Here is a 56,343-nt window from a genome sequence, read left to right as displayed (position 1 = left end):
ACCCTTCGCTGGACCCGAAGCCCGGTAAGCCGGCCGGTTCCGGAGTCCAGTTCCCATGACCGCCCGCACCGGTTCGCCGAATGGTTCTCCCCCCAATGGCTCACCAATGAGTGTCTTCGCCTACCGCAACGGCGTGCTGCACGCCGAATCCGTCTCGCTGGAGGATGTGGCGCGGGAGGTGGGCACGCCCTTCTACCTCTATTCCACCGCAGCGCTCGAATCGCACTACAACGCCTATGCCGGCGCCTTCGCCGGCCAGGATGCCGGCGTCTGCTATGCGCTGAAGGCCAACTCCAACCTCGCCGTCATCCGCACGCTGGCGAAGCTGGGGGCCGGCGGCGACGTGGTGTCGGTGGGCGAGATGAAGCGCGCGCTGGCCGGCGGCATCCCGCCCGAGCGCATCGTCTTCTCCGGCGTCGGCAAGACCCGCGACGACCTGCGCGCCGCCCTTGAGGCCGGCATCCACCAGATCAACGTGGAATCGGTGCCGGAGCTGGAGGCGCTGAGCCAGATCGCCTCGTCCATGGGCGTGGAGGCTCCCATCGCCTTCCGCGTCAACCCGGACGTCGACGCCAAGACCCACGCCAAGATCGCCACCGGCAAGAAAGAGAACAAGTTCGGCATCGACTACGACCACGCGCGCGAGATCTACCGCCGCGCGGCGGCCCTGCCGGGCATCAAGCCGGTCGCCATCGCCGTGCATATCGGCTCGCAGCTGACCGACCTCGCCCCCTTCCGGGCGGCCTACGAGCGGGTTGCGGCGCTGCTGCACCAGCTGCGCGAGGACGGCCACGACATCCAGCGCCTGGATCTCGGCGGCGGGCTCGGCATCACCTACAAGAACGAGGCGCCGCCCGATCTGGCCGACTATGCCGCGATGGTGCGCTCGATCACCGGCAATCTCGGCTGCCGGATCACGCTGGAGCCGGGCCGCTCGCTGGTCGGCAATGCCGGCATCCTGGTCAGCCGCGTCATCTATGTGAAGCAGGGGCTGCACCGCCGCTTCGCCATCGTCGACGCGGCGATGAACGACCTGATCCGCCCGTCGCTCTACGACGCCTATCACGGCATCGTGCCCGTCGCGGAGCCGGCCGACGGCGCCGCACAGGAGCCCTACGACGTGGTCGGCCCGGTGTGCGAGAGCGGCGACACCTTCGCCGTGCAGCGCCCGCTGCCGCCGCTGGCCGACGACGACCTCGTCGCCTTCCTGTCGGCCGGCGCCTATGGCGCGGTGATGGCCTCGACCTACAACACCCGGCCGCTGGTGCCGGAGGTTCTGGTCAACGGCGACCGCTTCTCCGTCATTCGCCCCCGCCCGACGGTGGAGGAGATGCTGGCGGCCGAGCGGGTGCCCGACTGGTTGTAAAGGGCGGATAATCGCCCTCTCCCGCCCCGGGAGAGGGAGGGGACCCGCCGCAGGCGGGGAGGGTGAGGGGGAGTCCAAGAAACCATGCGGTTCGGATTCTTGCCTTACCCCTCACCCTTCCCATGCTGCGCATGGGCCCCTTCCCTCTCCCGGGACGGGAGAGGGAGCTGTAGGGAACGTCCCCCGTCACGCGTCCAGCACGAACCGGGCGTTCTTCGCCGTCAGCGCCTCGAAATAGGGGCGCAGGCTCGCGTCGTCGAAGCCGAAGGCCTGCTGGAAGCGGATGATCAGGTCGCGCTCGCCCTGTTCCGCCTCGCCGTCGGCCATGGCGCTGTCGATCATGTTCAGCAGGATGCACAGCCGCTGCTGCTGGTTCAGCTTCGGCACGACCTCGGCCAGGAAGCTGTCCGGCGGGGTGCTGCGGGCATATTTGAGGCAGCCGTCCAGTTCCTCCCGCGAGGCGCGGCGGCCGAGGACGGAGACCAGATGGCCGACCTCCTCCGGATCGATCTCGCCATCCGATCCCATGCAGTAGACCAGCGACACCACCAGCGCACGGCGCGGGTTCATCTCCAGCGGCGCGTTGCCCTTGAACATATCGAACAGACCCATCTTTCGACCTCCCCAATGGTTCAGACGCCTGCCCATCTGGGCCCATGGGGCAAGCCGCGCAAGATGCGGGGTGGCGCTATTTTTCAAAGACCGCGGCCGAGGTTTCCGGCCCCGCAAGCCCCCTGACCCTGTCCGGCCATCGGGGCAAACCCCAAGCCCCCTCCCGGTCGAATAGCGCAGCCGTCCCATCGGATTCGTGATAGTTTGGATGTGAAGTTTCGGGCGGGCAGCATCGGGCATCGGCACACAAAAGGGGGATTTGTGGGACGCTTCCTACGGGGCGCGCTGGTGGTGGTCGTCGTTCTGGCCGCATTGGCGGGCAACGCGGCCCACAGGGTCTATTACGATTACCAGGACACCCAGCAGCGCCGCTTCGTCCTGGTGCAGGACATGGCCCGGCTGGTCGACGACCATGTCCGCCGCACGGTGCACACGGCCGACGTAGCGCTCGACCAGACGGCGGCCATGGTGGCGGAGGCCCGCGGCCTGCAGAAGCTGCGCGACCTCAAGCATTGGGCCCGTCTGCGCGAATATGCCGCCCAGGTCGAGGGCGCCGACGCCATCTGGATTTACGACGCCGACGGCCGGGCCGTGCTCGAATCGGCCAGCTTTCCCAACCGCATCGCCGATTTCGCCGACCAGGGCGGTCTGGAGGCCCTGCGCGGCGGGATGCGCCTGCACATCGGCGCGGCGCAGCCGGTGCGGACCGGGTCCTATCCGCTCGTCTTTCCGGTTTCCCGCCCGCTGCATGACGACGAGGGGCGCTTCGTCGGGGTGGCATCCGTGTCGATCCGGGTCAACCACCTGACCGACTTCTACAGCATTCCGGGCTTCGAATTCGATCCGCTGATCGCCGTCTACCGGCCGAACGGCGAGGTGGTCGCCCGCCGCCCGGAACCCGAAGCCTCGGCCGGCCGCACGGCTGCCGCAGCCCCGCTGTTCCAGTCCCGGCTGCGCGAGGCGCCGGAGGGGCAGCTGCTGTCGGCGTCGCCGCTGGACGGGGTGCTGCGCATCGCCGCCTACCGGACCGTCCGCGACTATGGTCTGGTGGTGCTGGCCGGCATCGACCGGGAAGAGGCGATGGCCGTGTGGCGCACCCGCACCCTGCATACGGTGGTGGAGACCCTCGTCGGCCTGCTGGCGGTCCTCGGGATGCTGGCCTGGGGGATGCGCTATCTTGACCGCGAGCGCAAGGCGCAGGTGGCCCTGGCCGAGGCGCGGAGCGCGGTGGAGCGGACCAGCGCCGAACGCGACGAGAGCGCCCGGCTCGCCGCCGCGCTGAACCATGCCCGCGACATGGCGGAGAGCGCGCGGCAGGCCGCCGAGGCCGCCAACCGGGCCAAGGGCGAGTTCCTGGCCGGGCTGAGCCATGAGCTGCGCACGCCGCTGAACGCCGTCATCGGCTTCGCCGACCTGATCGCCCGCGAGGCGGAGGGGCCGGTCGGCACCCCGTCTTACCGGCAATATGCCGCCAACGTCCGCGACAGCGGCCAGCATGTTCTGGAGCTGATCAACGAAATCCTCGATCATGCGCGCGCGGAGGCCGGGGCGCTGCCCATCGAGGAGGGGCACTGCGACCTGGAGGCCGCGGCGGATTTCGCCGTCCGCATGCTGACCCCGCGGGCCGAGCGCGCCGGCGTGCTGCTGTCGGCGGTGGTGGCGCCGGCGGTGGGCGCCTTGCGCGGAGACGACCGCCGCATCCGCCAGATCCTGCTGAACCTGATCGCCAACGGGGTGAAATACACGCCGTCCGGCGGATCGGTGACGCTGTCCGCCATGCTGGAGGACGGCACGCCGGTGATCCGCATCACCGACACCGGGCTGGGCATCCCGGCCGAGGATCTGGATCGCGTGCTGGAGCCCTTCGCCCGTGTCGAGAGCGCCGGCCACCGCGGGGTCGAGGGCGCCGGGCTGGGCCTGCCGCTGACCAAGCGGCTGGTCGAACTGCATGGCGGCACGCTGGCGCTGCGCAGCACGCTGGGCGTCGGCACCACGGTGACGGTGCGGCTGCCGGCGAACCGCCTGTTGCCGGCGGAGGCGTCGGGCATGCCGGCGACACCGCCGGCCCGGCCGGCCCGGCCGGCCCCCGCCACCAGCCCAGCCACCAGCCTGGCCGGCAGCCCCGCCGCCAGCCCGTCCATCGCCCCATCCCTCACCGTCCCCGCACAGCCCCTGGCCCAGCCCTTGGCGCCTTCGCTCTCCCCGCCCCCTTCGGCACCGCTGTCGATCCTGCTGGTGGACGACGATCCGACCGTGCGCGACATGGTGGCCGGGCTGCTGCGCGGCTGGGGCCATCGGGTGATCGCGGCGACCAACGCCAACGAAGCGCTGGTGGTGCTGGACGGGCCGGAAAAGCTCGATCTGCTGCTCAGCGACGTCGTCATGCCGCCGGGCATGGACGGGACGGAGCTGGCCCGGCACGCCGCGCGCATGCGCCCCGGCCTGCCGGTTCTGCTGGCCTCCGGCTTCGCCGCCCATGCCGTCGGCACGCCTGCCGGCTTCGGCCCCGACGTGGCGATGATCGCCAAGCCCTTCTCCATCGAGGATCTGCGCCGGCAGCTTTCCCGCATCGCCGGCCGGCGGGTGGGAGCGGCACCCCAGCCCCAGGCGATGGCGGCCCAGGCAATCGCTGCCCAGCCCCCTGCGCCTGTTCAGCCCACTCCCCGTCCCGCCGGACCGCCGCGCCTGCTGATCGCCGAGGATCTGTCGATCAACCGCGAACTGCTGGCGGCGCTGTTCAGGGACAGCGGCTACCGCATCGATCTGGTGGCCGACGGCGCCGCGGCGGTGGAGGCGGTGAAGGCCGGCGACTACGACCTCGTGCTGATGGACGTGCAGATGCCGGAGATGGACGGGCTGGAGGCGAGCCGGATCATCCGCGCCATGCCGCCGCCGCGCGGCGACCTGCCGATCCTGGCGCTGACCGCCGGTTCGTCGGACGAGGAGCGGCGCGACTGCCGTGACGCCGGCATGAACGGGCACATCGGCAAGCCCTATGAGCGCGACCTGCTGCTGCGTCAGGTCGCCCGCACGCTGGCCGCCGGGCGCAGCCGCACCGGCGCCGCCTGAAGCCGGGTCAGGGCTGCTCGAACACTCTTGGGAAATGGGCGAGACGCCGGCCGAACAGGCTTTGCGGCGCGGCGTCGGCCGCGGCCGGTTCCGCCTGATTGGCCGGCAGCGGCGCCATGGGCAGGGGCGTGGCGGAGAGCGCGCGCGCCGAGGCCGGGCGGGTGCGGCGTTCCGTCTTCTCGGGTGGGGCGTAGAAATGCAGGGTCAGCTGGCCGTCGGCTTCCGCCGCATAGGGCAAGCCTGGGACCGTCCGGCGTTCGGCGCCGGGAAGCACATACTGCTCACCTTGGTCGGTGCGTTCGATATGCGGCATGACCGGTATCCTGTCTCCACCGGACCGATCCTGCCGTTCCCGCCCTTGCGGGTCAAGGGCGGGCTGCGTCACGAAGGGCTTATCCGATCGTACCGCCATCCGCCCCCTCGTTCACAGGGTGTTCTCCCCCCGGATCGAGGCCCTTACGGGTGCAGGACGCTCGCCACCAGCAGGTAGGACAGCCAGGCGACGATGCCGGAGGCGGGAATCGTCAGCACCCAGGCCCAGACGATTCGGCCGGCCAGCCCCCAGCGCACCGCCGAGGTGCGGCGGGCGGAGCCGACGCCGACGATGGCGCCGGTGATGGTGTGGGTGGTCGAAACCGGGATGCCCAGCCACGTCGCGCCGAACAGCGTGATGGCGCCAGCCGTCTCGGCGCAGAAGCCCTGGTAGGGCTTCAGGTCGGTGATGCGCGACCCCATGGTGCGGACGATGCGCCATCCGCCCATCATGGTGCCCAGCCCCATCGCCAGCTGGCAGGCGATGATGACCCAGAAGGGGACGTGGAAGGTATCGCCCAGCATGCCCTGGCTGAACAGCAGGACGGCGATGATGCCCATCGTCTTCTGCGCGTCGTTGCCGCCATGGCCCAGGCTGTAGAGCGCCGCCGAGACGAGCTGCCAGTGCCGGAACTGGCGGTCGACCGCGAAGGGGGCGGCCCGGCGCAGCGCCCAGGACAGCACCAGCATCAGGAACAGCGCCAGCAGGAGGCCGATGCCGGGCGACAGCACGATGGCGACCGCCGTCTTGGTGAAGCCGCTGCCGATGATGGCGCCGAATCCAGCCTTGGCGATGCCCGCCCCGGCGATGCCGCCGACCAGCGCATGCGAGGAGGAGGACGGCAGCCCGAGATACCAGGTGATCAGGTTCCAGCCGATGGCGCCGATCAGCGCCGCCAGGATCACCGCCGGGTCCATCACCAGCGGATCGACCAGCCCGGTGCCGATGGTGGTGGCGACATGCAGGCCGAAGAACAGGAAGGCGATGAAATTGAAGAAGGCCGCCCAAAGGACGGCCAGCTTGGGCGACAGCACGCGGGTCGACACCACGGTGGCGATGGAATTCGCCGCGTCGTGCAGGCCGTTGATGAAGTCGAAGGCGAGCGCCACCAGAACGATGACGGCGATCGCCGGCAGGCCGAGTTGCAGGGCCTCCATGACCGGGACCGCCTCAGACCTGATCGAGCGTGATGCCCGCGACCAGGTCGCCGACGTCGTCGCACCGGTCGGTCACCGCCTCCAGCATCTCGTACAGCTCGCGCCGGCCGAGGAAGGCGATCATGTCCGGCTTCTCCGCGATCAGCGACTGGAGCGCGCTGCGCAGGATGTCGTCGGCCTCGTCCTCGATGTCGGACAGCCGGCCGCAGAGATGGTCGATGCGCTCGGCGTTGCGGGCGATGGAGCCCAGCAGCGGCATCAGCTCGACCAGCACGTCGGCCTGCTGGCGGATCAGGGCGACGAAGCGGCGCATCGGCTCGTCGAACGCCTCGATGCCATAGAGGCCGGCATGGCGCGGAACCTCGTCCATCAGGTCGATGGCATCGTCCAGCGCGTTGATCAGCGACAGGATGTCCGAGCGGTCGAAGGGGGTGATGAAGGCGCGGTGCAGGTCGCGCCCGGCATCCTTGGCGATGCGGTCGGCGTCCTTCTCCACCCGCTTCAGCGCAGCGACCTTCTGCGCGCGCTCGTCCGGTCCGGAATCCATCACCGCTTCCAGTGCGATGGATGCTGCCACGATATGGCGGGCCTGCTCGACGAACTGGTCGACGAAGCGTTCCTCCTTCGGCATCAGCGAACGGAATGCGCGCAGCAGCATGGGACTGTGACTCACGTAGACTGGATTGGTTTGGCGCTGCTCTTAGCACGCTTCGCGGTGCGGTGCAGCGGCGGCATGTCATGTAAAGGTCATGAAACAGTCATTTGGTAGCAAAATCGCCACAGGTCGCGGCACATCGCCGCGTTTCACCCCTCCAACCGATCCGGCGAACCGGTTTCACCGGCCCCCTTGAGCAGGCCCCATGGAAAGCCGCCGGCCGCCTTCCCAAATCTCACCCGAAGCCCCTCCCCCGACCGCAGGGTTCCGCCCATGACGTGCCCACCCGCCCTTCTCCACCGCCTTGCCATGCCGGCGCTTGCCGTCCTGCTGGCGAGCACCGCCCCGCTGCATGCCCAGACGGCTTCGCCCAACGACCCCGGCCGGTGCAGCCCGACCGTCTCGGCGGCACTCAGCACCTGGGACACCGGAGTCGCGGCGGCGGAGCGTTTCGGCGACAAGGCGGCGGCGGTCGCGCGCGAGAAGGGGCGGGAGTATCTGCTGCCGCTGCTGGGGATCGACCCGAAGGCGGTGCCGCCCGATGCCAAGGGCGGCGGCACGACCGACGATGTCGGCCGCGCGCTGGAGGAAAGCCGCAACGATCCCAAGCGCCGCGCCGACCTCTGCGCCGCCATCACCCGCGCGGCGGACGAGGCGAAAAACTCGGCCGGCGCCGGGCTCGACGCGCTGAAACGGGCCCTGGACACCTGGCAGCTGACGCCGCCCGCCGCTCCGACCCCCGGCCCGGCCCCCGCCCCTGCTCCGGAGACGCCGAAGCAGGACGGGCTAATCAAGACCTGATCCGGATCAGATCCGCCGCAGCGGGCGCCGGGCGCTCCACACCCCGGCCAGGAAGGGCAGCGCCAGCAGGACCTGCAGGGCTGCCCAACCCAGCGCTTCCCAGTTCGGCCGGGTCCAGTCGACCTCGTGCAGCGCCTCCATGAAGGGCAGCTGGCCGTAGATCAGCGATTCGAGCGGCACGAAGCCCTCGGCCACCACGGTCAGCAGCGCCGCCAGCAGAAGCCCGAAGCCCAGCACCGACTCGACCGGCAGGCGGCGGACGGCGCCGCACAGGCCGCGCGGCGCGCCGTCGGCGACTGGAATTGCCGGACGGAACAGGCTGGCGATGCCGAGAGCGCCGCGCGTCTCCGTCCCCACCGGCCGGCGGGCGGCGCGGATCAGGCCCAGCGCCGGCAGCGCCACCGCCGGGATCAGCAGATACGGGTTGGGGAAGTCGCGGTAACGGCCGTCATAGACGATCAGCAGCGACCAGACCAGCGCCGCGACGCCCAGCGCCACGGCGCTCCACCGCCCGACCCGCTCGGTGCGGGTCAGGGCCGGGCGGGCGTGGCGCAGGCCGACCAGCGGCTCGCTCGCCAGACCGCCGCTCGCCAGCGTGCGGTGGGCGGTCAGCAGCACCGCCAGCACCAGCGCCGCGGTCAGCGCCAGCATCGCCACGGCCAGCGTGGTGTCCTGCCAGTAATGCTTGCCATGCTCGGCGAGGAAGGCGGCGCGGACATAGAGGGTGGACAGCGCCTGCGCCAGCAGGATCAGCACCGCCCAGCCGGTGCCCGGCAGATGGCGGCGCAGCAGCGCCAGCCCGCCCAGCAGCACCAGCGCCAGCCCGCTCGACGCCGCGAACAGCCAGGGCCACGCGACATTGCCGACGGCCGGCCCGGCCAGCGAGAATTTCGGCGTGCGGTCGGCGTTGTAGAGGCCCCAATGGCCGCCGACCGTGCCCTCCAGCTTGGCCTTCCACTCCTGGTCGAAGGCTTCGATCACGTTGTAGTCGAAGCCCTCCTGCTCGGCCATGCGGACGAAGGCGTTGACGAACTTCGCCTTGTTGACCAGCCCCGGCACGGCGGCCCCGCGCGAGCGGCCCTGCGTCGGCCAGCCGGTCTCGCCGACCAGGATCGGCTTGCCGGGGAAGCGGTGGGCGATGGTGCGGTAGCTCTGGCGGATACGCTCGGTCGCCGCCTCGACGCCGGCCGGCACGTCCTCCCAGTAGGGCAGCAGATGGATGGTCAGGTAATCGACGTGATCGGCGATCTGCGGGTATTTCAGCCACCATTCCCAGACGTCGGCATAGGACACCGGCTGCTTCACCGCCGCCTTGACGCGGTCGATGTAGCCGGTGACCTGCTCCGGCGTCAGCTCGCGGCGCAGCAGCACCTCGTTGCCGACGATGACGCGGGTGATGACGTCGGGATAGCGGTTGGCGAGGTCGATCAGCGAGGCGATCTCCGCCTCGTTCTTGTCGGTCCGCGAGGACAGCCACGCCCCCATGGTGACCTGCATGCCGTGCTTGCGCGCCAGTTCCGGCACCACCTGCAAGCCTTCCAGCGAGGTGTAGGTGCGGATGCCGGCCACCTGCGGCGCGAGGGCGACGATGTCCTCCTCGATCTGGGCGGTGGAGGGCAGCACGCCGGTCAGCGGGCTCTGCCCGTCGCGGAAGGGCGCGAACGACACGCTGCGCAGCTTGCCGCCGGGCGGCGGGTCGAGCGGCACCGGCAGGTTCGGCAGGGACCAGACGGCGAGATTGGCGAGGCCGGCGACGAGCAGCGCGGCGAGGATGAGGATCAGGCGCATGGGCGGGATGTCTACACCAAAGGCTTGACGGTTTGAACGGCGACCGTCGCACCAACAGGCCGGACGGCGATTTTATTCACGGATGCGGACAGAAAATGGGCGCGCCCCCAAAGGAGGCGCGCCCAGTCGGTCAAGGATTGAGTGACGTGCCTTCGTCACGGATTGGTAAACCGGCGGACGGGGGCGTTTATTCCGTGGAAAATCGGATCCGCCCTCCCCTCCCCGCTCATCTCACCGTTCGACGAACGCCTTTTCGATGACGAAGCCGCCCGGCTCGCCGTTGGTGCCCATGACGAAACCGCGCTTTTCCATCATCGCGGTGGTCTCGGCCAGCATGGCCGGGCTGCCGCAGATCATCACCCGGTCCTTCTCGGCGTCCAGCTCCGGCAGGCCGAGGTCTTCGTAAATCTTGCCGGTTTCCATCAGCGTAGTCAGGCGGCCCTGGTTGCGGAAGGGCTCGCGCGTCACGGTCGGGTAATAGAGCAGCTTTTCCTTCACCTGCTCGCCGAAGAACTCGTTCTCCGGCAGGCTGTGGTGGATCAGGTCGTCATAGGCCAGTTCCGCCACGGTGCGGGTGCCGTGGGTCAGGATCACCCGGTCGAACTTCTCGTACATCTCCGGGTCCTTGATGATGCTGAGGAACGGCGCCAGGCCGGTGCCGGTGCTCAGCAGATACAGGTTCCGCCCGGGAAGCAGGTTGTCGGTGATCAGCGTGCCGGTCGCCTTGCGGTTCACCAGCAGCGTGTCGCCTTCCTTCAGGTGTTGCAGGCGCGAGGTCAGCGGGCCGTCCTGCACCTTGATGCTGAAGAACTCCAGCGTCTCCTCGTAATGCGCGCTGACGAGGCTGTAGGCACGCAGCAGGGGCCGGCCTTCGACCTCCAGCCCGATCATGGTGAACTGCCCCGGCAGGAAGCGGAAGGACGGATCGCGCGTGGTGGTGAAGCTGAACAGCGTGTCGGTCCAGTGGTGAACGGTCAGCACGCGCTCTTTGATCAAGTTGCTCATGGGGGCGTTCCAAAACCTGTCGAGGCCAAGCTCTGTTGGCAATGTTCAATACAGAAGTCCGGGACGCTGCGTTCAGGTGGCCGGCGCGATGACACGAGCGGAGCTGCCGCGACGCAACGGCCGAAACCTATCAACAAACCCGGTCGAAGGCCACGGATTTATACCAGTCAAATGACGGGCTTTCCGGCAAACAACACGAATTTTTCCGTACAACATTGATCCTGGTCAATTCGCGACTTATTCCGCGCTGGGCGGCGCGAACAGGTAGGGCGACAGGCCGCGCAGGTTTTCGTCGACGATAAGCCGATGATTCAGCGGCGGAAATGCCCGCTGAGAGCAGTCGAGACGCGGGCAGAGCCGGCAATTCACCCCGATCGGCGTCGCCGCATCGGTGTTGGACAGGTCGAACCCGTCCGCATAGGTGACCTGAGCCGCATGCTGGACGTCGCAGCCCAGCGCCACGGCGAATTGCTGCGGCGGGCTGCGGTGGCCGCCGCCGGCCTTCACCACCGTGCGGGCGATGGAGAAATAGGCGGTGCCGTCCGGCATCTCCGCCATCTGGCTGTGGATCTTGCCCGGCGTGCGGAAGGCCTCATAGACGATCCAGCGCGGGCAGCCGCCGCCGAAGCGGGCGAAATGGAAGCCGGCACCCGAAAAACGCTTCGACACATTGCCGGCGCTGTCCACCCGCATGAAGAAGAAGGGCACGCCCTTGGCCCCCGACCGGTGCAGCGTGGTCAGCCGGTGGCAGACCTGCTCGAACGACGCGTCGAAGCGCCGCCGCAGGATCTCGATGTCGTAGCGCAGCTGGGTCGCCGCCTCGTGGAAGCGGGCGTAAGGCATCAGCACCGCCGCGGCGAAATAGTTCGCCAGCCCGATCCGGGTCAGCCGCCGCGCCTCGTCGTCCGACAGGTTGGCGGCGTCGACGATGCCGTTCAGCAGGTCGCGGTGGCGCAGCAGCGCGATCTGGCAGGCAAGCTGGAAGGTGCGGCCCGACGGCGCCAGCATCTCCGACAGCAGGATGCGCCGGCTGTGGCGGTCGAAGCGGCGCACGGCATAGCCCATCACCTCCGACGGCAGCAGGCGGACGCGCACGCTGTGCTGGGTGTTCAGCCAATCGACCAGCCCGCGATAGAGGTCGCCGCGCTCCAGCTTGCCGTCCTGCCACAGGCTTTCCGCCGCCGCCTCCAGCTCCGGGAAATGGTTGGAGTGGGTCTGGAACAGGTCGCGCACCTCGTCCTGCGGGAAGCCGGTGGCCTGCACCAGATGCAGCTTCTCGCGGTCGGCGACCCGCTCCGCCAATGCCTGGAGATCGTCGCGCGCCCCGCGGAAGCCGCGGTAGAGCGCCACCACCGCCTGCCCCAGCGTCGGCGCCACCGCCGCCAGCTCGCGGAAATCCTGGTTCTTGATGTCGGAGCCGTCGAACAGCTGGTCGGAAAACACCTCGCGCAGGCCGGCCACCAGCCGGCTTTCCTCATCCTCGGCGAAGGCCTGGAGATCGACGCCGAACTGCTGGCCCAGCTTCAGCAGCAGCGGCACCGTGACCGGGCGCTGGTTGTGCTCGATCAGGTTCAGGTAGCTGGGGGAGATGCCGAGCTGGTCGGCCATCTGCGCCTGGGTCAGGCCCTGGTCGCGGCGCAGGCGGCGCACCTTCGGACCCAGCATCGCCTTCTTTTCCATGGTCGCCAAAACCAGCCCCCTCGACGGACCGCAAACTTTACAAGATTTACGGATTTACAGGATTGTGAATATGGCAGTTTACAAACGGACCTTTTTACAAACAAGGGCTTATTGCAACGCACTCGGGCGGGGTTTAAGTCTTGGTTCACGGCCGCGCTGTAAAGCGCAAGCGGCCCCGAAGACACCGGACGGCAGAGCAAGGGCGGGAGGAAACGCCACTGTCCGCAACCGGATGCCGGGACCGACAAAAGGCCCGCCCCGAGACCCCAGTTCCGCCCCGATCGACCGGGCGCACCGGACAAAAGGAACCTGACCCATGTCGCTCGATGAAAAGACCAAGACCGCCATCCACGCCGCCCGTTACGAGGGCATCCGCCGCGACTACACCATGGACGACGTCAAGCGTCTGAGCGGCTCGGTCAAGATCGAGTACACGCTGGCCGAGCTGGGTGCGCGCCGCCTGTGGGAGCTGCTGAACACCGAGCCCTACATCAACACCCTGGGCGCCCTGACCGGCAACCAGGCGATGCAGGCGGTCAAGGCCGGCCTGAAGGCCATCTACCTGTCGGGCTGGCAGGTCGCCGGTGACGCCAACACGGCCGGCCAGATGTACCCGGACCAGAGCCTGTATCCGGTGAACTCGGTCCCGGCGGTCGTCGAGCGCATCAACAACACCTTCAAGCGCGCCGACGAGATCCAGACCTCCGAGGGCAAGGGCGACACCTACTGGTTCGCGCCGATCATCGCCGACGCCGAGGCCGGTTTCGGCGGTCCGCTGAACGCCTTCGAGCTGATGAAGGCGATGATCAAGGCCGGCGCCGCCGGCGTGCACTGGGAAGACCAGCTGGCGTCTGAGAAGAAGTGCGGCCACCTCGGCGGCAAGGTTCTGATCCCGACGCAGCAGCACATCCGCACGCTGAACGCCGCCCGTCTGGCCGCCGACGTCTGCGGCACCTCGACCCTGGTGATCGCCCGCACCGACGCCGAGTCGGCGCAGCTCATCACCTCGGACATCGACGAGCGTGACCATCCCTTCATCGACTTCGACAGCGGCCGCACCACCGAGGGCTTCTTCCGCCTGAAGAAGGGCATGGGCGTCGATCACTGCATCGCCCGCGGCCTGTCCTACGCGCCGTACTCGGACCTGATGTGGTGGGAGACCTCCAAGCCGAACCTGGACGAAGCCCGCCGCTTCGCCGAGGCCGTGCACAAGCAGTTCCCCGGCAAGATGCTCGCCTACAACTGCTCGCCCTCCTTCAACTGGAAGGCCAACCTGGACGACGCCACCATCGCCAAGTACCAGCGCGAGCTGGGCGCCATGGGCTACAAGTTCCAGTTCGTCACGCTGGCCGGCTTCCACAGCCTGAACTACTCGGCCTTCACGCTCGCCAAGGGTTACGCCGAGCGCGGCATGGCCGCTTACTCCGAATTGCAGCAGGCCGAGTTCGCGGCCGAGAAGGACGGCTACACCGCCACCAAGCACCAGCGCGAAGTCGGCACCGGCTACTTCGACGCGGTCGCCACGGCGATCTCCGGCGGCACCTCCTCGACCACCGCGTACAAGGACTCCACCGAGGCTGACCAGTTCCATTGATCGCAGGTTCCGATCAACGGGAATGGTCCGTGATCCAGTGTGCGAGCTGGATCTTTTCGAACGGCTGATGCTTTGACTTGCCGACGGCCGGGGGCCTTCCCCCCGGCCGCTTTTTTTTGGCCTCGTCTCCGCCGCCGCACGGTTCATTCGGAATAATCCTTCGGGGAAGCCACGCCCCCATGGTATGGCAGCCCTGCACCGCATCAACCGGTGGTACGGGCCGGTTGGCCCGAAAGTCTTGAACTGGGCTGGTAAATGCAGCCAAATCCACCGGTACCGACGGAATCCGGCACGCCCCATCCTTGGGTGCGCCGCGGAATCCCTTGTTGACTTGGGGCCTCATCGGGACCAATTAAGTCCGCATGCTGAAAACAAACCGATCCGGGACGTAAAGGTCCCACACGCCGGCACCCGACCTCGGGGTCCCGGCGGGCGGAACTGGCCGCCGCGCATCCCCATGCGCGGCGATGACCGTTTCCCGACCGCCTACCCTGCTCCGGTGGGCCCCCCGGCGGGTTCTCTCCTGGCCGACATGCCATCGGAGATGCCCCGGCGTTCTATTGGTGAAACGATGAAAGGACAAGACAGTATGGATCAATCGCTCGCAGGAAAGTCCATCGCCATCCTCGTCTCCAACGGCTTCGAAGAAGCGGAGATGACCGAGCCGCAACGCGCCCTGATCAAGACCGGCGCCACGCTGCGTACCATCTCGACCGAGACGGGTCTGGTCAACGGCTGGCACGGTAAGTCCTGGGGCCATTACTTCCCGGTGGACAAGCATCTGAGCGAGGCGCTCGGCGCCGACTTCGACATGCTGCTGCTGCCGGGCGGTGAGCGCAGCGTGGCGAAGCTGCAGCAGTCGGCCCACACCCGCCGCATCGTCGGCCACTTCCTCGATGCCGGCAAGCCGATCGCCGCCATCGACCAGGGCATCCAGCTGCTGGCGATCCCCGGCAAGCTGCGCGGCCGTCTGCTGGCCGCCCCGGAAGCCTACCGCGCCGACCTGACCGCCGCCGGCGGCAAGATCAGCGACGAGGCTCTGGTCGTTGACGACATCACGGTCTCGGCGCTGGGCCAGGACCAGCTGAACGAGTTCGTCGAAGCCGTGGTGAAGATGTTCACCGAGCTGGGGTCCGTTCGCAAGGCCGCCTGATCTCCATCCTCAGACGGTCCCGAAATGGCCGCCGCACCATCCGGGTGCGGCGGCCGTTTCGTTTTCGGGCTTCCTTTGCGCCCCATTCGACTGGCAGCCTGTGACCATTGCCCGACACCCCGGATTTCCGACGAATTCACTCACCTTCCGCGTTGATAATTTTAAACATTCGGATTAGTAAGGTTGAGGGTCGAATAATACCTTCGGGTGGACAAGGTTCTTGCCGAGGGTTTGGCGGGGATGCGGGCAAAATGGCTAAAATTCGAGCATTCGGACAGTTAACCATCCGTGCCAAGATCATCGTCGCGGTGCTGGGCACTGTGGTGATGGCCGGCGCCTTCGGAATTTTCACGCTCAGCCGGCTTGAAATCCTAAACAATGCTGCCGAAACCATGCGCAGCCGTTCGTTGCCGGCGACCCAGCTGGCCGGTCAACTGACCTCCGCCGCGCAGAGCCACCGCATCGCCGAAGCCGCCTATGCGCTCGCCACCAACGAGATGCAGGTGAACCAGGCGGAAAAGGGCTGGACCGACGCGGTGACCGAGGTTGCGGCGCGCCGTCAGGCCGCAGGGTCCCGCTTCACCGGCGGCGACGGCGCCGCAAGGCTGGCCGCCTTCGACGAGGCCTGGACCGCCTATGCCGCCGCGGCCGACCGCGTGCGCGGCCAGGCCCGCGACGGCAACGCCCAGTCCGCCGCCAGCGTCTTCAAGCGTCCCAGCGCCGTCGCCTTCGCCCGCGTCCAGGAGGCGCTCGACACGCTGGTGGACAGCACGATGGCCGATGCCGGCGTCGTCGCCGACCAGGGGGCGGCGGTCTACAGCAGCGCCCACGGCATGGTTCTGGGCGGGGTGACGCTGTGCACCCTGCTGGCGCTGGGCTTCGGCGCCGTGCTGGTGCGCGGCATTTCCCGCCCGATCCTCGCTGTCGCCGGTTCGCTGGAGCGGCTGGCCGCCCGCGACTTCACCGCCACCTTCGAAGAAGGCCGCCGCGACGAGATCGGCCGCATGGCGACCGCCGCCCGCGTCTTCCGCGACACCATGCTCGACACCGAACGCCTCCAGCAGGAGCAGGAACGGCTGAAGACCGCCGCCGCCGAGGAGCGCCGGCGCGAGCTGCGCAATCTCGCCGACGGCTTCGAGGCGACGGTGAAGCGGCTGGTCGAGGCGCTGTCGGCCTCCACCGCCGAGATGGCCGCCGCCTCGTCCGCGATGGCCGAGGGCGCCGCCGAGACGGCGCGCCATTCCGACGCGGTGTCGTCGGCCGCCGGCCGCGCCTCGGCCAATGTCGACAGCGTCGCCGCCGCCACCGCCGAACTGTCGGCCAGCTTCGCCGGCATCGCCCGTCTGGTCGCCGATTCCGCCGGCATCGCCGCCGACGCCACCCGCGACGCCGAACGCAGCACCAGTGTGATGGGCAGCCTCGCCGAGGCGGCGGAGGAGATCGGCAAGGTCGTGGAGATGATTTCCGGCATCGCCGGCCAGACCAACCTGCTGGCCTTGAATGCGACCATCGAAGCTGCGCGGGCGGGGGAGGCCGGCAAGGGCTTCGCCGTGGTGGCGAGCGAGGTGAAGCAGCTCGCCGGCCAGACGGCCAAGGCGACCGCCGAGATCCAGGCGCGCATCGCTGAAATCCAGAGCGCGTCGGGCACCGCGGTCGACACCATCGGTGCCGTGACCCGCACCATCGCCCGCCTGAACGAGATCTCCAGCGAGGTCGCCGCGGCGGTCGAACAGCAGACCGCCGCGGTGGGCGAGATCGCCGCCAACATCCAGGACGCCGCCGACGGCACCCGCAGCGTCTCCGACAACATCGCCGCCGTCACCGCCGCCGCCGCGTCCGCCGAACGGGCCAGCGGCGTGATGGTGCGCTCGGTGGACACGGTGCAGGACGACGCCGGGCGGATGCGCCAGGAGGTCGACGGCTTCCTGGGAGCATTGCGGGCGTCTTAATTAACTCCGGGAATTTCCCTCTCCCCTCCGGGGAGAGGGTCAGGGTGAGGGGGCAGCACAGGCGTTAAGCCTGTGCCAGGGGATTGCCAAGGGGCAGCATGCCCCTTGGCGGCGCGCGGATCGCGCGCCGGCCCCCTCACCCTCCCCACCGCTCCGCGGCGGGTCCCCTCCCTCTCCCTGCTATAGGCGGACCACAGGTCCGCCTGTCGCGTCAGCGCAAACGAGGTTTGCGCGAAAGCGGGGGAGAGAGGGCATTCAAGCCTGCTTGGCGTCGATGATCCCCCGGCGCACGGCGCGGGTCTTGGTGAAATGGTCCTGCAACTGCTCCCCCTCGCCCCAGCGGATGGCGCGCTGCAAGGCCGTCAGGTCCTCGGTGAAGCGCTGGAGGATTTCCAGCACCGCCTCGCGGTTGTTCAGGAACACGTCGCGCCACATCACCGGGTCGCTGGCGGCGATGCGGGTGAAGTCGCGGAAACCGCCGGCCGAGAATTTGATGACCTCGGACTTGGTGTCCTCCTCCAGGTCCGACGCGGTGCCGACGATGGTGTAGGCGATCAGGTGCGGCAGGTGCGAGGTGATGGCCAGCACGCGATCATGGTGGCTGGCCTCCATGATCTCGACGGTGGAGCCGACGCGGCGCCACAGCTCCGTCACCTGCTCCAGCGCGTGGCGGTCGGCGCCGGGCGGCGGGGTCAGGATGCACCAGCGGCCCTGGAACAGCGTGGCGAATCCCGCCTCCGGCCCCGAATGCTCGGTGCCCGCCACCGGATGGCCGGGGATCAGGTGGACGCCGTCGGGCAGATGCGGCCCGACGTCGCGCAGGGTCGCCTGCTTGACCGAGCCGACGTCGGTGACGATGGTCCCGCGTTGCAGGAGCGGCCCGATGGCCTCGGCCACCGCGGCATAGCTGCCGACCGGGGTCGACAGCACCACCAGATCGGCGCCGGCCAGTGCCGCCGCCGGATCGGTGGAGGCCTCCGCCACGATGCCCAGCTCCAGCGCCTTGGCGCAGGCATCGGCGTTGCGGTCGGTGCAGACCACCTGCCGCGCGATCCCATACTCCGCCAGCGCCCGCGCCAGGGACGAGCCGATCAGACCGATGCCGACGATGGCGACGCGGTCGAACAGGGGTGCGGTATTGGTGGCGGTGGTGGACATGACGCTGGGTGTCCCGAAAGCGGAGTGAACGGGCGAAAAACCGTCCCGTTTAAACCACCTCGCACCCGCTGGACCAAGCGAATCTTTCGCCGCCGCTGCGTCAGCCGTCCTTCGCCGTCATCTCCGCCCTGAGCGCTTCGGCCAGCCGCTGGAAGGTTTCCTTCCGTCCCGAGGTTTTCCTCCAGGCCAGCGCGATCCGCCGCCCCGGACGGTCGCCGGCCAGCGGGCGCACCGCCAGATCCAGCCCGCGCAGGATGCCGGAATCGACCGCCATCTGCGGCAGCAGGGTCACCCCCAGCCCGTTCGCCACCATCTGCACCAGCGTGTGCAGGCTGGTGCCCTGGAAGGCGGTGTTGTGCGGCGTGGCGTCCAGCGCGCAGGCCGCCATGGCATGGTCGCGCAGGCAATGCCCGTCCTCCAGCAGCAGCAGATCCTCCGACGGGACCGCCACCGGCTGCACCGGATCGCCGACGCCCAGCCGGTGGCCGGTGGGGCAGACGAAGGAGAAGCGGTCCTCGGCGATGTCCTCCGTCTCCAGGTCGCCCATCGGATAGGGCAAGGCCAGCAGCGCCGCGTCCAGCTTGCCGGCGTTCAGCTGTTCCAGCAGCCGCGCCGTCTGGTCCTCGCGCAGATAGAGCCGCAGCCGCGGGAAGCTCTCGCGCAGGGCCGGCATCACGCGGGGGATCAGGAAGGGGCCGATGGTCGGGATCACCCCCAGATGGAGCGCGCCCGACATCGGGTCGGCGGCGGAGCGGGTGATGTCCACCAGCTCCTCCGCCCCCTTCAGAAGCTGGCGCGCCCGCTCGGCGATCTCGCGGCCGAGCGGCGTCGGCAGCACGGAGCGGCGCGTGCGCTCCACCAGCGTGGCGCCCAGCAGATCCTCCAGCTCCTGCAAGCCGGCGCTCAGCGTCGACTGGCTGACGAGGCAGGCCTCCGCCGCCTGCCCGAAATGGCAGCGGTCGACGACGGCGACGAGGTAGCGGAGCTGGCGCAGGGTGGGGAGCGGTTTCATGCCCGGTTATGTAATCGGATTTATCGATCAATTCAATTGGTATTTTCTACTTCTCTTGATCACAGATTTCCCGTATTCCTCCATTCGTCAACGGGACAACGGAACGACGCCTCACCCCGACCACCCGATACAGCCCCCTTGTTCGACCCGGTGCGCCGCACTAAGTCGGGCATGTCACGGCCACCGGCCGGGGCCAGCGGCCAGGGATTGGGGCGACAACCAATCATCGCATCTATCGGAGAACACAAATGTCCTTGATCAACAGCGAGATTAAGCCCTTCAAGGCGACCGCGTACAAGAACGGCAAGTTCATCGACGTTACCGACGCCGACCTGAAGGGCAAGTGGTCGGTCGTGTTCTTCTACCCGGCCGACTTCACCTTCGTCTGCCCGACGGAGCTGGAAGATCTGGCCGACAACTACGCCGAATTCCAGAAGCTGGGCGTCGAGGTCTACAGCGTCTCGACCGACACCCACTTCTGCCACAAGGCCTGGCACGACACCTCGCCGGCCATCGGCAAGATCGGCTACACCATGATCGGCGACCCGACGCTGGCGATCAGCCGCAACTTCGAGGTCCTGATCGAGGAAGTCGGCCTGGCCGACCGCGGCACCTTCGTCGTCGACCCGGACGGCAAGATCCAGATCGTCGAGATCACCGCCGGCGGCGTCGGCCGCGACGCCAAGGAACTGCTGCGCAAGATCAAGGCCGTGCAGTATGTCGCCGCCCACCCGGGCGAGGTCTGCCCGGCCAAGTGGCAGGAAGGCGAGAAGACCCTCGCCCCGTCGCTCGACCTCGTCGGCAAGATCTAAGGTTTCCCAAGGGAAATCCAAGGATCGGGGGCCGGCTCCGGCCGGTCCCCACCCCCGCCGCCGACAGACTTGGATGGCGGGTTTTAAAAGCGAGTACCCTTGATCCGCCCCCATGAAACAAGGGGCCGGCCGCAAGGCAGGTTTTTACGGGCCGGCTTTCAAAAGCCTCCCGGTTCGGGTTCCGTCATCGGTTTCCCCATCCCCGCGAAGGCGGGCATCCAGGCGCGTTTTGTCGCAGTCCTTTCAAAATCTGGATCCCCGCCTGCGCGGGGAGGACGATGACGTTCCGAACTCTCCGCTGTTTCAAAACCAGACCGCCCGCCCGACCGGCTCTTCCTGCTCGGGCCACAATTTTCTCCGCCCGGACCGCCGCGACCATGCGCAGGCGCTCCGCCCCGGACATGAGACGTTGGGAACGAAAGCCATGCTGGACGCCAATCTGAAGACGCAGTTGAAGGCCTATCTGGAGCGCATCACCCACCCGATCACGCTGGTGGCATCGCTGGACGACGGTGCGAAGTCGCAGGAGATGCTGGGCCTGCTGGAGGACATCGCCTCGCTGTCCGGCAAGATCACGCTGGACCGCAACGGCGCCGACGCCCGCCGGCCCTCCTTCGCCATCAAGCGCGACGGCACCGACATCGGCGTCACCTTCGCCGGCCTGCCGATGGGGCACGAGTTCAACTCGCTGGTGCTGGCCCTGCTCCAGGTCGGCGGCCATCCGTCGAAGGAGTCGGAGGAGCTGCTGGAGCAGATCCGCAGCCTCGACGGCGATTTCCGCTTCGAGACCTATTTCTCGCTGACCTGCCAGAACTGCCCGGACGTGGTCCAGGCCCTGAACCTGATGAGCGCGCTGAACCCGCGGATCAAGCATGTCGCCATCGACGGCGCGCTGTTCCAGCAGGAGGTCGAGCAGCGTCAGGTGATGGCCGTCCCCACCGTCTTCCTGAACGGCGAGCCCTTCGCCCAGGGCCGGATGGACGTGGCGCAGATCGTCGCCAAGCTGGACACCGGCGCCGTCGCCCGCGCCGCCGAGAAGATCAAGACCAAGGCGCCCTTCGAGGTGCTGGTGATCGGCGGCGGCCCCGCCGGTGCCGCGGCCGCCATCTACGCCGCCCGCAAGGGCATCCGCACCGGCGTGGCGGCCGAGCGGTTCGGCGGCCAGGTGCTCGACACCATGGCGATCGAGAACTTCATCTCGGTCTCCCACACCGAGGGGCCGAAGCTGGCCGCGGCGCTGGAACAGCACGTCAAGGACTATGAGGTCGACGTGATGAACCTGCAGACCGCCACCGCCCTGGTCCCGGCCAGCCAGGAGGGCGGCCTGATCGAGGTGAAGCTGGCGAGCGGCGCCTCGCTGAAGTCCCGCACCGTGGTGCTGTCGACCGGCGCCCGCTGGCGCTCGATGAATGTCCCGGGCGAGGCGGAATACCGCAACAAGGGCGTCGCCTACTGCCCGCACTGCGACGGTCCGCTGTTCAAGGGCAAGCGCGTGGCGGTGATCGGCGGCGGCAACTCCGGTGTGGAGGCGGCCATCGACCTCGCCGGCATCGTCTCGCACGTCACGCTGATCGAGTTCGACAGCCAGCTGCGTGCCGACGCGGTGTTGCAGCGCAAGCTGCACAGCCTGCCCAACGTCACCGTCCTGCTGTCGGCCCAGACCACCGAGGTGCATGGCGACGGCAACAAGGTGGTCGGCCTGTCCTACAAGGAGCGCAACAGCGGCGAGCTGAAGCGGGTCGATCTGGAAGGCATCTTCGTGCAGATCGGTCTGGTGCCGAACACCGAGTGGCTGAAGGGCACGCTGGCGCTCACCCCGCGCGGCGAGATCGAGGTGGACAACCGCGGCCAGACCTCGCTGCCCGGTGTGTTCGCCGCCGGCGACGCGACGACGGTGCCGTTCAAGCAGATCGTCATCGCCATGGGCGAGGGTGCCAAGGCCGGGCTGGCCGCCTTCGACCACCTGATCCGCACCGTCCCGGCCGAGGAACCCGCCCGCGAGTCCATCGCGGCGGAGTGACCGGTTCGAGATGACAAAAGCCGGCGATCCCGCAAGGGGCCGCCGGCTTTTTTGCTGTTCGATTGGGTGAAGAGCCTACTTCTTCACCGCCGCCTTTTCCTTGTCCACCGCATCCAGGATCCGCTGCAAGGCCTCGGTGCTCAAGCCTGAGTCCATGGTCAGGCTGTCCCCGAACTTGCGCAGCGCGCCGATAACGCGGCGGCGCGCGACGAACTCGTCGTCGCCCTGCTCGAACGGCTCGACCACCGGACCCTTGTAGTAGCCGCCGCGGAAGCTCCACTGGCGGCGGCCGTCGGCGCGCCATTCGCTGCCGTCGGACAGCACCATGCAACGCCCGCCTTCGGTGTAGCGCTCCACCGTGGCGATGGATTGCGGAATGGACTGGCCGCTGCGGATGGTCACGCGGTCGCCGACGCGGAAGCTGGCGGCAGTGAACATGCTGTCTCCCAAATCACACCTGCTGAATGGCGTTGGCCCTCTCACCCGGGCAGGAACGCCGCAAAAATCCCGAAGACGCTGTTTTCCACCAGTTGCGCCCCCGAATCCAGCACCATGTCTGGCCAAGCGGCCGAACGCAGCGATGGGTTCAAGGCGAAACACCCGGCCTCGCGCCGATTTCGCGGGCGAGGCCGATGAACGCCCTGAGGGCGGCCGACGGGTTGCGCCGTCCGGGATAATAGAGGCAAAGCCCGGCACGGACCGGGGTCCAGTCGTCGAGCACGCGGACGAGACGGCCCGCCTCGATGTCGGCGCGCACGTTCTGCTCCATGAAAAAGCCGAGCCCGATCCCTTCCAGGACGGCGGTCCGTGCGAGACCGGCCTCGTCCAGGGTGATCGGTCCGCGCACGTCGATCTGCGTCGCCTGCCCGTCCTTCTCGAACTGCCAGCGATACAGCGCGCCGTTCGGCAGGCGGACACGGATGCAGGGGTGGTTGAGCAGGTCGGGCGGGACGCGGGGCTTCTCATGGCCCTCGAAATAGGCCGGCGAGCCGACGACGGCATATCGCTGCGGGCGGCCCAGGGAAACCGCAATCATGTCGCTCGGCACGAGGTCGGCCACCCGGACACCGAGATCGAATCCTTCGGCGACGATGTCCACCAGCCGCCCTTCGGTGACGAGATCGACATGCACCTGCGGGTTCCTGCGGAGAAACTCGAGAACGAGCGGCGAGAGGATTTCGCGGGCCGCCATGGCGAACGCGTTGATGCGAAGCGTGCCCGACGGCGTCGTCTGCTGCGACCGCACGGCTTCCAGGGCGCCATGGACATCCTGCAACGCCGGACCGACCTGCTCGACGAACAGCCGTCCGGCATCGGTGAGCGAGACGCTCCGCGTCGTCCGATTGAACAGACGGACACCGAGGCCCGCCTCGAACTGCCTGACGGCGTTGCTGAGCGCGGTCGTGGACATGCCCAGATCGAGTGCCGCAGCGCGAAACGAACCCCTGCGGGCAATGGCGATGACAGCATCGAGATCGTTCAGTTCAGCCCGCTTCATTGTCCCGCAAATCGAAATTCCGTATCCCATTTTATCCCGGTTATCGAAACGGGTGTCCACAGTCATCTTGGAAAGGACAGAGACATCCCGATCAGGAGACAACACGATGACACTCCCCGCACCGATTCTGGCCTACATCGATGCCGACCGGAGGTCCGACGGCGCGGCTCTGGTCGCCGCCTTCGCGCCCGACGCCGTCGTCAGGGACGAAGGCGGGTCCTACCCCGGCCACGACGCCATCGATGCGTGGTGGCGCGCCGCGAAGGCCAAGTACCAGCACGTGATCGAACCGCTCGAACTGTCCGAGACGGACGGGGTCGCCAAGGTCCGTGCAAAGGTGTCCGGGCAGTTCCCCGGCAGTCCCGCCACGCTGGTCTTCGCGTTCCGGATCGAAAGCGGGCGGATCGCCGGACTGGAGATCGCCCCATGACCGGGTTCGTCAGCCTCGAAGGCAAGAGGGCGCTCATCACCTCCGGCACGCGGGGAGCCGGTGCGGCCACCGTCGCCCTGTTCCGCGAGCTCGGCGCCCGCGTGCTGACCAGCGCCCGGTCCCGGCCGGACACGCTCGGCGAGGAGATGTTCGTCGGCGCCGACCTCACAACCGCGGAGGGCTGCGCCACGCTCGCCGCCGCGGTGCGCGGGCGGCTGGGCGGGGTCGACGTCATCGTCCACATGCTGGGCGGCTCGTCATCTCCGGCGGGCGGCTATGCGGCGTTGGGCGACGCGGACTGGACCAGGGAACTCGACCTCAACCTGATGCCCGCCGTCAGGATCGACCGCGAACTCGTGCCGGCGATGGTGGCACAGGGCCACGGCGTGGTCATCCATGTGACCTCCATACAGCGCCAGCTGCCGCTGCCGGGGGCGACGACGGCCTATGCCGCCGCGAAGGCCGCGCTGTCGACCTACAGCAAGAGCCTTTCCAAGGAGGTCTCGCCCAAGGGCGTGCGCGTGGTGCGCGTGTCCCCCGGCTGGATCGAGACCGAGGCGGCGGTACGGCTGGCCGAGCGGCTCGCAAAAGAGGCCGGCACCGATTACGAAGGCGGCAAGCGGATCATCATGGACTCGCTCGGCGGCATTCCGATCGGCGGACCATCCAAGCCGGAAGACGTCGCGAACCTGATCGCCTTCCTCGCGTCCGACCGTGCCAGGACGATCACCGGCACGGAATACGTCATCGACGGCGGCACGGTTCCCACCGCGTGAGCCCCATGTGCTCAAGCCGTGTGCGCTCTACAGGCTGAACCCCGCCACCACCGGCGCATGGTAGCTGACCGGCGACGGCTCGTCGGCGTGTTCGACCTCGTCGGTGAGATCCTCGTTGTGGATCGCCACGTCGCGCAGCCGCTCGGTCAGCCGCGGCGAGGCCAGCAGATGGTCGAGCAGCACCGGCGTGCCGCCATGCAGCACGGTGTAGCGCCGCTCCTCCGGGATCGCCTGCTCCAGCGGCTCCAGCATGCGGTTGGCCAGCTCCGGGTTGCCGGTGAAGTCGGGGGCGGCGCGGATGATGCGGACGGCGGTCTGCTCCAGGTCGGCGTTGCAGTCGCCGGCCACCAGGATCAGCGCGTCGGGGTCGGCGTCGAACAGCCGGTCCACCGCCATCCGTGTCTCCAGCGCCTGCCCCGCCCGCTTGATCGAGGCGAGATAGTAGCCCTCCGCCCAGCCGGCCGCCGTCTTCCAGATCTGGGCGCCGGCCTTCTGCCCCGGCACCGGCGCGGCGATTGGTGCCCGCAGATGCAGGTCGAACACATGCAGGAGGCGGCCGTCCGGCATCTCGATTTCGGCATGGAGGACCGGCCGGTCCCAGCCGACCTCCGTCTCCCCCTCCGCCGCCGGATCGGCGGTGGCGAGCCGCACGCGGGCCGGCGGCACCAGATGATGGCGCAGCAGCCTTGCCGCCCGGATCGGCCAGCGGCTGACGATCACCGGGTTGTGGCGGTCGGCCGGCGATGCGGCGTCGCCCGCGGTGACGTGGTAGCCGGCATAGCGCGTGCCCTCCAGCAGCCGGGTCAGCGCGCGCAGGATGCGCGGCTCACTCTTCACCGGATGCTGGGCGTCGACCTCCTGAAGGCAGAGGATATCGGCCTCCAGCCGTTCCAGCTGCGGGCGCAGCGTGGCGATCCGCGCCTCGAAGGGCGGCTCGTCGGCATCGTCGTCCAGGTTTTCCAGGTTGAAGGTGGCGATCCGGAACAGCGTGTCGGCCATGAAAGGCTCCGCGGAAGAACGGCGGGGTTGGGAGCGCGCGGCGAACGGGCGCGCCCCCGGTCGAGCCTATCAGAACAGCTCGACGTCGCCTTCGATCCGCGTCCGGCCGAGATGCTCCATGTAGGACGACTCGTTGCGGGCGATGTCGTGCAGGGTCTCGTCACCGATCAGCCGGCGCTGGCTGCGTCCCGTGGTGGGGAAGAAGCGCACGGCGCGCGGGCTGACGCCGCCGACGTCCCAGCTGACGGTGGGGATTCCCTCCGTCGCCAGATACTCCATGACGAAATCGACGTTGCGCTGGCCGATGTTGGCGCTGCGCAGCGTGTTCAGGTTGACGTTTGCGCCGCCGAACAGCTTGGCGCGCAGCCGGTCGCGCCGGCCGGTGACGGCCAGCAGCCGGTTGATCAGATGCTCCATCGCCGTGGCGCCATAGCGCGACGACAGCGACAGCGTGTCGGTTCCGGCGTCGGGCAGCAGGAAATGGTTCATGCCCCCGATCTCCGCCACCGGATCGTACAGGCAGGCGGCGACGCAGGAGCCCAGCGTGGTGGTGATGACGACGTTCGGATCGTCGGTGACGACGCAGCCGCCGACGACGATGTTGACCACCTCCGCCCCCAGCCGGCGGTCGTGATAGCGGTTGGCGGCCACATCCTGACGTTCCAGCCGGCGGCGCAGGATTTTGCGCGCGGGTGAAGTGGCGGAACGGTCTGTCATCATCGGGTCGCGGGCTCTCGCTGCTGGTTGCCGACGCATATGGTCCGGATAGGCACGCGATCAATCGACGCAGGCGTAACTTTTCTGAAATCGACCTGTCATCGAATCGACTTTGAACTGCATTTTACCGGACGGGCCATCCTCCGCCCTATGACCTATGTCAGTCAATAGGTCGCAACCCAGCGCCCCAGCGTCTCGTCCTGCACCCTGCGGGCGGCGGCGGCCCAGCCGCGCGCCTCCGCCGGAACGGCGGTCACCCGGCGGTCGAGTGCGGCGTCCAGCGCCGCCCGGCGTGCCGGGTCGGCGATGAACAGGACGAAGCCCAGCTGCCGGCCGCTGCCCGCCGTCAGCAGCCCCGCCAGCCCCTTCACATAGGCCAGCGTGCCGGTCTTGGCATGGACGCCCGACGGCAGCGCCTTGCCGTCCTCCTCCCCCGGCAGAAGCTCCCACAAGGCGGGTCCGCCGGCCCGCAGCAGCGCCGCCATCTGCCGCGGCGTGGCGCGCGACCCGGTGCCGAGCCCCGAATGGTTGGCGAGCCGCAGCCCGCGCCAGCCGGCACCCTGCCCCGCCGCTTGCCCGCCCTTTTCCATCGGCTGCCGCGTCAGCCAGCCCTGCAACAGCGCCGCAGACCGATCCAGCGTCGCGGCCGACGGGTCCAGCCGCTTCGAGGCCGCCAGCCCGATCACCTCCGCCGACAAATTGTTGGAATGGCGCAGCAGCCCGCGCGCCAGTTCGTTCAGCGGCAGGCTGTCCAGCGCCGCCAGTATTGCGGCCCCGGCCGGCGCCCGCCCAACCTCGGGCAGCGGCAGGGCGATGCCGGCATCGCCGGCCAGCCGGCGGAACAGGCTGGCGGCGGCCAGCCCCGGCCGCGCCACCGGCACCCAGGCGCCCGCCGCCTCTCCGGCGGCGGGCGGCGCCATCAGCCAGCGGTCGGCGCCGTCCGGCAGCAGCGGAAAGCCCCTGCTCCCGGCCAGCGGCCGCACGGCGACGCTGTCCAGCGGCAGGCGCCCGGCATCGGCGACCGTCAGCACCTCCGGCCCGGCGCCGCCGCGCCGCCAGTTCAGCAGGGCGCGGTTGTAGTTCAGCGACAGCGCCCCGACCCCGGTGTTGTAGGGGGCTGCCCAGGGCTGCCCGGCGTCGATCTCCGCCAGATCGGGCAGCAGCGCGGTGTCGTACAGGAACCGCCCCTCCACCCGGCGCAGCCCGGCGGCGGCCAGTCCGCCCAGCAGCTGCACCAGCCCTTCCGTCGCCAGCGCCGGGTCGCCGCCGCCTTGCAGGATCAGATCGCCACGCAGCACCCCGCCCGTCAGCGGCCCCGTCGCCAGCAGCCGCGTGGTGAAGCGATGGTCCGGTCCCAGCAGGGCCAGCGCCGCCGCCACCGTCGGCAGCTTCGCCACCGATGCCGGGATGAAGGGGGTGTCCGCCGCCCGCGACTCCAGCACGGTTCCGCTGTCCGGCTCGAACAGGATATAACCGACCGCGGCACTTTCTAAACCACCGGTGGTGGAAGCCAGAGCGGGAAGCGGATCGAGCGCCGCCGTCAGACCCAGCGATCCCAAGAGGCCGAGGAAAGGCCTGCGGCCGAGAGCGGGCCGGTTATCGGGTAGGCTACCGGAGCGACGGATTGCGGTCACGGTTCGGGTCTTTCCGCTTCTGATCGAAGCTTTCATAAAGTATTTTGGGAAAAAATCGCCGGGAATCGCGAACAGGGACGTAGCCGGACGCCAGTCGGAAAAGGATACTCCGACGGGGGCGAGCCAAAGGGGGACCGTATGGCGATGTCCAAGCGGCGCGAAGCGCGCTTCGAGGTGGTGGTCGAACAGGGCGGCAAGCCCAACATCGACGGCGTCTTCGAAGACGAGAAGTCGGCGACGGAACGCGCCAACTTCCTGCTGCGCCTTGCCAAGTTCCCGGTGGTGCGCGTGGTGAAGGTCACCGGCACCGGGCGGGAAGAAACCATCTTCCAGAAGACGTCCTCCGGCGGTACTAAGCTGACGACCATCTCGCCCATCGAGACGGCCAACCTCTGCACCGACGTGTTGCAGGTTTTCTCCTTCGACAGCCGGATGACCCTGCTGCGGCTGCTGCGCGGTTACTGGGATGACCAGGGCGTCATTCCGTCGGAGCAGCTTCACCGCTACTATCCGTTGCGCTACTTCGAACGCGAGGCTCTGCTGTTCAACCCGGCGGTCAGCCGGCTCGCCACCCTCCAGGCGCCGATGCTGGGGGTGAAGCCGCATGAGCGCTACGACCAGATCACCCGCCTGTTCACGGCGCTGAAGGATCTCGCCCAGAAATCCGACACGCTCGCCCCCTTCGACCAGGCGCTGATGCGCGGCGGGATTTCCGGCCTGCTGCTGGCCGCCGTCGACCGGCCGGTGGAGGAGCGCGACCGCATCGTCACCCACGCCTTCGCCACCCTGCTGGAGCCGCACCGGGAATGGGGGGCCAAGCTGACCGCCGTCCTGCGCCTCCACCAGGAGGAGGATGGCGAGAACACCCGGCTGGTGGATGAATTCTCCGCGGAGATCGTCGACGGGCGGGAGCCGATCCGCGCCCTGATCGGCTATGCGCCCGATCTCGCCTCCGCCCTGCTGGCGCTGCTGGCGGCGCTGCGCGGCGATCTGGACGACCGGCTGCCCCACACCGAACCGCTGCTGGCGCTGTCGAACGCGCTGGCGTCGGACGGAACCGGCTTCGGCTTCGCCCGCACGCGCGAGGCGCTGCTGCACCGCATCCGCGGCGGACTGGACGGTCTGACCCCGCTGACCCGCAGCGGGGCGGCCAGCGACGCCCGCGCCTTCTCATCCATCGTCGACGGCATGATCGCCTTCGACGGCTATATGGGCGGTCCGGCCATGGCCGAGTCGCTGACCCGCCGCGGCAAGACCGTGTGGGCCACCGGCGGCACCGACCTGCCCTTCGAGGAGACGATGACGCGGCTGGCTGGCCGCTTCACCACGGCGGCGGGACGGCTCGGCTATCTGCTCGACCTCGGCGCCAGCGCCTACGGCCACAAGAAGATCAGCGTCGTCATCCAGCGCGTCGCCGACGAATTCAACCGGGTGAAGTCCGCGGCGGAGCTGGCCGCTCCCGGCGCCTCGCTCCAGGAGGTGCGCGAGGGGCTGGGCCGCCGCCTGCGCGCCGCCGGCATCCCGCGGGCTTTGGCCGACGGGCTGATCGCCAAGATCGCCGCCATCCCCGACGACCAGCGCGTGTCGGTGACCGGCCTCGGCGTGGTGACGGGCATGCGGACCGCAACCATGCCGCATGCCCAGCCGACGGACATGACGGTCGACATGCGGGCCCCGCCGGCCCCGGCGCTGCGCCTGACGCTCAGCTATCAGGGCCGGACGGTGGCGGTGCCCGATGCGGGGGCCGATCTGGTGATCGGACGCGGGGCGGACTGCGGCATCATGCTGGACCACGCCTCCGCCTCCCGCCGGCATGCCATGATCCGGCTGCGCGACGGGGTCTTCACGCTGGAGGATCTCAGCCGCAACGGCACCCGTCTGGTGCCGCAGGCCGGCGAGCAGCGCCTGCTGAAGATGGGCGACGTGGCGCCGCTGTCCGGCCGGGGGGAGATCGTCATCGGCTCCCTCGACCTCGGCGAACATCCGGCGCGCATCGCCTGGAGCGTGGCCGGGGGGCGCTGACTTCCCAGCGATGCCGGGGGGTCAGTCCCCGGCGCAGGCCTCCGCCAGCCGGGACTCGGACTTCAGCGACTCAGACTTCAGCGACTCGGCCGCGCGGCTGGCCGTCGCCCGGTCGTCCAGCAGCGCCACCGCCCACACCGCCAGACCGCCCAGCGCCAGCGCCGCACCGACCCAGCCGGTGGAGGTCCAGCCCCAGCCGGCGGCGATCGCCATGCCGCCCAGCCAGGGGCCGAGCGCGTTGGCCGCGTTGAAGGCGCTGTGGTTCAGCGCGGCGGCCAGCGTCTGCGCATCCTCCGCCACATCCATCAGCCTGGCCTGCAAGGGCGTGCCGAGACCGCCGCCGCAGCCGATCATGAAGACGACGATGGACACCAGCCACACATTGCCGGCGGCGAAGGGATAAAGCGCCAGCGACCCGGCGCTCCACAGCAGGGTGAAGGCGACGGTCGGCATCAGGGCGCGGTCGGCCGCCCAGGCGCTGACCAGCGTGCCGACGGTCATGCCGGACCCGAACACCGCCAGCACGACCGGCACCATCGCCGGCGACACCTGCGTCACCTCCATCAGGGTGGAGGCGACATAAGTGTAGACCGCGAACATGCCGCCGAAGCCGATGGCGCCGATGCCAAGCGTCAGCCAGACCTGACGGCGCTTGAGCGCGCCCAGCTCGCGCAGCGGGCTGGCATCCGGGTGCGGGCGGTCGTTGGGCGCGAGGAACCAGACCAGCACCACGGTCAGCAGGGCCAGCAGCCCGACCACGCCGAAGCCCCAGCGCCAGCCCAGCACCTGCCCGATCCAGTTCGCCATCGGCACGCCGATGACGGTCGCCACCGTCAGCCCCAGCATGGTCCGCGCCACCGCCTGCGCCCGGCGCTGCGGCGGCACCAGCGAGGCGGCGACCAGGGCGGCGACGCCGAAATAGGCGCCGTGCGGCAGCCCGCTCATGAAGCGGAAGGCCAGCATCCAGCCATAGGAGGGCGAAAAGGCGCTGGCCACGTTGGCGGCGGCGAAGACCGCCATCAGCCCGATCAGCAGGGTCCGCCGCGCCACCCGCGCCGCCAGCACCGCGATCACCGGCGCGCCGACCACAACACCCAGCGCATAGGCGCTGATGACGTGGCCGGCGGTCGGCTCGTCGATGCCCAACCCGCTGGCGAAATAGGGCAGCAGGCTCATCGTCGCGAATTCGGTCGTCCCGATGGCGAATCCACCCATGGCGAGCGCCAGCAGCACCAGACCGGGATGGGCCGAGGCCAGCTGTGCCTCGGCACGCAAGTCGCCGTGATGGCCGGCAGACGCCATTGTCGTTTCTCCGCTGTCGCGCTGGATAAGGTCAGGCCCGGCGGCAGGGGAAATCGAAAGCAACCGGGGCAGGGTCAGGATATTTGCCTACCCCCCGCTGAGGCAATCCGCCGCAGGCCGTTAATTCCGCAGGTGCGAAATGACCGGCGGGCATGGCTTATGCCCTCTCCCCCGGTGAGAGAGGGCTTTCACGGAGCGTTACAGCAGATCCTTGAACAGCGGCATCTCCGCCGCCTTGTCGCGCTTGCGCGCCTTCTTCGGCTTGTCCTTCGCCGCTTCCGGCTGCTCCAGCGGCAACTCCGGCGCTGCCACCGGCATCGGCCGTTCGGGAGCAGGCGGTTCGGCAGCGGGCGGCTTGGCAGTGGACGGCTTAGCGGCGCGCGGTTTGGCGGCAAGCGGTTTGGCGGCAGGCGGTTTGGCGACCGGTTCCACGGGAACCGGCGGCGCGGGCTCCGGCGCGACGACGATCTCCGGCTCCGCCGACGCTACGGGCTGCTGCACGGCCGGCTCGACTTGCGGCTCCACCGGCGTCACCGCCTCGGGCGGCACACCAGGGGCCATCTCGGGGGCCGCTTCGGCCGCGGGCTTCGCCGCCTTCTTCCGGGGCGGCCGGCGCGGCGCGATACCGACGCCTTCCTTGGCGCGCTGCTTGGCCTGGTCGCGGGCCTGCGCCTCCGGGGCGGCGGCGTCTTCGTTCAGCCATTTGCGGCGTTTGATGACCTCGTTCACCCGGCCCTGGTTCACCCCCAGCTGGAAGGCGATCTCCTGCTGGGTCATGTTGGTGGTCTCGTGCAGGTGCAGGATCTCGGTCGCCAGCTCCGGCGTCATCTTGCGCCCGGTCAGGCGCCGCGCCGGCCGGACGGAACGCTGGGAGCGGTCGCGCGCCCGCAGGGACTCCAGGATCTCCAGCGCGGCCGTGTTGCCCGACGCCTTCAGCGCGTCCTCGAATTCCTTCAGCGTCGCCATAATCCCTCTCCCGCTTTCCCCTGCCGGTCCCCGCAGAGCAACCGGCAAGATCACAGATAGTTCTTCCGATGGCGACGGAAAAGCCGCGATCGGAGTCGGTGCAGATGCCGCATCAGGCGGGAAAATGCAATTCGATCCGCGTGCCGGTGCTGCCGCCGGGGCCATTTGCGATGCCATTTGCGGGGCCATGGCTCAACCGGCCGGACAGCTGGGCGGCCAAACTCTGGATGATCTTCCAGCCCAGGCTGGGCAGCCGCTGCACGTCGAAGCCGTCCGGCAGGCCGACTCCGTCATCCATCACCAGCAGGCGCAGCTGGCCGGGCTGGTCCGGCAGCCCGGTCAGTTCGATGGTGACGGTGCCGCCGCCGTCGCGGCCGGCGAAGGCATGCTTCAGGCTGTTGGTCAGCGCCTCCACGATCAGCATGGCCAGCGCCAGCAGCCGTTCGGGCGACCGCGGCGCCGCCTGCACGGTCACGCGGCAGGTGACGCCGGACATGCCGGCCGCCGCCAGCATGTCCCGGCACAGCCCGTCGATGTGGCTGCCGAAATCGTCGCCGGATCGCGGGTCGTGCAGGCGCCGGTGCAGCCGCGCCATGGTGTCGAGCCGCCGCTCCGCCTCCTCCAGCGCCGCCACCGCGGCGTCCGGCGACCGGTCGATGGACCGCCGTTGCAGGGCGAGCAGGGCGGAGACGAACTGCATGTTGTTGGCGACGCGGTGCTGCAGCTCGTGGAACATGGTGGTCTGCGCCTCCAGCAGGGAGGCGGTGCGGCCACGCTCTTCCTGCAACCGGGCCAGCGTCACCTGCATGCCGTGGATCAGCGCGATGTCCACCGCGACCACCACCGCATAGAAGCCCAGCGCCACCCCGACCGACGCATCGAGGGCGAAGGAATGGTAAGGCGGAATGAAGAAATACCAGGCCGCCAGTCCGGACAGCACCGCCGTCGCCACCCCCGGCCCCCGACCGGCCATGAAGGTGGTCACGATCACCGCCGGGAAGAAGGTGAGATAGGGAAAGCCGGTGGGCAGGGTGCTGTCGGCGGCCTGCCGCACCAGCAATGCTGCGGCGAAGATCAGCAGTGCTGCACCGTAGCGCGGCACCGGGCCGCGCCGCAGCAGCGAAAAACGCGCGACCCACTGCCAGACCGGCCGATCGGACCCCATTGCCTCCATGACTCCCAGAGCGACCCCCAGAACTCCCGGCGCACACATATGACCGGCACCCATCGCTTGTAAGGGCATGGGGAAGCCCGTGCACGTGAAATATCGGCCGGCAGCCGTGACCATCGGCGGGCGAAGCCCGGCCATCGCCTTCGCCGCGCACGCGGCTCATCCGTCCAAAGCTGTTCACATTTCCACCACATCCGTTCATGACGGGCGGGCACTTTGTTCAATCCACGGAGCGATTGTGGCGGCATGCGGCGGCCGGAGCCCTCGGCCCCGGCGTCCAATGAACCACAAGGCTGAAGGAGCCCCGCCCCGTGAAGTCCCATCTGAGCGCACTCGCCATCGCGGCCACCCTGTCCGTTTCCGCCATTGCCCTCTCTGGTACCGCCCAGGCCGGCGCCACCTTCGATGGCGTGAAGCAGAAGGGCTACGTCCAGTGCGGCGTCAACCTGGGCCTGTACGGCTTCTCCTCGCCCGACGACAAGGGCAAGTGGTCGGGCCTGGACGTCGACATGTGCCGCGCCGTCGCCGCCGCCATGTTCGGCGATGCCGAAAAGGTGAAGTACACCCCGCTGTCGGCGCAGCAGCGCCTGCCGGCGCTCCAGTCCGGCGAGATCGACCTTCTGGCCCGCAACACCACCCGCACCCTGACCCGCGACACCGCCAACGGCCTGAACTTCGCGCCGACCAACTATTTCGACGGCCAGGGCTTCATGGTGTCGGCCAAGCTGGGGCTGAAGAGCGCCAAGCAGCTGAACGGCGCCACCGTCTGCGTCCTGCCCGGCACCACGACCGAGCAGAACGTGTCGGACTACTTCCGCGCCAACAAGATGACCTTCAAGCCGGTCGTCATCGAGAAGAACGAGGAGCTGAACAAGGCCTTCTTCGCCGGCCGCTGCGACGCCCTGACCTCCGACGCCTCCCAGCTGGCCGCCATCCGCGCCGCCGAGGTGCAGAACCCCAACGACTACGTCATCCTGCCCGAGCTGATCTCCAAGGAGCCGCTGTCCCCGGCCGTGCGCCAGGGCGACGAGGAATGGATGAACCTGGTCACCTGGGCCTTCTACGCCATGGTCCAGGCCGAGGAGAAGGGCCTGACGTCGGAGACGGTCGACGCCGCCATGACCTCGCCCGATCCGGACGTGAAGCGCCTGCTGGGCGTCACCGCCGGCAACGGCAAGGCGCTGGGCGTCGAGGAGAACTGGGCCTACGCCATCATCAAGCAGGTCGGCAACTACGCCCAGAGCTATGAGCGCAACGTCGGCTCGGGCTCCAAGCTGAAGATGCCGCGCGGCCAGAACGCCCTCTACACCGAAGGCGGCCTGATGTACGCCCCGCCGATGAAGTAAGCGAGTTATCCCTCTCCCGCCCCGGGAGAGGGAAGGGGCCCATGCGGAGCATGGGAAGGGTGAGGGGGCAGGCAAGGATCGATAATCCATGTCTGGCTCACCCCTCACCCTCCCGCCTTCGGCGGGTCCCTCCCTCTCCCGGGACGGGAGAGGGTAGTCATCCCCCGCACGGAGCAACACCATGACAAACCCGGTCCAGGCGCTGAATTCCGCGCGCGTGCGGGGGTGGCTGTATCAGGCTCTGTTCCTGGCCTGCGCCCTCGCCGTCGCCTGGTATCTCGTCTCCAACACGCTGACCAACCTCGCCACCCGCGGCGTCGCCACCGGCTTCGGCTTCCTGCACCGCGAGGCCGGCTTCGAGATCGGCGAGAGCCTGCTGCCCTATTCCGCCTCCGACACCTATCTGACGGCGCTGGTGGTCGGCCTCCTGAACACGCTGGCGGTGTCGGCCGCCGGTGTCGTGCTGGCGAGCCTGCTGGGCGTGCTGATCGGCATCGGGCGGCTGTCGTCCAACTGGATGGTGAACCGCTTCGCCACCCTGTATGTCGAGACGGTCCGCAACGTCCCGCTGCTTTTGCAGCTGGTGGTCTGGTACACCATCCTGAACCGGCTCCCCAGCCCGCGCGAGGCGCTGGAGATCCTGCCCGGCATCTTCCTCAGCAACCGCGGCATGAAGTTCCCGGTCCTGGTGGAGCATGCCGGCCATGGCTGGATCCTGCTGGCTCTGGTCGCCGGCATCGCCGCCGCCATCGCCGTCGTCCGCTATGCCCGCCGCCGGCGCGAGACCACCGGCAAGCCCTTCCCCACCCTGCCGGCCGTCATCGCCGCCCTGCTGCTGCCGCCGGCCCTGGCCTTCGTCGTCACCGGCGCCCCGCTGGCGTTCGACGTGCCGGCATTGGCCGGCTTCAACTTCGAGGGCGGCGGGTCGGTCACCCCGGAATTCACCGCGCTGCTGATCGGCCTGTCGGTCTACACCGCCGGCTTCATCGCCGAGATCGTGCGCTCCGGCATCCTCGCCGTGCCGCACGGCCAGACCGAGGCCGGGCTGGCGCTGGGCCTGTCGCCGGGCAAGATCCTGCGCCTCGTCATCCTGCCGCAGGCGCTGCGCGTCATCGTGCCGCCGCTGACCAGCCAGTATCTGAACCTGACCAAGAACAGCTCGCTGGCCGTCGCCATCGGCTATCCGGATCTGGTCAGCGTCTCCAACACCTCGGCCAACCAGACCGGCCAGGTGGTGGAGGCGGTGGCGATGATGATGCTCGTCTATCTCATCATCAGCCTTGCGATTTCCGGCTTCATGAACTGGTACAACCGCCGCGTGGCGCTGGTGACCCGATGAGCAAGCACTCCCCGGCCGATCAGGCCCCGATCCCCACCGGTCCCGTCTCCCCCGCCCGCTGGGCCGCCTCCTATGAAGAGGAGCCGACCCAGGCCTCCGCCCCGCCGCAGGCCAACGGCATGACGGCGCTGAAGCCCTTCGGCTGGGCGAAGGACAACCTGTTCAACACGCCGCTGAACGCCGCGCTGACGCTGGCCTGCCTGTTCCTGCTGTGGCTGGTGGTGCCGCCGATGGCGAACTGGCTGCTGCTGAAAGCCAGCTGGTCGGGGTCGTCGGAGGCCTGCCGCGAGGCGGCCGGCGCCTGCTGGTCGGTGATCGTGGTCAAGCACCGGCTGATCTTCTTCGGCACCTACCCCTATGACGAGCAGTGGCGCCCCTTCCTGGCCTGCGCCCTGTTCGTGGCGATGCTGGGGGCCAGCGGCGTGCGCGCCTTCTGGCGGCCCTGGCTGGCCGTCGCCTGGGTGCTGACGCTGGTCGGCATGGGCGTGCTGATGTGGGGCGGCGTCGCCGGCCTCACCTATGTGCCGAACGACCGCTGGGGCGGCCTGCCGATCACGCTGATGCTGTCGGTCTTCTCCATCGCTCTCGCCTTCCCGCTGTCGATCCTGCTGGCGCTGGGCCGCCAGTCCTCGCTGCCCGCCATCCGCACCTTCTGCGTCGGCTTCATCGAGACGATGCGCGGCGTGCCGCTGGTCAGCGTGCTGTTCATGGCCTCGGTGATGTTCCCGCTGTTCCTGCCGGAAGGCGTCACGGTCGACAAGCTGCTGCGCGCTCTCGCCGGCATGACGCTGTTCACCGCCGCCTATCTGGCCGAGGCCGTGCGCGGCGGCTTGCAGGCGATCCCCAAGGGCCAGTACGAGGCCGCCGACGCGTTGGGCCTCAGCTACTGGCAGAAGACGATGCTGATCGTCCTGCCGCAGGCCCTGCGCATCGTCATCCCGCCCATCGTCAACCAGTTCATCAGCGCCTTCAAGGACACCTCGCTGGTCACCATCGTCGGCCTGTACGACCTGCTGACCGCCGCCACCGTGGCGACGACCGACCCCGAATGGCGCCCCTACTTCGCCGAGGTCTATGTCTTCGCCGGGCTGATGTTCTGGATCTTCTGCTTCAGCATGTCGCGCTACAGCCAGTGGCTGGAGCGTCTGGCCAACCGCTACACCCGCCGCTGACCGGCTCTGGAGACCGACAAATGACCGCCAACGCCATCATCGAACTCCGCAAGGTCGGCAAGTGGTACAACAGCTACCACGCGCTGCGCGACGTCAGCATCAGCATCGGCAAGGGTGAGAAGGTCGTCGTCTGCGGCCCCTCCGGCTCGGGCAAGTCGACGATGATCCGCTGCATCAACCGGCTCGAAGCGCACCAGACCGGTCACATCATCGTCGACGGCATCGAGCTGACCGACGACGTCAAGGCGGTGGAGAAGATCCGCCGCAAGGTCGGCATGGTGTTCCAGAACTTCAACCTGTTCCCGCACCTGACGGTGCTCCAGAACCTGACGCTGGCCCCGATCTGGGTCCGCGGCATGGCGAAGTCCGAGATCGAGGAAATCGCCATGATGTACCTGAAGCGGGTGCGCATCCCCGACCAGGCGCACAAGTTCCCCGGCCAGCTGTCCGGCGGCCAGCAGCAGCGCGTCGCCATCGCCCGCGCGCTGTGCATGCGGCCCGAGATCATGCTGTTCGACGAGCCGACCTCGGCACTCGACCCCGAAATGGTCAAGGAGGTGCTGGACGTGATGACCGAGCTGGCCGGCGAGGGCATGACCATGGTCTGCGTCACCCACGAAATGGGCTTCGCCCGGCAGGTCGCCGACTCTATTGTCTTCATGGCCGAAGGCTCGATCATCGAGAGCGGGTCGCCGGCCGAATTCTTCGAAAACCCGAAAAGCGAGCGCACCCGCCAGTTCCTGGGCCAGATCCTGGAACATTGAGGCAGAGGGCGCGCTGAGAGGCGGACAAGAGGGTCATGGCGGCGACCATTGCCATCACCGACGACGACGCGGTGACGCGCGAGACGCTGAAGTCCTATCTGACGGATGAGGGCTTCGACGTCCTGCTGGCCCGAAGTGCGGAAGAGCTGAAGGATCTGCTGGCGGCGGCGTCGGTGGACGTGGTGCTGCTCGACATCCGGCTGCCGCGCCAGGATGGGCTGACCCTGACCCGCGAGCTTCGCGCGGTGTCGGAGATCGGCATCATCCTGGTCAGCAGCCGGGCGGAGAAGCTGGACCGCATCATCGGGCTGGAGATGGGGGCCGACGACTACATCGCGAAGCCCTTCGAACCGCGCGAGATCCTGGCCCGGGTGCGGAACCTGCTGCGCCGGCTGAAGGCGCCGGGCGACCAGCGCGACGACCGCCGGCGCTGCTTTTCCGGCTGGACGCTGTGGCTCGACCGCATGCGCCTGACCGACCCGCAGGGCAACCCGGTGCGGCTGACCGGCGCGGAGTTCGAGCTGCTGTCGACCTTCGTCTGCAACCCCGGCCGGGTGATGAACCGCGACTATCTGCTGACGGCGACGACGCGGCGCAAGACCGACGCCACCGACCGCACCATCGACAGCCTCGTCCGCCGCCTGCGCCGCCTGATCGAGACCGATCCGGCGGACCCGAGGCTGATCGTCACCGTCCACGGCACAGGCTACCTGTTCGCCGGCGATGTGACACAGGATGGATGAACAGTCCCTCTCCCACCCTTCGGATCCCCTCTCCCCCCCGGGGAGAGGGTTAGGGTGAGGGGGGCGCGCGGCGAGGATCTTCATAGAGTCGCACACTCCCCGCTCCCCACCGAATCCACCCCTCGCATCCCCCTCTCCCACTCTCCCTCTCCCCTGGGGAGAGGGAGAGTGGGAGAGGGGAGACACCGAACCCCGAGCAAACTCCCCCGTCGCTTCAGTCTCGCGGCGGCCACGCGCTCGGCAACCTGGGCCACGGAAATCGCGAAAATTTTTCGCGCGCTTCCGTGGCCTATTTTTTATGCGTTAACGCAGGCAATCGGCCTCTTCCGAAGTCAATCCACCACATCCGGTTGCTTTTCATCTTGCGGGATTCCTCCCTGGGAAAGTCATAGACCGCATATCCGCCAAAAATTCCGCCTGTTTCCTTGCCGCCGTCATCCCGGCTTGTCTCAAATGCAAACGAAAAGACACGAACTGTTCACAAATGAACGCTAAACCGTTCAAAGGGCCCTGCGACGATATGCGTGTAGCAATCCGTTGAAACCGTTCACTGGCGGCGGGGGTTTGGGCATGACGGCGATCTCGACGAATGCGGGCAGCACCCCGGACGATGGCGGTGCGCGCCACCGCTTCTGGACCCTGCGCCGCGCCATGGTGTCGGTGGTGGGTGTTCTGGTGGCGGCGCTGATCGCCAGCCAGGCCTGGGTGTCGCAACGCTACACCGACTTCGCGCTGACCACCTTCAACAGCAGTGCTGCGGCCACCCTGCGGGTGCTGGCCAACGACCGCATCCGCAAGAACTACACGGACTGGCTCCAGGGCCACGCCAACGAATGGAGCCGCGACGCCTTCCTGGTCGACAGCATCAACCAGAAGGATCCGGCCAAGACGATGCTGGCGCTGAAGAACATCAACGCGCGGCCCGTGGTGGTCGACCGCGAGGTGCGGCTGGTCTCGGTCGCCGTCTATGACGCCGACATGGCCCGCATCGCCGCCACCGGCGGGGAGCAGGACAGCGTCGCCACCGTCGCCCCGCTGTTCGAGGCGCTGAAGACCCGCGACATCGCCGACAAGCGCCGCCCGGCCAGCCTGCTGTGGCGCGACGGCCAGGGCCGGCCGCTGTTCAGCATGATCGTCCCCATCGGCGGCTTCCGCGTCCTGGGATTCCTCGAGGTGGTGACCGATCCCCTGCCCGCCCTGTCCAACCTGGGCGCGGTGCTGGACGCCGACATCCGCATCACCGACGCCAAGGGCGGCGTGCTGTTCGAGGCCAAGGGCGGCGAGCCGTCGGCCCATGCGCAGCTCTCCACCACCACCGTGCCGCTCGGCGGCGACGGCGGGCTGCCCTGGGCGACGGCGGAGATCTCGCGCGACGTGTCGGAGTTCGTCGGCGCGACCGAGGCCCTGCGCAACGACGCCCTCAAGATGGTCGCCGCCTTCGCCCTGGCCGTCGCCATCGCCGCCGCCCTGCTGCTGCGCGTCGCCGTCATCGCCACCCTGCGCAAGTTCGCCCGCGCCATGGAGCAGATCGCCGCCGGCGACCTGTCCATCGAGGTTCCCCGCACCGGCCGCGACGAACTGGCGGTGATGGCCGCCGCGCTGCGCCGCCTGCGCGGCAGCGTCGAGCAGGTGCTGCTGATGAAGCGGATGGTCGACAGCAGCCCGGTTCCGACGGCGCTCCTGCGCACCGACGGCCCCAATGGAGAAGCACAGGTCGGCTTCGTCAATCCCGCCGCCCGGAGCTTCTGCGAGGCGCACGGCATCGACCCGGCCGGTCCCGACCTGCTGGCCCAGGGGCCGGACTTCACCGCCGCCTGCACCGACCCCGCCCGCCCGCCGATCCCGCGCCGCACCCTGACCGTGGACGAAACGACGGTGGAGGCCCATGTCGACACCGTCTTCGACGACCAGGGCAACGTGCTGGGCAAGACCCTGTCCTGGACCGACGTGACCGAGCAGATGCGCTCGGCGGCACTCGCCCGCCAGCTGATGGAGGACGTGCATCAGGTGGCGTCGGGCGTCGCCACCCAGTCGGGCCAGCTGCGCGAGTTGGCCGACGCGCTGCGCCGCGAATCGGCCGGCACCATCGACAGCACGGTCAGCGCCGGCAGCTTCGTCGCCGAGAGCAACCGCAACGCCAACACCTGCAACGACAGCGCCGGCACGCTGATGGACACCATCGGCACCGTCTCCAGCCTGACGAGCGAGGCGGCGGGGGTGGTCGGCGCCACGCTGGGCGAGCTGACCGCCGCCCGCGAGGTGGTCGGCCAGCTGGGCGACAACACCGAGCAGATCCGCCGCATCGTCGACGTCATCACCAGCATCGCCCACCAGACCAAGCTCCTGGCGCTGAACGCCACCATCGAGGCGGCGGCGGCCGGCGTGGCGGGCCGCGGCTTCGCCGTGGTGGCGGCGGAGGTGAAGAAGCTGGCGGAGGAGACCGCCAACGCCACCGTGCAGATCGCCAGTTCGGTCAGCGCCATCAACGGCAGCATCCAGAACACCGTCGGCACCTTCGCCCGCATCTCCGGCTCGGTCGAGCGCATCAGCGAGGTGCAGGAGCTGATCGGCGGTGCCGTGGCGCGCCAGACCGACTCCTCCACCGACATCCGCCGCCGCGTCGGGGTGATCGCCGGCAACACCGGCGAGGTGGCGAGCCTGATCGACGGCGTCAGCGCCCAGGCCGCCCGCACCGGCGACATTGCCGCCTCGCTGACCGAAACGGCGAACACGCTGGCCGAGGAAGCCGCTTCGCTGCATAGTCTGCTCGGCACGCTGCGCGCCGGGCAGGCGGCCTGATCCCGCCCGCCGTAGAGGTGCGGCGGAAGAGGCGGGTTCAGGGGATGGGTGTCGGGATGCGGCTGGTGTTGCTTGTGCTGCTGGCGATGGTCTCGGCCATACCGGCGCTCACATTCCCGGCTTATGCCGAGGACGGCGACACGCTGGAGCGCATCCATGGCCGCGGTTTCCTGATCTGCGGCCTGCGCAGCGGCGTCAGCGGCATCTCCTTCTCCGATCCGCAGGGGCATCTCGACGGCTTCCTGGTCGATGTCTGCCGGGTCTTCGCCGCGGCGACGCTCGGCAACGCCCAGGCGATCCGCGTCGTCCGCCTGCCGGAGAAGCCGCAGGAATTCCAGGCGGTGGAGAAGCACGAGGTCGACGTGGCACTGACCACCACGACCTGGACCTTCAGCCGCGAACTGTCGCACGACATCGAGTTCCTGATGCCGCTGCTGCATGACGGCCAGGGCTTCGCCATCCTCGGCGACGGCACGCCGCCGCCGCTCGACCGGCTGGGCACCCGCACCGTCTGCGTCAAGACCGCCACCACCACGGTCCGCAATCTGGAGGATCATATCCGCAAGTCGGACCTGCCCTGGACGATCCGCACCTTCCAGACGCTGGACGAGGCGTTGCAGGCCTTCCTCGCCCATGAATGCGACCTGCTGACCACCGACCGCACCGTGCTGGTGACCTCGCTGGCCGGTTACCGGCAGGCCGGGATGGGCATCCACATCTACCCCGACGTGATCTCGCGCGAGCCGCTGACGCCCTACATCGCGCGCGGCGACCGCAACTGGTACGACATCACCCGCTGGGTGCTCCACGCCATCATTCTGGCCGACGCCAAGGGCGTCACGTCCGCCGACGTGCAGACCGGCCGCATCCCCGACGATCCCGAACTGCACCGCATGCTGGGCCACGCCGGCAGCGTTTCCCGCACGCTCGGCCTGCCCGACGACTGGGCCTTGCAGGTGCTGGCCCAGGTCGGGAACTACGGCGAGATCTTCGACCGCAACCTCGGTGTCCCCTACGGCATGGACCGCGGAATGAACAAGCCCTGGACCCAGGGCGGCCTGCTCTACGCGCCGCCGTTCCGCTAACGGCGCTCCCTACGCCGCCAGCGCCACGCCCAGATGCCGCTCCAGCAGCGCCGAGTCCGCCTTCGCCTGCGCCGCCGGCCCGGCATGAACCACCCGGCCGCGGTCGAGGAAGACCACGCGGTCGGCGAAGTCCAGCGCGCGGTCGACCTGCTGCTCCACCAGTAGGATGGTCATGTCGAGCCTCGACAGCGCCGCCATCAGCGTGTCGCAGATCACCGGCGCCAGCCCCTCCAGCGGTTCGTCAAGCAGCAGCACCGTCGGCTTGCCGAGAAGCGCGCGGGCGACCGACAGCATCTGCTGCTCGCCGCCCGACAGCTCGCCGCCACCGTTGCGCCGCCGCTCGCCGAGCCGGGGGAACAGCTCGTACGCCTCCTCCAGCGCCGAGCGCGACCGCCCCTTCAGCCCGGTGACGAGGTTCTCCTCCACCGTCAGCGATTTGAAGATGTCGCGTGTCTGCGGCACATAGCCGAGCCCCGCCGCCGCCCGCGCCGAACTGCTCATCGCGCCCAGTTCCACCCCGTCCAGCCGGATGCTGCCGCCATGGCGGTTGGTCTGGCCGACCAGCGTCGCCAGCGTCGTCGTCTTCCCCACCCCGTTGCGGCCGAGCAGGGCCAGCCGCCCGCCCGCCGGCACGGCCAGCGACACGCCGTCGAGGATCAGTGTCTTGCCGTAGCCGGCGCGCAATTCCGCGACCTCGAAAGCGCCACGCGGTTCAGTGGGCATGGGCACGGCTCCCCAGATAGACCTCGCGCACGCGCGGGTCGGCGACGATCTCCTTGGCGGTGCCGCTGCACAGCAGCCGCCCCTGCGCCAGCACGACGATGGTCCGCGCGAAGCGGAACACCAGATCCATGTCGTGCTCGATCATCAGCACCGCCAGATCCTTGGGCAGCCGGTCGATGGCATCGAGGATGCGCTGGCTTTCCGAATGGGGCACGCCAGCCGCCGGCTCGTCGAGGATCAGCACCTTCGGCTTCATGGCGAGCGCCAGCGCGATCTCCAGAAGCCGCTGCTGCCCGTAGGCCAGCGAGCCGACCGCCGTGTGCGCCACCTGGGTCAGCCCCATGGTGTCGAGCAGCCCCGCCACCTCGTCGGCCAGCCCGGCCACCTTGGCGACGCTGGCGAACAGGCGGAAGGTGCGGCGGTCGCGCTGGAGGACGGCCAGTTCCAGATGCTCGCGCACCGTCATCGACTTGAACAGCCGCGCCACCTGGAAGCTGCGGATCAGCCCCAGCCGCACCCGCTCCGCCGCCGACAGTTTGGTGATGTCGCGACCGTCCAGCCGGATGATGCCGGCACTGGGCGGGATCACCCCGGTGACGAGGTTGACGAAGGTGGTCTTGCCCGCCCCGTTCGGCCCGATCAGGGCGCAGCGGTCGCCGGCAGTCAGCGTCATGGTGATGTCGGACGACACCTGCAAGCCGCCGAAATTCTTGGACAGCGCCTCGACTTCCAGAAGCTTGGTCATGCTCCGCCCTCCTTTCGGCGCAGCAGTCCGCCCAGCCGTTCCAAACCCGAGGCGATGCCGCCGGGCAGGAACAGGACGATGCCGATCAGGAACAGGCCGATGAAGGCCATCCAGTGAAAGGGATCGCTGGCGGCCAGGATGTGGTGGATGCCCATGAAGGCCGCCGTGCCGATCACAGCACCGTAGAGCCGCCCGGTGCCGCCCAGCACCAGCATCACCAGCGCCTCCGCCGACCAGGGGAAGCCGGCGCTGTCCAGCCCGACGATGCCGCTGGTCACCGCGGTCAGGGCGCCGGCCACCCCGGCGAACACCCCGGCCACGCCATAGAGCGCCACCAGATAGGATTTCGGCGACCCGCCGATGGCGGAGATCCGCAAGGGGTCCTCCTTCACGCCGCGGCAGGCCAGCCCGAAGGGCGAGCGCACGATCCGCCGCGCCACCAGAAGCCCGACCACCAGCACCGCCAGCGCGAACAGGTAGGAGGTGCGGCCGAACATGTCGAAGCGGAACAGCCCCAGCACCGGGGCCGGGTCGATGCCCGACAGCCCGTCGCTGCCGCCGGTCCAGTCGCGCGCCTTGTTGGCGACCTCCTGCACGATCTGCCCGACCGCGATGGTCAGCATCAGCAGGGTCAACCCGCGCGCATGCAGGATCAGGGCGCCGGTCGCCAGCGCGACCAGCCCGCCGGCCAGCCCGCCGGCCGCCAGCATGACGAAGGGGTCGTTGTTCCAGTTGACTGCGACGATGCCGGCGGCATAGGCGCCGGTGCCGAACATCGCCGCCTGCCCCAGCGTGGCGATCCCGCCATAGCCGAGCACGAGGTCGAGCGACAGCACGAACAGCGCCGAGGCGGCGATGCGGGTCAGCAGCGCCAGATCGTCCGGCAGCAGCCAGAAGGCGGCCAGCCCGGCCAATGCGACCAGCGGAATGCCGATCCAGCCGAGATCGCGGCGCCTGACGGGGGCAACCGGTCGGGTCACGGCGCCGGCCTTTCCGTCGCGCTCGGCGACGCTGGTCATGCCGTCCTCCCTTTGAAGAAGCCGTGGGGCCAGCGGAACAGGATCAGGATCAGGGCGGCGTAGAAGAAGAATTCGCCGAAATTCGGGATCAGGTATTTGCCGGCGGTGTCGACGATGCCCAGCGCCAGCGCCGCCGCCGCCGAGCCGAAGATGCTTCCCGCCCCGCCGACCGCCACCACCGCCAGGAACAACACGATGTAGCGGATGGCGTAATAGGGCTCCAGCGGCAGCAGCTCCGCCCCCAGCACCCCGCCCAGCGCCGCCAGCCCGGTGCCGAGCGCGAAGGTCGCCAGATAGAGCCGCTCGGTCCGGATGCCCAGCGCCGCCGCCATGGCGGGATCGTCGACCGCCGCCCGCAGCCGGATGCCGAAATCGGTGCGCTCCAGCAGCCACCACAGCCCCAGCAGGGTGGCCGCCCCGGCGCCGATCACGAAGGCGCGGTGGGTCGGGATCGCCTTCGGCCCCAGCTGCACCGTGCCGGTCAGCAGGTCCGGCAGCGGAATGCGCTTCAGCGTCGGGCCGAACAGGTAATTGATGCCGGCGACGATGACGAAGGTCAGCCCGATGGTCAGCAGCACCTGCGCCAGCTCGTTGGCCGAGCCGTAGATGCGGCGGTACAGCAGCCGTTCCAGCGGCAGCGTCGCCAGCACGGTCAGCGCCACCGCCACCACCAGCGCCAGCCCATAGGGCAGCCCGGCGCTCTGCGCGGCATAGGAGGCGACATAGCCGCCGACCATGGCGAAGGCGCCATGCGCCAGATTGACCACCCGCATCAGCCCCAGCGTCACCGACAGCCCGACGGAGATGATGAAGAGGATCATGCCGTAGGCGACCCCGTCGACGGCGATCCCGAACATGGTTTCCATGATGTCTCTCCACCCGCCCATCCCCCTCTCCCCCCCCGGGGAGAGGGTCGGGGTGAGGGGGAAGCACCGCGTGCCTCACCCTAAAATCCTGCCGCGCGCCCCCCTCACCCTAACCCTCTCCCCGCTTTCGGCGGACCTTCGGTCCGCCTGTCGCGTCAGCGCAAACGAGGTTTGCGCGTGAGCGGGGGGAGAGGGGACTTCTACAGGGACGGGAGAGGGACACCTCCCCCTCACTTCGCCAACTTGTACCCATAGTCCGGCTGCTTCGGGAACGACTGCTTCTCGACATTCTCCAATTTGCCGTCGACCATCTCGACGGTGCGCAGATAGATCGTCTGGGTGACGTGGCGGCTGTCGGGATCGATGGTCAGGGGGCCGCGCGGGCTTTCCCAGCTCATGCCCTTCACCGACTCAACGGCCTTGGCGCCGTCGATCTTGCCGCCGCCGTTCTTGATCATCTGATAGATGACATGCGTGCCGTCATAGGCGCCGACCGAGGTGAAGGTGACGCTGTCGTAGGAGCCGAACATCTCCTTGTGCTTGGCGACGAAGGCCTTGTTCATCGCCGAGTCATGCGCCCGGCTGTAGTTGAAGCTGGTGGTGATGCCCATCGCCGCCTCGCCCAGCGCCGGCAGGTCCGGTTCCTGGGTCAGGTCGCCGGGGCCGAAGAACTTGATGCCCGCCGCCTTCAGCCCGGTGTCGTTGAAGGCCTTGGCGAAGGCCAGCGTCGTCGGGCCGGCGGGCAGGAAGGCATAGACCGCCTCGGCGCCCGAATCCTTGATCCGCTGCATGAAGGGGGCGAAGTCGGTGGACTTCAGCGGCATGCGGATGGTGTCCACCACCGTGCCGCCGTTCTTCTCGAAGGTGGACTTGAAGGCCGCCTCGCCGTCGATGCCGGGACCGTAGTCGCTGACCGCCGAGATCGCCTTCTTGAGACCCTGCTTGGCCATGTGTTCGGCCAGCGGCACCGTGTTCTGCCACAGCGTGAAGGAGGTGCGGACATAGCGCGGCGACTTCTCCGTGATGGCGGAGGTCGCGGCGTTGAAGATCACGCAGGGGATGTTCGCCTCGTCGATCAGCGGGGCGACGGCCAGCGCATCCGGCGTGAAGAAATAGCCGGCGAGGACGGACACCTTCTCCTTGACGATCAGCTCCTGCGACAGCGCCTTGCTCTGCGCCGGGTTCGCCTGGTCGAGGTCCCTGTAGATGAACTCCACCGTGTCGTTGCCGACGGTCTTGCCATGCTCGGCCTGATAGACCTCGATGGCTTCCTTGAAGCTCTTGCCCACCACGCCGAACGGCCCGGAGAAGGGCGCCACGACACCGACCTTGATGGTGGCGGCACCGGCCGGACCGGCCGCCAGCGCCAGACCGAACGCCGCACCCAGCAGCGCGTTGCCCAACAGCGCCTTGCGCAGAGTCCTCGTCATTGTCCCTCCCACATGTGACCATATGCCGGCGCCGGAATTCGCTATTCCGGTCATTGACTGTTCCGTCCACCGTACTGAGGGAGGACCGAACCGTCAAGTGCGATATTTGATATTATGTTCTATAATCGCACAACTTCGAGCCTCTGGCCAACAGCCTGATAAATATCGATCTTTATCGATAAACTCACTCCATAGACCATTCATTCCTCATGCTGCGCCGCAATATGGGCGATAATCGCACCAATAGTGCTTTTTTCGCCCTTGACACCGCGGCGCACCGCTCGCCACTCTGTGCGTAACAATGAATGTTCGTGCGATTTTCGCACATCCGGGAGGTCATATGGCGAAGATCACGCCCCTGCGCGAGGCGGTGGCGAGCCTCGTGCACGACGGCGACACGGTCGCCCTGGAAGGATTCACCCACCTGATCCCCCATGCCGCCGGGCATGAGATCATCCGGCAGGGCCGGCGCGACCTGACGCTGGTGCGCATGACGCCGGACCTGATCTACGACCAGCTGATCGGCATGGGCTGTGCCGCGAAGCTGATCTTCTCCTGGGGCGGCAACCCCGGCGTCGGCTCCCTCCACCGCTTCCGCGATGCGGTCGAGCAGGGCTGGCCGCACCGGCTGGAGATCGAGGAGCATAGCCACGCCGGCATGGCGAACGCCTATGTCGCCGGCGCTTCCAACCTGCCCTTCGCCCTGCTGCGCGGCTACACCGGCTCCGACCTGCCGAAGGTCAACCCGAACATCCGCTTCGTCGAGTGCCCCTTTACGGCTGAAAAGCTGGCCGCCATCCCGTCGGTCCGCCCCGACGTGACGGTGATCCACGCCCAGAAGGCCGACCGCCGCGGCAATGTGCTGCTGTGGGGCATCCTCGGCGTCCAGAAGGAAGCCGTGCTGGCCGCCAAGCGCTCCATCGTCACGGTGGAGGAGATCGTCGACGATCTGGACGCGCCGCCCAATGCCTGCGTGCTGCCCTACTGGGCGCTGTCGGCCGTCTGTCCCGTCCCCGGCGGCGCCTATCCGTCCTACGCGCAAGGCTATTCGGAGCGCGACAACCGCTTCTACAAGGCCTGGGACCCCATCGCCCGCTCGCGCGACGGCTTCCGGGCCTGGATGCAGCGCCATGTGCTGGACACCGACGATTTCGCCGGCTTCCGCCGGGTGCTGGCCGAAAGCATGGCCCAGATCATGAAGGAGGGTGCGTGATGGGTTCCGAAGACTTCACCGCGACCGAGATCATGACGGTGGCGGCCAGCCGCCTGCTGAAGGACGGCACCGTCTGCTTCGTCGGCATCGGCCTGCCCTCGACCGCCGCCAACCTCGCCCGGCTGACCCATGCGCCGGACGTCGTGCTGATCTATGAATCGGGACCCATCGGCGCCAAGCCGACGGTGCTGCCGCTGTCGATCGGCGACGGCGACCTCGCGCTCACCGCCGACACCGTGGTCGGCACGCCGGAGATCTTCCGCTACTGGCTCCAGGGCGGGCGGATCGACGTCGGCTTCCTCGGCGCCGCCCAGGTCGACCGCTTCGCCAACATCAACACCACCGTCATCGGCTCCTACGACGCGCCCAAGGTGCGGCTGCCCGGCGCCGGCGGCGCGCCGGAGATCGCCTCCCAAGCCAAGGAGGTGTTCATCGTCCTCAAGCAGAGCCCGAAGGCCTTCGTCGCCAAGCTGCCCTTCGTCACCTCGGCGGGCCATCTCGACGGCGGGGACGCGCGGGCCAAGGCCGGCATCCCCGGCGCCGGGCCGACCGCGGTCATCACCGACCTCGGCATCCTCACCCCCGACCCGGTGACCAAGGAGCTGACCCTGACCGGCATCCACCCCGGCGTGACGGTGGAGCAGGTGAAGGCGGCCACCGGCTGGGACCTGAAAATCTCGTCCGGCCTGAAGACCACCGGGATCCCGGACGCCGGAACCCTGGCGGCGTTGCGCGACCTGCACGCCCGCACCGCCGCCGCCCATGGTCAGGTCGGCGGAGAAGGATGACATCATGCGTGACGCCTATATCTGCGACGCCATCCGCACCCCCATCGGCCGCTATGCCGGATCCCTGTCGTCGGTGCGCGCCGACGACCTGGGCGCCGTGCCGATCCGCGCCCTGATGCAGCGCAACCCCTCGGTCGACTGGGCCGCGGTGGACGACGTGATCTATGGCTGCGCCAATCAGGCCGGCGAGGACAATCGCAATGTCGCCCGCATGGCGGCGCTGCTGGCGGGATTGCCCGACGCGGTGCCGGGCACGACGATGAACCGGCTCTGCGGCTCCGGCCTCGACGCGCTCGCCACCGCCGCCCGCGCGATCAAGGCGGGCGAGGCCGAGCTGATGATCGCCGGCGGGGTGGAGAGCATGAGCCGCGCCCCCTTCGTCATGGGCAAGTCCGACAGCGCCTTCTCCCGGCAGGCAGAGATCTTCGACACCACCATCGGCTGGCGTTTCGTCAACCCGGCGATGAAGGCGGCCTACGGCACCGATTCGATGCCGGAGACGGCGGAGAATGTCGCCGACGACTGGAAGATCGCCCGCGCCGACCAGGACGCCTTCGCCCTGCGCAGCCAGGAGCGCGCCGCCCGCGCCATCGCCGACGGCAGTCTGGCCCGCGAGATCGTCCCCGTCACCATCCGCTCCCGCAAGGGCGAGACGGTGGTGACCACCGACGAGCACCCCCGCGCCACCACCATCGAGGCGCTGTCGGCGCTGAAGCCCATCGTCCGCCCCGGCGGCACCATCACCGCCGGCAACGCGTCCGGCGTCAACGACGGCGCCGCCGCCCTGCTGATCGCGTCGGACTCCGCGGTGAAGCGTTACGGCCTGACCCCGCGCGCCCGCATCCTCGGCGGCGCCACCGCCGGCGTGCCGCCGCGCGTCATGGGCATCGGCCCGGTCCCGGCCACCCGCAAGCTGCTGGAGCGGCTCGGCCGGACCATCGGCGGCATCGACCTGATCGAGCTGAACGAGGCCTTCGCCGCCCAGGCGCTGGCCGTCCTGCGCGAGCTTGGCCTGCCGGACGACGCCGGCCATGTGAACCCGAACGGCGGCGGCATCGCGCTCGGCCACCCGCTCGGCATGAGCGGCGCCCGTCTGGCGACCACGGCGCTTCACCAGCTCGAACGGTCCGGCGGCCGGACGGCGCTCTGCACCATGTGCATCGGCGTCGGCCAGGGGATCGCGGTGATGATCGAGCGGGTGTAGCGTCGGGAGCCACCTGCGCCCGCACCACAACAAGCGAAGGCAGACCCAATGCCCTTCATCGAAGCCGCCGGCATCACCCAGCATTACGACCTGACCGGCCCGGCCGACGCGCCGGTGCTGCTGTTCGCCAACTCCATCGGCACCAGCTTCCACATCTGGGACGCCGTGGTGCCGCACCTGTCGCAGCGTTACCGCATCCTGCGCTACGACATGCGCGGCCATGGCCTGACCCAGGTGACGCCGGTTACGGAAGATGCCGGCTACAGCATGGATCTGCTGGCCGACGATGCCGCCGGCCTGCTGGGCGCGCTCGGCATCGGACGCGCCCATGTCTGCGGCCTGTCGATCGGCGGCATGATGGCGCAGCGCCTCGCCGTCAAGGCGCCGGGCCGGGTGCAGGGCCTGATCCTGTGCGACACCGCCGGCGTCATCGGCCCGGCCTCGGTCTGGACCGACCGCATCGCCGCCATCCGCGCCCGCGGCATGACGGCGATTGCCGACGGGGTGATGGCGCGCTGGTTCACGCAAGCCTTCCGCGACAGCCGCCCCGACCAGATCCGCGGCTACACCGCCATGGTCGCCCGCATTCCCGAGGACGGCTATGTCGGCTGTTCGATGGCGATCCGCGACGCCGACCTGCGCACCGCCAACGCCGCCATCACGGCTCCCACCCTGGTGATCTGCGGCGCGGAGGACGTGGCGACCCCGCCCGACGCCGCCCGCGAGCTGGCGGCCGGCATCCCCGGCGCGCGGTTCGAACTGCTGCCCGGCGCCGCCCACATCCCCGGCGTCGAGAAGCCGGCGGAGCTTGCCGCCCTGATCGACGGCTTCCTGAGGACTCTATGATGGACGACAAGGATCTGTACGACCGCGGCATGGCGGTGCGCCGTTCGGTGCTGGGCGACGCCCATGTCGACCGCTCGCTGGAGCGCGCCACCGGCTTCGACGCCGATTTCCAGGAGTTCATCACCAAGACCGCCTGGGGCCAGATCTGGACCCGGCCGGGGCTGGACATCCGGACGCGCAGCATGCTGACCATCGGCATGCTGGCCGCACTCGGCAAGGACGGCGAGCTGAAGCTGCACATCCGCGCCACCCGCAACACCGGCGTCACCCGCGACGAGGTGAAGGAAATCCTGATGCAGGCCGGCATCTATGCCGGCATCCCCGCCGCCAATCACGCGATTGCGCTCGCCCGCGCCGTCTATGCCGAGATGGACGAGGAAGACGCGAAGAAGGGGTGAGCAGCATGACGACCATCCACGCCGATCCCCTGCTCGACCCGCTCTTCACCAGCGACGCGGCGGCCGACGCCTTCTCGCCCGCCGCGCGGCTGCAGGGCATGCTGGAGTTCGAGGCGGCGCTGGCGCGGGCGGAGGCGGCGGTCGGCGTCATCCCCTCCCGCGCCGTGCCGGCCATCGAGGCGGCGTGCAAGGCCGACCTTTACGATCTGGCCGCGCTGGGGGCAGAGGCGGCGCTGGCCGGCAACACCGCCATTCCCCTGGTCAGGCATCTGACCGCCGCCGTGAAGGCCGCCGACGAGGAGGCGTCGCGCTACGTCCATTGGGGCGCCACCAGCCAGGACGCGATGGACAGCGGCCTGATGCTGCAACTGCGCCGCTTCCTCGACGGTCTGGACGCCGATCTGGCGGCGCTCGCCGACGGCTTGGCCGATCTCGCCGAGCGCCACCGCACCACGCCGATGGTCGCCCGCACCTGGCTCCAGCACGCCCTGCCGACGACGTTCGGCCTGAAGGCCGCCGGCTGGCTCGACGCGCTCGGCCGCGACCGCCAGCGCATCGCCGCCGCCCGCACCCGCCTCGCCCTGCAATTCGGCGGAGCCGCCGGCACGCTGGCAGCACTCGGCGACGCCGGCCCGGCGGTGGCGGAGGCGCTGGCGAAGGAACTGGACCTCCCCCTGCCCGCCCTGCCCTGGCACGCCAGCCGCGACCGCATCGCCGAACTGGCTTCGGCGCTCGGCATCCTCGCCGGCACGCTCGGCACGCTCGGCCGCGACATCTCGCTGATGATGCAGATGGAGGTCGCCGAAGCCTTCGAGCCCAGCGCCCCCGGCCGCGGCGGCTCCTCCACCATGCCGCACAAGCGCAACCCGGTGTCCTGCGCCGTCCTGCTCTCCACCGCCATCCGCGCCCCGGCCCTGGTCGGCGGGCTGCTGGCGGCCCAGGTGCAGGAGCATGAGCGCGGTCTCGGCGGCTGGCATGCCGAGTGGCAGGCCCTGCCCGACCTCTGCCGCCTCGTCGCCGGCGCCGCCCGCCATGCCCGCGAGACCATCGCCGGCCTGACAATCGATGCGGAGCGCATGCGCGCCAACCTCGACCTGACCCGCGGCCTGATCCTGGCCGAAGCCGTCACCATGGCGCTGGGCGACCGCATGGGCCGCATGGCCGCCCATTCCCGCGTGGCCGAGGCCAGCCGCCGCGCCGCCGCCGACGCCCGCCCGCTGCGCGACGTGCTGGCCGAAGATGGCGAGGTGGTGCAGGCGCTGGGCGCGGACGGCCTCGACCGGCTGTTCGACCCGCTGCGCTACACCGGCTCCGCCTCCCATTTCATCGACCGCGTACTCGCCGAGCATAAGAACACACAAGGTCGGCAAAGCTGACCGCTCCCAAGGAGGGACACCCGCGATGGACACTGCCGTTCATGAGGCTGAAGGCGATTTCAGCCCCCGCGACTGGGCGCAACACCCGCCCTACCTGTCGCCGCTCTACAAATCGACGGTTCTGCGCTCGCCGTCCAAGCCGCTGATCCCGATGAAGCAGGGGCTGTCGGTGCGCACCGGCCCGGTGTTCGGCCATGACAACCTCGATCCGCTCGACCACGACCTGACGAAGAACGGCCGCGTCAACGGCGAGCCGATCGGCGAGCGCATGATCGTCACCGGCCGCGTGCTGGACGAGAGCGGCCGGCCGGTCCCCCACACGCTGCTGGAGATCTGGCAGGCCAACGCCTGCGGCCGCTATGTCCACCGCTGGGACCAGCACGACGCGCCGCTCGACCCCAACTTTTTCGGGGCCGGCCGCTGCCTCACCGACGCGGAGGGGCGCTACCGCTTCACCACGATCAAGCCCGGCGCCTATCCCTGGGGCAACCACCACAATGCGTGGCGGCCGGCGCACATCCATTTCTCGCTGTTCGGGCCGTCCTTCCTGACCCGTCTGGTCACCCAGATGTATTTCCCGGGCGACCCGCTGCTGCCGCTCGACCCCATCTACAACGGGGTGCCGGAGGGTGCGCGCGAGCTGCTGGTCTCGCGCTTCTCCATCGACGTGACCGAGCCGGTGTGGGCGCTCGGCTACGAGTTCGACATCGTCCTGCGCGGACGCCACGCCACGCCGATGGAGGACTGACCGCCATGAGCCAGACCCTGAAACAGACCCCCTCCCAGACCGTCGGCCCCTATTTCGCCTATGCCTGGACGCCGGAACTCTACGGCCGCCGCCCGCTGGCGACCAACCGGCTGGCCACCCCCGACATGGCCGGCGAGCACATCCGCATCGAAGGCGTGGTCTATGACGGCCAGGGTGCGCCGATCCGCGACTGCGTGGTGGAGATCTGGCAGGCCGGCGCCGATGGCAGACACCTCCCCGGCGCGGCCGGCTTCGGCCGCTGCGGCACCGACGACGCCGGCCATTACGTCTTCGACACGGTGAAGCCCGGCGCCTGCGACGAGGGCCACGCCCCGCACATCGCGGTGACGGTGTTCGCCCGCGGCATGCTGAGTCATGCCTTCACCCGCCTGCATTTCTCCGACGAGGCCGCGGCGAATGCGGCCGACCCGGTGCTGGCGAGCGTCCCGGCCGACCGCCGCGACACCCTGATCGCGACGCGCACTGAGACGCCCGGCGGCGTGGCCTACCGCTTCGACATCCGCATCCAGGGCGACGGGGAAACCGTCTTCTTCGACTGCTGAAAAGGAGGGAGCCGCCGGCCGGCGGCCCCCCCAGCCTCGTCACGCCTCGCGGATCGTCGCCACGAAGCGCTGGACCTCGCCGCGCAGCTGCGCCGACTGGTGCGACAGCGTGTCGGCCGCAGCACGGGCCTGTGAGGCCATGCTGCCGGTTTCGCTGGCGGCGCGGGTCACGCCCTCGATGTTGGTCGACACCTCGCGGGTGCCGCTGGCGGCCTGCTGGACATTGCGGCTGATCTCGCGCGTCGCCGCCCCCTGCTCCTCGGCGGCGGCGGCGACGGCGGTGACCGTCTCGCTGATGCCCAGGATGGTGCGGCCGATGGCCTGGATGGCGCCGACGGCGCTGCCGCTGACCGACTGGATCTCGGCGATCTGTGCTGCGATCTCCTCCGTCGCCTTGGCGGTCTGGCTGGCGAGGTTCTTGACCTCCTGCGCCACGACGGCGAAGCCCTTGCCGGCCTCGCCCGCCCGCGCCGCCTCGATGGTGGCGTTCAACGCCAGCAGGTTGGTCTGGCCGGCGATGGACTGGATCAGGTTCACCACGTCGCCGATCTTCTGCGCGGCTTGGGCCAGACCGGCCACCGTGCCGTTGGTCTTCTCGACCTCGCCCACCGCGTCGTTCGCCATGCGCGACGAGGCGGCGATGCGCTGGTTGATCTCCTCGATGGAGTGCGCCAGCTCCTCTGCCGCGGCGGCCACCGTCTGCACGTTGCCGCTGGCGACGTCGGCGGCGCTGGCGACGGCGGAAGCCTGGGCGTTGGTCTGCTCGGCGATGGCCGACAGCCCTTCGGAATCGGTGCGGATCATCTCGGCCTGCCGGGCGACGCTGGCGACCACGTCGCCGACCGACCCCTCGAAGCGCTGGGCCAGCCCGGCCAGATCCTGCTTGCGCTGCTCGGCGGCGCGCTGCTCGTCCAGGCGGCGCTGCTCCTCCATCTCGGCGACGCGGCCGGCATTCTCCTTGAACAGCTGCAACGCCGTGTTGATGGCGCCGATCTCGTCGGCGCGGTCGCGGTCGGCGACCTCCACGTCACGCCGGCCGGCGGTCAGCGCCTGGATGGTGGCGATGATCCGGCGCAGCGGCTGGCCGACCACGACCCGGCTGGTCAGCCACAGCGCAACCAGAAGCGCGGCGGTCAGCAGCACCGCCCCCACCGCGATGAAGGTCCGCAGCTCCTGCTTCGGCACCTCGACCTTGTTGAGCGGCAGGTTGACCAGGATCGACCAGGGCGTGCCGGTGTTGCCGATGACGACCGGCCGGAACAGCTGCTTCACGTCGGTGCCCAGGCTGGCCGACACCGAGAAATGGGCGAAGGGCCGGCCTTCGCGGACGGCGGACATCGCGTCCTTCAGCCGGGCGTTGGTCTCCAGGATCGGTTTGCCCAGATGGTCGGGGTTGCTGTAGGCCGCCCAGGCGCCGGCGTTGGAGATCAGGAAGACCGACCCCGTCTCGAACGGCTTGGCCGTCTTCAACTCGTTCCAGATGGCGTCGGTGGCGATGTCGACGCCGGCGACGCCGA

50 protein-coding genes (2 of these 50 cut by a window edge) are annotated in these 56,343 nt (G+C 69.1%); 27 read left to right on the top strand and 23 right to left on the bottom strand.

Going from position 1 to position 56,343, the window contains the following annotated elements; genetic code table 11:
• Nucleotides 1–59: the 3' portion of a hypothetical protein gene (locus CRT60_RS08120; RefSeq protein ID WP_098735907.1), read on the top strand. The gene continues 148 nt to the left of window position 1, outside the view; 59 of the gene's 207 nt are visible here — the last part of the coding sequence; its start codon lies off the left edge, out of view; it ends in the stop codon at nt 57–59.
• Nucleotides 60–106: 47 nt separating this feature from the next.
• Nucleotides 107–1,366: a diaminopimelate decarboxylase gene (lysA, locus tag CRT60_RS08115; protein ID WP_098735906.1), complete on the top strand. Its 1,260-nt coding sequence runs from the start codon at nt 107–109 to the stop codon at nt 1,364–1,366.
• A gap of 186 nt (nt 1,367–1,552) precedes the next feature.
• Here lysA and CRT60_RS08110 read toward each other — a convergent pair whose 3' ends face one another.
• Nucleotides 1,553–1,978 (bottom strand): tellurite resistance TerB family protein, encoded by a 426-nt coding sequence (locus CRT60_RS08110; protein ID WP_193548414.1) that lies wholly within the window; start codon nt 1,976–1,978, stop codon nt 1,553–1,555.
• Between the two features lie 261 nt (nt 1,979–2,239).
• Between CRT60_RS08110 and CRT60_RS08105 the strand changes: the two genes are divergently transcribed.
• Nucleotides 2,240–5,047, top strand: coding sequence for a response regulator (locus CRT60_RS08105; RefSeq protein ID WP_098735905.1), 2,808 nt, complete (start codon nt 2,240–2,242; stop codon nt 5,045–5,047).
• Between the two features lie 7 nt (nt 5,048–5,054).
• On the opposite strand, the gene CRT60_RS08100 is transcribed toward CRT60_RS08105, so the two are convergent.
• From CRT60_RS08100 to CRT60_RS08090, 3 genes are all read right to left on the bottom strand, one after another.
• Complete coding sequence (locus CRT60_RS08100) at nt 5,055–5,360, bottom strand: hypothetical protein (protein WP_098735904.1); 306 nt, start codon at nt 5,358–5,360, stop codon at nt 5,055–5,057.
• Between the two features lie 143 nt (nt 5,361–5,503).
• Entirely contained in the window at nt 5,504–6,517 is a 1,014-nt protein-coding gene (locus CRT60_RS08095; protein ID WP_098735903.1) for an inorganic phosphate transporter, read from the bottom strand.
• Nucleotides 6,518–6,530: 13 nt separating this feature from the next.
• A complete protein-coding gene (locus tag CRT60_RS08090) occupies nt 6,531–7,175 on the bottom strand; it encodes a DUF47 domain-containing protein (protein ID WP_098735902.1) in 645 nt (214 codons plus the stop codon).
• Nucleotides 7,176–7,445: 270 nt separating this feature from the next.
• Between CRT60_RS08090 and CRT60_RS08085 the strand changes: the two genes are divergently transcribed.
• Nucleotides 7,446–7,973, top strand: a complete 528-nt coding sequence (locus CRT60_RS08085) for a hypothetical protein (protein ID WP_098735901.1) — start codon at nt 7,446–7,448, stop codon at nt 7,971–7,973.
• Between the two features lie 6 nt (nt 7,974–7,979).
• Here CRT60_RS08085 and CRT60_RS08080 read toward each other — a convergent pair whose 3' ends face one another.
• From CRT60_RS08080 to CRT60_RS08070, 3 genes are all read right to left on the bottom strand, one after another.
• Nucleotides 7,980–9,761 (bottom strand): glycoside hydrolase family 17 protein, encoded by a 1,782-nt coding sequence (locus tag CRT60_RS08080; protein ID WP_098735900.1) that lies wholly within the window; start codon nt 9,759–9,761, stop codon nt 7,980–7,982.
• 231 nt (nt 9,762–9,992) lie between these two features.
• Nucleotides 9,993–10,766 (bottom strand): ferredoxin--NADP reductase, encoded by a 774-nt coding sequence (locus CRT60_RS08075; protein ID WP_098735899.1) that lies wholly within the window; start codon nt 10,764–10,766, stop codon nt 9,993–9,995.
• Between the two features lie 237 nt (nt 10,767–11,003).
• Nucleotides 11,004–12,446, bottom strand: coding sequence for a helix-turn-helix domain-containing protein (locus CRT60_RS08070; RefSeq protein WP_098736258.1), 1,443 nt, complete (start codon nt 12,444–12,446; stop codon nt 11,004–11,006).
• A 316-nt stretch (nt 12,447–12,762) separates the two neighbouring features.
• Between CRT60_RS08070 and aceA the strand changes: the two genes are divergently transcribed.
• The 3 genes from aceA to CRT60_RS08055 all read left to right on the top strand — a co-directional run bounded on the left by aceA (nt 12,763) and on the right by CRT60_RS08055 (nt 17,142).
• Nucleotides 12,763–14,040, top strand: coding sequence for an isocitrate lyase (aceA, locus tag CRT60_RS08065; RefSeq protein WP_042697577.1), 1,278 nt, complete (start codon nt 12,763–12,765; stop codon nt 14,038–14,040).
• Between the two features lie 589 nt (nt 14,041–14,629).
• Nucleotides 14,630–15,193 (top strand): DJ-1/PfpI family protein, encoded by a 564-nt coding sequence (locus tag CRT60_RS08060; protein WP_098735898.1) that lies wholly within the window; start codon nt 14,630–14,632, stop codon nt 15,191–15,193.
• Nucleotides 15,194–15,444: 251 nt separating this feature from the next.
• Complete coding sequence (locus CRT60_RS08055) at nt 15,445–17,142, top strand: methyl-accepting chemotaxis protein (RefSeq protein WP_098735897.1); 1,698 nt, start codon at nt 15,445–15,447, stop codon at nt 17,140–17,142.
• 255 nt (nt 17,143–17,397) lie between these two features.
• Here the strand turns inward: CRT60_RS08055 and CRT60_RS08050 are convergent, their stop codons facing one another.
• Both CRT60_RS08050 and CRT60_RS08045 read right to left on the bottom strand, forming a co-directional pair.
• Nucleotides 17,398–18,300 carry a prephenate/arogenate dehydrogenase family protein gene (locus tag CRT60_RS08050; protein ID WP_098735896.1) on the bottom strand — a complete coding sequence of 301 codons (903 nt, stop codon included), beginning with the start codon at nt 18,298–18,300 and terminating at the stop codon, nt 17,398–17,400.
• A 100-nt stretch (nt 18,301–18,400) separates the two neighbouring features.
• Nucleotides 18,401–19,312: a hydrogen peroxide-inducible genes activator gene (locus CRT60_RS08045; RefSeq protein ID WP_098735895.1), complete on the bottom strand. Its 912-nt coding sequence runs from the start codon at nt 19,310–19,312 to the stop codon at nt 18,401–18,403.
• Nucleotides 19,313–19,560: 248 nt separating this feature from the next.
• Here CRT60_RS08045 and ahpC point away from each other — a divergent pair, with 248 nt between their 5' ends.
• Together ahpC and ahpF are read left to right on the top strand one after the other, a co-directional pair.
• Nucleotides 19,561–20,124: an alkyl hydroperoxide reductase subunit C gene (gene ahpC, locus CRT60_RS08040; protein WP_042697589.1), complete on the top strand. Its 564-nt coding sequence runs from the start codon at nt 19,561–19,563 to the stop codon at nt 20,122–20,124.
• 424 nt (nt 20,125–20,548) lie between these two features.
• A complete protein-coding gene (gene ahpF, locus CRT60_RS08035; protein ID WP_098735894.1) occupies nt 20,549–22,144 on the top strand; it encodes an alkyl hydroperoxide reductase subunit F in 1,596 nt (531 codons plus the stop codon).
• A gap of 75 nt (nt 22,145–22,219) precedes the next feature.
• Here ahpF and CRT60_RS08030 read toward each other — a convergent pair whose 3' ends face one another.
• A complete protein-coding gene (locus CRT60_RS08030) occupies nt 22,220–22,582 on the bottom strand; it encodes a hypothetical protein (protein WP_098735893.1) in 363 nt (120 codons plus the stop codon).
• Between the two features lie 148 nt (nt 22,583–22,730).
• A complete protein-coding gene (locus CRT60_RS08025; protein ID WP_244592356.1) occupies nt 22,731–23,747 on the bottom strand; it encodes a LysR family transcriptional regulator in 1,017 nt (338 codons plus the stop codon).
• Between the two features lies 1 nt (nt 23,748).
• Between CRT60_RS08025 and CRT60_RS08020 the strand changes: the two genes are divergently transcribed.
• Both CRT60_RS08020 and CRT60_RS08015 read left to right on the top strand, forming a co-directional pair.
• Entirely contained in the window at nt 23,749–24,072 is a 324-nt protein-coding gene (locus CRT60_RS08020; RefSeq protein ID WP_098735891.1) for a nuclear transport factor 2 family protein, read from the top strand.
• Nucleotides 24,069–24,848 carry an SDR family oxidoreductase gene (locus tag CRT60_RS08015; RefSeq protein WP_098735890.1) on the top strand — a complete coding sequence of 260 codons (780 nt, stop codon included), beginning with the start codon at nt 24,069–24,071 and terminating at the stop codon, nt 24,846–24,848. Before CRT60_RS08020 ends, CRT60_RS08015 begins: the two co-directional genes overlap by 4 nt.
• 27 nt (nt 24,849–24,875) lie before the next feature.
• On the opposite strand, the gene CRT60_RS08010 is transcribed toward CRT60_RS08015, so the two are convergent.
• The 3 genes from CRT60_RS08010 to CRT60_RS08000 form a co-directional block, all read right to left on the bottom strand.
• Nucleotides 24,876–25,847 (bottom strand): endonuclease/exonuclease/phosphatase family protein, encoded by a 972-nt coding sequence (locus CRT60_RS08010; protein WP_098735889.1) that lies wholly within the window; start codon nt 25,845–25,847, stop codon nt 24,876–24,878.
• A 69-nt stretch (nt 25,848–25,916) separates the two neighbouring features.
• Nucleotides 25,917–26,567, bottom strand: coding sequence for a chemotaxis protein (locus CRT60_RS08005; RefSeq protein WP_098735888.1), 651 nt, complete (start codon nt 26,565–26,567; stop codon nt 25,917–25,919).
• A gap of 161 nt (nt 26,568–26,728) precedes the next feature.
• On the bottom strand, nt 26,729–28,198 hold the full coding sequence (locus CRT60_RS08000) for a D-alanyl-D-alanine carboxypeptidase/D-alanyl-D-alanine-endopeptidase (RefSeq protein ID WP_244592355.1): 1,470 nt from the start codon (nt 28,196–28,198) through the stop codon (nt 26,729–26,731).
• A 138-nt stretch (nt 28,199–28,336) separates the two neighbouring features.
• Here CRT60_RS08000 and CRT60_RS07995 point away from each other — a divergent pair, with 138 nt between their 5' ends.
• On the top strand, nt 28,337–30,220 hold the full coding sequence (locus tag CRT60_RS07995) for an FHA domain-containing protein (protein WP_098735886.1): 1,884 nt from the start codon (nt 28,337–28,339) through the stop codon (nt 30,218–30,220).
• 21 nt (nt 30,221–30,241) lie between these two features.
• Here CRT60_RS07995 and CRT60_RS07990 read toward each other — a convergent pair whose 3' ends face one another.
• The 3 genes from CRT60_RS07990 to CRT60_RS07980 form a co-directional block, all read right to left on the bottom strand.
• A complete protein-coding gene (locus tag CRT60_RS07990; protein ID WP_098735885.1) occupies nt 30,242–31,522 on the bottom strand; it encodes an MFS transporter in 1,281 nt (426 codons plus the stop codon).
• A 198-nt stretch (nt 31,523–31,720) separates the two neighbouring features.
• A complete protein-coding gene (locus tag CRT60_RS07985; RefSeq protein ID WP_098735884.1) occupies nt 31,721–32,488 on the bottom strand; it encodes a hypothetical protein in 768 nt (255 codons plus the stop codon).
• 112 nt (nt 32,489–32,600) lie between these two features.
• Nucleotides 32,601–33,653 (bottom strand): sensor histidine kinase, encoded by a 1,053-nt coding sequence (locus tag CRT60_RS07980; protein WP_098735883.1) that lies wholly within the window; start codon nt 33,651–33,653, stop codon nt 32,601–32,603.
• Between the two features lie 317 nt (nt 33,654–33,970).
• Here CRT60_RS07980 and CRT60_RS07975 point away from each other — a divergent pair, with 317 nt between their 5' ends.
• The 7 genes from CRT60_RS07975 (at nt 33,971) to CRT60_RS07945 (ending at nt 42,907) form a co-directional block, all read left to right on the top strand.
• Nucleotides 33,971–35,005: an amino acid ABC transporter substrate-binding protein gene (locus tag CRT60_RS07975; protein ID WP_098735882.1), complete on the top strand. Its 1,035-nt coding sequence runs from the start codon at nt 33,971–33,973 to the stop codon at nt 35,003–35,005.
• Between the two features lie 181 nt (nt 35,006–35,186).
• Nucleotides 35,187–36,344, top strand: a complete 1,158-nt coding sequence (locus CRT60_RS07970) for an amino acid ABC transporter permease (RefSeq protein WP_098735881.1) — start codon at nt 35,187–35,189, stop codon at nt 36,342–36,344.
• Entirely contained in the window at nt 36,341–37,516 is a 1,176-nt protein-coding gene (locus CRT60_RS07965) for an amino acid ABC transporter permease (protein ID WP_098735880.1), read from the top strand. Before CRT60_RS07970 ends, CRT60_RS07965 begins: the two co-directional genes overlap by 4 nt.
• Nucleotides 37,517–37,536: 20 nt before the next feature.
• Nucleotides 37,537–38,280, top strand: coding sequence for an amino acid ABC transporter ATP-binding protein (locus CRT60_RS07960; protein ID WP_042694164.1), 744 nt, complete (start codon nt 37,537–37,539; stop codon nt 38,278–38,280).
• Nucleotides 38,281–38,315: 35 nt separating this feature from the next.
• The gene (locus tag CRT60_RS07955) at nt 38,316–39,023 is read left to right on the top strand and encodes a response regulator (protein ID WP_098735879.1); all 708 of its coding nucleotides are present in this window, start codon (nt 38,316–38,318) and stop codon (nt 39,021–39,023) included.
• A gap of 570 nt (nt 39,024–39,593) precedes the next feature.
• Entirely contained in the window at nt 39,594–41,822 is a 2,229-nt protein-coding gene (locus tag CRT60_RS07950) for a methyl-accepting chemotaxis protein (protein ID WP_098735878.1), read from the top strand.
• Between the two features lie 56 nt (nt 41,823–41,878).
• The gene (locus tag CRT60_RS07945; RefSeq protein WP_244592354.1) at nt 41,879–42,907 is read left to right on the top strand and encodes an amino acid ABC transporter substrate-binding protein; all 1,029 of its coding nucleotides are present in this window, start codon (nt 41,879–41,881) and stop codon (nt 42,905–42,907) included.
• A 9-nt stretch (nt 42,908–42,916) separates the two neighbouring features.
• Here CRT60_RS07945 and CRT60_RS07940 read toward each other — a convergent pair whose 3' ends face one another.
• The 5 genes from CRT60_RS07940 to CRT60_RS07920 all read right to left on the bottom strand — a co-directional run bounded on the left by CRT60_RS07940 (nt 42,917) and on the right by CRT60_RS07920 (nt 47,690).
• A complete protein-coding gene (locus tag CRT60_RS07940; RefSeq protein ID WP_098735876.1) occupies nt 42,917–43,630 on the bottom strand; it encodes an ABC transporter ATP-binding protein in 714 nt (237 codons plus the stop codon).
• On the bottom strand, nt 43,620–44,375 hold the full coding sequence (locus CRT60_RS07935) for an ABC transporter ATP-binding protein (protein WP_098735875.1): 756 nt from the start codon (nt 44,373–44,375) through the stop codon (nt 43,620–43,622). The genes CRT60_RS07940 and CRT60_RS07935 overlap by 11 nt, the downstream gene beginning before the upstream one ends.
• On the bottom strand, nt 44,372–45,394 hold the full coding sequence (locus tag CRT60_RS07930; RefSeq protein ID WP_098735874.1) for a branched-chain amino acid ABC transporter permease: 1,023 nt from the start codon (nt 45,392–45,394) through the stop codon (nt 44,372–44,374). Before CRT60_RS07930 ends, CRT60_RS07935 begins: the two co-directional genes overlap by 4 nt.
• Nucleotides 45,391–46,260 (bottom strand): branched-chain amino acid ABC transporter permease, encoded by an 870-nt coding sequence (locus CRT60_RS07925; protein WP_098735873.1) that lies wholly within the window; start codon nt 46,258–46,260, stop codon nt 45,391–45,393. The genes CRT60_RS07930 and CRT60_RS07925 overlap by 4 nt, the downstream gene beginning before the upstream one ends.
• Nucleotides 46,261–46,490: 230 nt before the next feature.
• Entirely contained in the window at nt 46,491–47,690 is a 1,200-nt protein-coding gene (locus CRT60_RS07920) for an ABC transporter substrate-binding protein (protein ID WP_098735872.1), read from the bottom strand.
• A gap of 340 nt (nt 47,691–48,030) precedes the next feature.
• Here CRT60_RS07920 and CRT60_RS07915 point away from each other — a divergent pair, with 340 nt between their 5' ends.
• The 8 genes from CRT60_RS07915 to pcaG are packed head-to-tail and all read left to right on the top strand — an operon-like array spanning nt 48,031 to nt 54,826.
• Nucleotides 48,031–48,903, top strand: coding sequence for a CoA transferase subunit A (locus CRT60_RS07915; RefSeq protein ID WP_098735871.1), 873 nt, complete (start codon nt 48,031–48,033; stop codon nt 48,901–48,903).
• Nucleotides 48,903–49,691, top strand: a complete 789-nt coding sequence (locus CRT60_RS07910) for a CoA-transferase subunit beta (RefSeq protein ID WP_098735870.1) — start codon at nt 48,903–48,905, stop codon at nt 49,689–49,691. The genes CRT60_RS07915 and CRT60_RS07910 overlap by 1 nt, the downstream gene beginning before the upstream one ends.
• 4 nt (nt 49,692–49,695) lie before the next feature.
• Nucleotides 49,696–50,895 (top strand): 3-oxoadipyl-CoA thiolase, encoded by a 1,200-nt coding sequence (pcaF, locus tag CRT60_RS07905; protein ID WP_098735869.1) that lies wholly within the window; start codon nt 49,696–49,698, stop codon nt 50,893–50,895.
• 48 nt (nt 50,896–50,943) lie between these two features.
• Nucleotides 50,944–51,741: a 3-oxoadipate enol-lactonase gene (gene pcaD, locus CRT60_RS07900; RefSeq protein WP_098735868.1), complete on the top strand. Its 798-nt coding sequence runs from the start codon at nt 50,944–50,946 to the stop codon at nt 51,739–51,741.
• Nucleotides 51,741–52,139, top strand: coding sequence for a 4-carboxymuconolactone decarboxylase (pcaC, locus tag CRT60_RS07895; protein WP_098735867.1), 399 nt, complete (start codon nt 51,741–51,743; stop codon nt 52,137–52,139). The genes pcaD and pcaC overlap by 1 nt, the downstream gene beginning before the upstream one ends.
• Nucleotides 52,140–52,144: 5 nt before the next feature.
• Entirely contained in the window at nt 52,145–53,515 is a 1,371-nt protein-coding gene (locus tag CRT60_RS07890; RefSeq protein WP_098736257.1) for a 3-carboxy-cis,cis-muconate cycloisomerase, read from the top strand.
• A gap of 25 nt (nt 53,516–53,540) precedes the next feature.
• Nucleotides 53,541–54,263, top strand: a complete 723-nt coding sequence (gene pcaH, locus CRT60_RS07885; RefSeq protein ID WP_098735866.1) for a protocatechuate 3,4-dioxygenase subunit beta — start codon at nt 53,541–53,543, stop codon at nt 54,261–54,263.
• A 5-nt stretch (nt 54,264–54,268) separates the two neighbouring features.
• On the top strand, nt 54,269–54,826 hold the full coding sequence (gene pcaG, locus CRT60_RS07880) for a protocatechuate 3,4-dioxygenase subunit alpha (RefSeq protein WP_098735865.1): 558 nt from the start codon (nt 54,269–54,271) through the stop codon (nt 54,824–54,826).
• 39 nt (nt 54,827–54,865) lie between these two features.
• Here pcaG and CRT60_RS07875 read toward each other — a convergent pair whose 3' ends face one another.
• Nucleotides 54,866–56,343, bottom strand: the 3' portion of a protein-coding gene (locus CRT60_RS07875; RefSeq protein ID WP_098735864.1) for a methyl-accepting chemotaxis protein. It continues 607 nt past the right edge of the window; 1,478 of the gene's 2,085 nt are visible here — the last part of the coding sequence; the start codon falls outside the window, past its right edge; its stop codon occupies nt 54,866–54,868.

The organism is Azospirillum palustre (genome assembly GCF_002573965.1).
GTDB classification, from domain to species: Bacteria; Pseudomonadota; Alphaproteobacteria; order Azospirillales; family Azospirillaceae; genus Azospirillum; species Azospirillum palustre.
This window is presented reverse-complemented; position numbering and strand designations above follow the sequence as displayed.

Excerpts from the sequence above, each read along its gene's own strand:
- lysA (WP_098735906.1), top strand. The coding sequence starts at position 107 with ATGAGTGTCTTCGCCTACCGCAACGGCGTGCTGCACGCCGAATCCGTC.
- CRT60_RS08110 (WP_193548414.1), bottom strand. The coding sequence starts at position 1,978 with ATGGGTCTGTTCGATATGTTCAAGGGCAACGCGCCGCTGGAGATGAAC.
- CRT60_RS08100 (WP_098735904.1), bottom strand. The coding sequence starts at position 5,360 with ATGCCGCATATCGAACGCACCGACCAAGGTGAGCAGTATGTGCTTCCC.
- CRT60_RS08095 (WP_098735903.1), bottom strand. The coding sequence starts at position 6,517 with ATGGAGGCCCTGCAACTCGGCCTGCCGGCGATCGCCGTCATCGTTCTG.
- CRT60_RS08090 (WP_098735902.1), bottom strand. The coding sequence starts at position 7,175 with ATGCTGCTGCGCGCATTCCGTTCGCTGATGCCGAAGGAGGAACGCTTC.
- CRT60_RS08085 (WP_098735901.1), top strand. The coding sequence starts at position 7,446 with ATGACGTGCCCACCCGCCCTTCTCCACCGCCTTGCCATGCCGGCGCTT.
- CRT60_RS08080 (WP_098735900.1), bottom strand. The coding sequence starts at position 9,761 with ATGCGCCTGATCCTCATCCTCGCCGCGCTGCTCGTCGCCGGCCTCGCC.
- CRT60_RS08075 (WP_098735899.1), bottom strand. The coding sequence starts at position 10,766 with ATGAGCAACTTGATCAAAGAGCGCGTGCTGACCGTTCACCACTGGACC.
- CRT60_RS08070 (WP_098736258.1), bottom strand. The coding sequence starts at position 12,446 with ATGGAAAAGAAGGCGATGCTGGGTCCGAAGGTGCGCCGCCTGCGCCGC.
- aceA (WP_042697577.1), top strand. The coding sequence starts at position 12,763 with ATGTCGCTCGATGAAAAGACCAAGACCGCCATCCACGCCGCCCGTTAC.
- CRT60_RS08060 (WP_098735898.1), top strand. The coding sequence starts at position 14,630 with ATGGATCAATCGCTCGCAGGAAAGTCCATCGCCATCCTCGTCTCCAAC.
- CRT60_RS08055 (WP_098735897.1), top strand. The coding sequence starts at position 15,445 with ATGGCTAAAATTCGAGCATTCGGACAGTTAACCATCCGTGCCAAGATC.
- CRT60_RS08050 (WP_098735896.1), bottom strand. The coding sequence starts at position 18,300 with ATGTCCACCACCGCCACCAATACCGCACCCCTGTTCGACCGCGTCGCC.
- CRT60_RS08045 (WP_098735895.1), bottom strand. The coding sequence starts at position 19,312 with ATGAAACCGCTCCCCACCCTGCGCCAGCTCCGCTACCTCGTCGCCGTC.
- ahpC (WP_042697589.1), top strand. The coding sequence starts at position 19,561 with ATGTCCTTGATCAACAGCGAGATTAAGCCCTTCAAGGCGACCGCGTAC.
- ahpF (WP_098735894.1), top strand. The coding sequence starts at position 20,549 with ATGCTGGACGCCAATCTGAAGACGCAGTTGAAGGCCTATCTGGAGCGC.
- CRT60_RS08030 (WP_098735893.1), bottom strand. The coding sequence starts at position 22,582 with ATGTTCACTGCCGCCAGCTTCCGCGTCGGCGACCGCGTGACCATCCGC.
- CRT60_RS08020 (WP_098735891.1), top strand. The coding sequence starts at position 23,749 with ATGACACTCCCCGCACCGATTCTGGCCTACATCGATGCCGACCGGAGG.
- CRT60_RS08015 (WP_098735890.1), top strand. The coding sequence starts at position 24,069 with ATGACCGGGTTCGTCAGCCTCGAAGGCAAGAGGGCGCTCATCACCTCC.
- CRT60_RS08010 (WP_098735889.1), bottom strand. The coding sequence starts at position 25,847 with ATGGCCGACACGCTGTTCCGGATCGCCACCTTCAACCTGGAAAACCTG.
- CRT60_RS08005 (WP_098735888.1), bottom strand. The coding sequence starts at position 26,567 with ATGATGACAGACCGTTCCGCCACTTCACCCGCGCGCAAAATCCTGCGC.
- CRT60_RS07995 (WP_098735886.1), top strand. The coding sequence starts at position 28,337 with ATGGCGATGTCCAAGCGGCGCGAAGCGCGCTTCGAGGTGGTGGTCGAA.
- CRT60_RS07990 (WP_098735885.1), bottom strand. The coding sequence starts at position 31,522 with ATGGCGTCTGCCGGCCATCACGGCGACTTGCGTGCCGAGGCACAGCTG.
- CRT60_RS07985 (WP_098735884.1), bottom strand. The coding sequence starts at position 32,488 with ATGGCGACGCTGAAGGAATTCGAGGACGCGCTGAAGGCGTCGGGCAAC.
- CRT60_RS07980 (WP_098735883.1), bottom strand. The coding sequence starts at position 33,653 with ATGGGGTCCGATCGGCCGGTCTGGCAGTGGGTCGCGCGTTTTTCGCTG.
- CRT60_RS07970 (WP_098735881.1), top strand. The coding sequence starts at position 35,187 with ATGACAAACCCGGTCCAGGCGCTGAATTCCGCGCGCGTGCGGGGGTGG.
- CRT60_RS07965 (WP_098735880.1), top strand. The coding sequence starts at position 36,341 with ATGAGCAAGCACTCCCCGGCCGATCAGGCCCCGATCCCCACCGGTCCC.
- CRT60_RS07960 (WP_042694164.1), top strand. The coding sequence starts at position 37,537 with ATGACCGCCAACGCCATCATCGAACTCCGCAAGGTCGGCAAGTGGTAC.
- CRT60_RS07955 (WP_098735879.1), top strand. The coding sequence starts at position 38,316 with ATGGCGGCGACCATTGCCATCACCGACGACGACGCGGTGACGCGCGAG.
- CRT60_RS07950 (WP_098735878.1), top strand. The coding sequence starts at position 39,594 with ATGACGGCGATCTCGACGAATGCGGGCAGCACCCCGGACGATGGCGGT.
- CRT60_RS07945 (WP_244592354.1), top strand. The coding sequence starts at position 41,879 with ATGCGGCTGGTGTTGCTTGTGCTGCTGGCGATGGTCTCGGCCATACCG.
- CRT60_RS07940 (WP_098735876.1), bottom strand. The coding sequence starts at position 43,630 with ATGCCCACTGAACCGCGTGGCGCTTTCGAGGTCGCGGAATTGCGCGCC.
- CRT60_RS07935 (WP_098735875.1), bottom strand. The coding sequence starts at position 44,375 with ATGACCAAGCTTCTGGAAGTCGAGGCGCTGTCCAAGAATTTCGGCGGC.
- CRT60_RS07930 (WP_098735874.1), bottom strand. The coding sequence starts at position 45,394 with ATGACCAGCGTCGCCGAGCGCGACGGAAAGGCCGGCGCCGTGACCCGA.
- CRT60_RS07925 (WP_098735873.1), bottom strand. The coding sequence starts at position 46,260 with ATGGAAACCATGTTCGGGATCGCCGTCGACGGGGTCGCCTACGGCATG.
- CRT60_RS07920 (WP_098735872.1), bottom strand. The coding sequence starts at position 47,690 with ATGACGAGGACTCTGCGCAAGGCGCTGTTGGGCAACGCGCTGCTGGGT.
- CRT60_RS07915 (WP_098735871.1), top strand. The coding sequence starts at position 48,031 with ATGGCGAAGATCACGCCCCTGCGCGAGGCGGTGGCGAGCCTCGTGCAC.
- CRT60_RS07910 (WP_098735870.1), top strand. The coding sequence starts at position 48,903 with ATGGGTTCCGAAGACTTCACCGCGACCGAGATCATGACGGTGGCGGCC.
- pcaF (WP_098735869.1), top strand. The coding sequence starts at position 49,696 with ATGCGTGACGCCTATATCTGCGACGCCATCCGCACCCCCATCGGCCGC.
- pcaD (WP_098735868.1), top strand. The coding sequence starts at position 50,944 with ATGCCCTTCATCGAAGCCGCCGGCATCACCCAGCATTACGACCTGACC.
- pcaC (WP_098735867.1), top strand. The coding sequence starts at position 51,741 with ATGGACGACAAGGATCTGTACGACCGCGGCATGGCGGTGCGCCGTTCG.
- CRT60_RS07890 (WP_098736257.1), top strand. The coding sequence starts at position 52,145 with ATGACGACCATCCACGCCGATCCCCTGCTCGACCCGCTCTTCACCAGC.
- pcaH (WP_098735866.1), top strand. The coding sequence starts at position 53,541 with ATGGACACTGCCGTTCATGAGGCTGAAGGCGATTTCAGCCCCCGCGAC.
- pcaG (WP_098735865.1), top strand. The coding sequence starts at position 54,269 with ATGAGCCAGACCCTGAAACAGACCCCCTCCCAGACCGTCGGCCCCTAT.